Annotated in this window: 52 protein-coding genes (2 of these 52 cut by a window edge); 20 read left to right on the plus strand and 32 right to left on the minus strand. The window is 64.5% G+C overall.

Annotated features, from left to right (window positions below; genetic code table 11):
* The 11 genes from AB7532_RS27005 to AB7532_RS27055 all read left to right on the plus strand — a co-directional run.
* Positions 1-1,038, plus strand: the 3' portion of a protein-coding gene (locus AB7532_RS27005) for an SMP-30/gluconolactonase/LRE family protein (protein ID WP_441237727.1). 210 nt of this gene lie to the left of the window's left edge; the window shows 1,038 of its 1,248 coding nt (coding positions 211-1,248); the start codon falls outside the window, past its left edge; it ends in the stop codon at positions 1,036-1,038.
* A gap of 84 nt (positions 1,039-1,122) precedes the next feature.
* A complete protein-coding gene (locus AB7532_RS27010; protein WP_441237728.1) occupies positions 1,123-1,638 on the plus strand; it encodes a GNAT family N-acetyltransferase in 516 nt (171 codons plus the stop codon).
* A 97-nt stretch (positions 1,639-1,735) separates the two neighbouring features.
* Positions 1,736-2,857, plus strand: a complete 1,122-nt coding sequence (locus AB7532_RS27015; protein WP_441237729.1) for a D-alanine--D-alanine ligase family protein — start codon at positions 1,736-1,738, stop codon at positions 2,855-2,857.
* Positions 2,858-2,896: 39 nt separating this feature from the next.
* Entirely contained in the window at positions 2,897-4,000 is a 1,104-nt protein-coding gene (locus tag AB7532_RS27020) for an NAD(P)/FAD-dependent oxidoreductase (protein ID WP_441237730.1), read from the plus strand.
* A gap of 400 nt (positions 4,001-4,400) precedes the next feature.
* Complete coding sequence (locus AB7532_RS27025) at positions 4,401-5,276, plus strand: branched-chain amino acid ABC transporter permease (RefSeq protein ID WP_441237731.1); 876 nt, start codon at positions 4,401-4,403, stop codon at positions 5,274-5,276.
* A 1-nt stretch (position 5,277) separates the two neighbouring features.
* Positions 5,278-6,204: a branched-chain amino acid ABC transporter permease gene (locus AB7532_RS27030; RefSeq protein ID WP_441237732.1), complete on the plus strand. Its 927-nt coding sequence runs from the start codon at positions 5,278-5,280 to the stop codon at positions 6,202-6,204.
* The gene (locus AB7532_RS27035) at positions 6,204-7,682 is read left to right on the plus strand and encodes an ATP-binding cassette domain-containing protein (protein ID WP_441237733.1); all 1,479 of its coding nucleotides are present in this window, start codon (positions 6,204-6,206) and stop codon (positions 7,680-7,682) included. Before AB7532_RS27030 ends, AB7532_RS27035 begins: the two co-directional genes overlap by 1 nt.
* Positions 7,683-7,721: 39 nt before the next feature.
* On the plus strand, positions 7,722-8,960 hold the full coding sequence (locus AB7532_RS27040) for an ABC transporter substrate-binding protein (RefSeq protein ID WP_441237734.1): 1,239 nt from the start codon (positions 7,722-7,724) through the stop codon (positions 8,958-8,960).
* Positions 8,961-9,116: 156 nt separating this feature from the next.
* Positions 9,117-11,636, plus strand: a complete 2,520-nt coding sequence (gene uvrA / locus AB7532_RS27045; protein WP_441237735.1) for an excinuclease ABC subunit UvrA — start codon at positions 9,117-9,119, stop codon at positions 11,634-11,636.
* 156 nt (positions 11,637-11,792) lie between these two features.
* Complete coding sequence (locus AB7532_RS27050) at positions 11,793-13,103, plus strand: ABC transporter substrate-binding protein (RefSeq protein ID WP_441237736.1); 1,311 nt, start codon at positions 11,793-11,795, stop codon at positions 13,101-13,103.
* 180 nt (positions 13,104-13,283) lie between these two features.
* Positions 13,284-13,574 carry a hypothetical protein gene (locus AB7532_RS27055; protein WP_441237737.1) on the plus strand — a complete coding sequence of 97 codons (291 nt, stop codon included), beginning with the start codon at positions 13,284-13,286 and terminating at the stop codon, positions 13,572-13,574.
* Between the two features lie 150 nt (positions 13,575-13,724).
* Here the strand turns inward: AB7532_RS27055 and AB7532_RS27060 are convergent, their stop codons facing one another.
* The 9 genes from AB7532_RS27060 to AB7532_RS27100 form a co-directional block, all read right to left on the minus strand.
* Complete coding sequence (locus AB7532_RS27060; protein WP_441237738.1) at positions 13,725-14,894, minus strand: Gfo/Idh/MocA family protein; 1,170 nt, start codon at positions 14,892-14,894, stop codon at positions 13,725-13,727.
* A gap of 43 nt (positions 14,895-14,937) precedes the next feature.
* A complete protein-coding gene (locus AB7532_RS27065; protein WP_441237739.1) occupies positions 14,938-15,252 on the minus strand; it encodes a septal ring lytic transglycosylase RlpA family protein in 315 nt (104 codons plus the stop codon).
* A gap of 104 nt (positions 15,253-15,356) precedes the next feature.
* The gene (locus tag AB7532_RS27070; RefSeq protein ID WP_441237740.1) at positions 15,357-16,202 is read right to left on the minus strand and encodes a CmcJ/NvfI family oxidoreductase; all 846 of its coding nucleotides are present in this window, start codon (positions 16,200-16,202) and stop codon (positions 15,357-15,359) included.
* Positions 16,203-16,521: 319 nt separating this feature from the next.
* Positions 16,522-17,460, minus strand: coding sequence for an ABC transporter substrate-binding protein (locus AB7532_RS27075; RefSeq protein WP_441237741.1), 939 nt, complete (start codon positions 17,458-17,460; stop codon positions 16,522-16,524).
* Positions 17,457-18,551, minus strand: coding sequence for an LLM class flavin-dependent oxidoreductase (locus AB7532_RS27080; RefSeq protein ID WP_441237742.1), 1,095 nt, complete (start codon positions 18,549-18,551; stop codon positions 17,457-17,459). Before AB7532_RS27080 ends, AB7532_RS27075 begins: the two co-directional genes overlap by 4 nt.
* Positions 18,552-18,580: 29 nt before the next feature.
* Positions 18,581-19,753 carry an acyl-CoA dehydrogenase family protein gene (locus AB7532_RS27085; RefSeq protein ID WP_441237743.1) on the minus strand — a complete coding sequence of 391 codons (1,173 nt, stop codon included), beginning with the start codon at positions 19,751-19,753 and terminating at the stop codon, positions 18,581-18,583.
* On the minus strand, positions 19,747-20,547 hold the full coding sequence (locus AB7532_RS27090; protein ID WP_441237744.1) for an ABC transporter ATP-binding protein: 801 nt from the start codon (positions 20,545-20,547) through the stop codon (positions 19,747-19,749). Before AB7532_RS27090 ends, AB7532_RS27085 begins: the two co-directional genes overlap by 7 nt.
* Positions 20,541-21,563, minus strand: a complete 1,023-nt coding sequence (locus AB7532_RS27095) for an ABC transporter permease (RefSeq protein WP_441237745.1) — start codon at positions 21,561-21,563, stop codon at positions 20,541-20,543. Before AB7532_RS27095 ends, AB7532_RS27090 begins: the two co-directional genes overlap by 7 nt.
* On the minus strand, positions 21,541-22,644 hold the full coding sequence (locus tag AB7532_RS27100; RefSeq protein WP_441237746.1) for an ABC transporter substrate-binding protein: 1,104 nt from the start codon (positions 22,642-22,644) through the stop codon (positions 21,541-21,543). The genes AB7532_RS27095 and AB7532_RS27100 overlap by 23 nt, the downstream gene beginning before the upstream one ends.
* A gap of 488 nt (positions 22,645-23,132) precedes the next feature.
* Between AB7532_RS27100 and AB7532_RS27105 the strand changes: the two genes are divergently transcribed.
* Positions 23,133-24,113 (plus strand): ABC transporter substrate-binding protein, encoded by a 981-nt coding sequence (locus AB7532_RS27105; protein ID WP_441237747.1) that lies wholly within the window; start codon positions 23,133-23,135, stop codon positions 24,111-24,113.
* Positions 24,114-24,242: 129 nt separating this feature from the next.
* Here AB7532_RS27105 and AB7532_RS27110 read toward each other — a convergent pair whose 3' ends face one another.
* On the minus strand, positions 24,243-24,707 hold the full coding sequence (locus tag AB7532_RS27110) for a hypothetical protein (protein WP_441237748.1): 465 nt from the start codon (positions 24,705-24,707) through the stop codon (positions 24,243-24,245).
* A 367-nt stretch (positions 24,708-25,074) separates the two neighbouring features.
* Between AB7532_RS27110 and glgC the strand changes: the two genes are divergently transcribed.
* The 3 genes from glgC (at position 25,075) to AB7532_RS27125 (ending at position 28,248) form a co-directional block, all read left to right on the plus strand.
* Complete coding sequence (gene glgC / locus AB7532_RS27115) at positions 25,075-26,337, plus strand: glucose-1-phosphate adenylyltransferase (protein WP_441237749.1); 1,263 nt, start codon at positions 25,075-25,077, stop codon at positions 26,335-26,337.
* On the plus strand, positions 26,334-27,791 hold the full coding sequence (glgA, locus tag AB7532_RS27120; RefSeq protein WP_441237750.1) for a glycogen synthase GlgA: 1,458 nt from the start codon (positions 26,334-26,336) through the stop codon (positions 27,789-27,791). The genes glgC and glgA overlap by 4 nt, the downstream gene beginning before the upstream one ends.
* Before the next feature lie 196 nt (positions 27,792-27,987).
* Positions 27,988-28,248, plus strand: a complete 261-nt coding sequence (locus AB7532_RS27125; RefSeq protein WP_441237751.1) for a SemiSWEET transporter — start codon at positions 27,988-27,990, stop codon at positions 28,246-28,248.
* Between the two features lie 166 nt (positions 28,249-28,414).
* On the opposite strand, the gene AB7532_RS27130 is transcribed toward AB7532_RS27125, so the two are convergent.
* Positions 28,415-29,209: a DODA-type extradiol aromatic ring-opening family dioxygenase gene (locus tag AB7532_RS27130; protein ID WP_441237752.1), complete on the minus strand. Its 795-nt coding sequence runs from the start codon at positions 29,207-29,209 to the stop codon at positions 28,415-28,417.
* Between the two features lie 156 nt (positions 29,210-29,365).
* Here AB7532_RS27130 and AB7532_RS27135 point away from each other — a divergent pair, with 156 nt between their 5' ends.
* Positions 29,366-29,545: a hypothetical protein gene (locus AB7532_RS27135; RefSeq protein WP_441237753.1), complete on the plus strand. Its 180-nt coding sequence runs from the start codon at positions 29,366-29,368 to the stop codon at positions 29,543-29,545.
* Between the two features lie 7 nt (positions 29,546-29,552).
* Here the strand turns inward: AB7532_RS27135 and AB7532_RS27140 are convergent, their stop codons facing one another.
* Together AB7532_RS27140 and AB7532_RS27145 are read right to left on the minus strand one after the other, a co-directional pair.
* Entirely contained in the window at positions 29,553-31,025 is a 1,473-nt protein-coding gene (locus AB7532_RS27140; RefSeq protein ID WP_441237754.1) for a carboxylesterase/lipase family protein, read from the minus strand.
* A gap of 66 nt (positions 31,026-31,091) precedes the next feature.
* On the minus strand, positions 31,092-31,292 hold the full coding sequence (locus AB7532_RS27145) for a hypothetical protein (protein WP_441237755.1): 201 nt from the start codon (positions 31,290-31,292) through the stop codon (positions 31,092-31,094).
* A 239-nt stretch (positions 31,293-31,531) separates the two neighbouring features.
* On the opposite strand from AB7532_RS27145, the gene AB7532_RS27150 reads away from it, so the two are divergent.
* From AB7532_RS27150 to AB7532_RS27160, 3 genes are all read left to right on the plus strand, one after another.
* Positions 31,532-34,222, plus strand: a complete 2,691-nt coding sequence (locus AB7532_RS27150; RefSeq protein WP_441237756.1) for a flavin-containing monooxygenase — start codon at positions 31,532-31,534, stop codon at positions 34,220-34,222.
* A 134-nt stretch (positions 34,223-34,356) separates the two neighbouring features.
* The gene (locus AB7532_RS27155) at positions 34,357-34,629 is read left to right on the plus strand and encodes a hypothetical protein (RefSeq protein WP_441237757.1); all 273 of its coding nucleotides are present in this window, start codon (positions 34,357-34,359) and stop codon (positions 34,627-34,629) included.
* Positions 34,630-34,742: 113 nt separating this feature from the next.
* Positions 34,743-35,042, plus strand: coding sequence for a hypothetical protein (locus tag AB7532_RS27160; RefSeq protein WP_441237758.1), 300 nt, complete (start codon positions 34,743-34,745; stop codon positions 35,040-35,042).
* Between the two features lie 267 nt (positions 35,043-35,309).
* On the opposite strand, the gene AB7532_RS27165 is transcribed toward AB7532_RS27160, so the two are convergent.
* The 10 genes from AB7532_RS27165 to AB7532_RS27210 all read right to left on the minus strand — a co-directional run bounded on the left by AB7532_RS27165 (position 35,310) and on the right by AB7532_RS27210 (position 48,026).
* Positions 35,310-35,465, minus strand: a complete 156-nt coding sequence (locus AB7532_RS27165) for a hypothetical protein (protein ID WP_441237759.1) — start codon at positions 35,463-35,465, stop codon at positions 35,310-35,312.
* 111 nt (positions 35,466-35,576) lie between these two features.
* Complete coding sequence (locus tag AB7532_RS27170) at positions 35,577-36,089, minus strand: septal ring lytic transglycosylase RlpA family protein (protein WP_441237760.1); 513 nt, start codon at positions 36,087-36,089, stop codon at positions 35,577-35,579.
* A gap of 152 nt (positions 36,090-36,241) precedes the next feature.
* Complete coding sequence (locus AB7532_RS27175) at positions 36,242-36,409, minus strand: hypothetical protein (RefSeq protein ID WP_441237761.1); 168 nt, start codon at positions 36,407-36,409, stop codon at positions 36,242-36,244.
* Positions 36,410-36,437: 28 nt separating this feature from the next.
* Positions 36,438-37,688, minus strand: a complete 1,251-nt coding sequence (locus AB7532_RS27180) for a DUF1501 domain-containing protein (RefSeq protein ID WP_441237762.1) — start codon at positions 37,686-37,688, stop codon at positions 36,438-36,440.
* 2 nt (positions 37,689-37,690) lie between these two features.
* The gene (locus AB7532_RS27185) at positions 37,691-39,172 is read right to left on the minus strand and encodes a DUF1800 domain-containing protein (protein WP_441237763.1); all 1,482 of its coding nucleotides are present in this window, start codon (positions 39,170-39,172) and stop codon (positions 37,691-37,693) included.
* 167 nt (positions 39,173-39,339) lie between these two features.
* On the minus strand, positions 39,340-41,859 hold the full coding sequence (locus AB7532_RS27190) for a M56 family metallopeptidase (RefSeq protein WP_441237764.1): 2,520 nt from the start codon (positions 41,857-41,859) through the stop codon (positions 39,340-39,342).
* The gene (locus AB7532_RS27195) at positions 41,856-42,248 is read right to left on the minus strand and encodes a BlaI/MecI/CopY family transcriptional regulator (protein ID WP_008131572.1); all 393 of its coding nucleotides are present in this window, start codon (positions 42,246-42,248) and stop codon (positions 41,856-41,858) included. Before AB7532_RS27195 ends, AB7532_RS27190 begins: the two co-directional genes overlap by 4 nt.
* Before the next feature lie 252 nt (positions 42,249-42,500).
* The gene (locus AB7532_RS27200) at positions 42,501-44,096 is read right to left on the minus strand and encodes an NAD-dependent malic enzyme (RefSeq protein ID WP_441239362.1); all 1,596 of its coding nucleotides are present in this window, start codon (positions 44,094-44,096) and stop codon (positions 42,501-42,503) included.
* A gap of 509 nt (positions 44,097-44,605) precedes the next feature.
* Complete coding sequence (locus AB7532_RS27205) at positions 44,606-45,598, minus strand: Bug family tripartite tricarboxylate transporter substrate binding protein (protein WP_441237765.1); 993 nt, start codon at positions 45,596-45,598, stop codon at positions 44,606-44,608.
* Between the two features lie 88 nt (positions 45,599-45,686).
* Entirely contained in the window at positions 45,687-48,026 is a 2,340-nt protein-coding gene (locus tag AB7532_RS27210; protein WP_441237766.1) for a mechanosensitive ion channel domain-containing protein, read from the minus strand.
* A gap of 730 nt (positions 48,027-48,756) precedes the next feature.
* Here AB7532_RS27210 and AB7532_RS27215 point away from each other — a divergent pair.
* On the plus strand, positions 48,757-49,641 hold the full coding sequence (locus AB7532_RS27215) for an MBL fold metallo-hydrolase (RefSeq protein WP_441237767.1): 885 nt from the start codon (positions 48,757-48,759) through the stop codon (positions 49,639-49,641).
* A 324-nt stretch (positions 49,642-49,965) separates the two neighbouring features.
* Here the strand turns inward: AB7532_RS27215 and AB7532_RS27220 are convergent, their stop codons facing one another.
* The 9 genes from AB7532_RS27220 to AB7532_RS27260 all read right to left on the minus strand — a co-directional run.
* Positions 49,966-50,220: a DUF3551 domain-containing protein gene (locus AB7532_RS27220; protein WP_441237768.1), complete on the minus strand. Its 255-nt coding sequence runs from the start codon at positions 50,218-50,220 to the stop codon at positions 49,966-49,968.
* Entirely contained in the window at positions 50,220-51,137 is a 918-nt protein-coding gene (locus AB7532_RS27225) for a polyphosphate kinase 2 family protein (protein WP_441237769.1), read from the minus strand. Before AB7532_RS27225 ends, AB7532_RS27220 begins: the two co-directional genes overlap by 1 nt.
* Positions 51,097-52,116: a branched-chain amino acid ABC transporter permease gene (locus AB7532_RS27230; protein ID WP_441237770.1), complete on the minus strand. Its 1,020-nt coding sequence runs from the start codon at positions 52,114-52,116 to the stop codon at positions 51,097-51,099. Before AB7532_RS27230 ends, AB7532_RS27225 begins: the two co-directional genes overlap by 41 nt.
* Positions 52,113-52,994: a branched-chain amino acid ABC transporter permease gene (locus AB7532_RS27235; protein WP_441237771.1), complete on the minus strand. Its 882-nt coding sequence runs from the start codon at positions 52,992-52,994 to the stop codon at positions 52,113-52,115. Before AB7532_RS27235 ends, AB7532_RS27230 begins: the two co-directional genes overlap by 4 nt.
* A gap of 13 nt (positions 52,995-53,007) precedes the next feature.
* The gene (locus AB7532_RS27240; protein WP_441239363.1) at positions 53,008-53,712 is read right to left on the minus strand and encodes an ABC transporter ATP-binding protein; all 705 of its coding nucleotides are present in this window, start codon (positions 53,710-53,712) and stop codon (positions 53,008-53,010) included.
* Entirely contained in the window at positions 53,712-54,482 is a 771-nt protein-coding gene (locus AB7532_RS27245; protein WP_441237772.1) for an ABC transporter ATP-binding protein, read from the minus strand. Before AB7532_RS27245 ends, AB7532_RS27240 begins: the two co-directional genes overlap by 1 nt.
* A 13-nt stretch (positions 54,483-54,495) precedes the next feature.
* Positions 54,496-55,806 carry an ABC transporter substrate-binding protein gene (locus tag AB7532_RS27250; protein WP_441237773.1) on the minus strand — a complete coding sequence of 437 codons (1,311 nt, stop codon included), beginning with the start codon at positions 55,804-55,806 and terminating at the stop codon, positions 54,496-54,498.
* Positions 55,807-55,902: 96 nt separating this feature from the next.
* On the minus strand, positions 55,903-56,607 hold the full coding sequence (locus AB7532_RS27255) for an NUDIX hydrolase (protein ID WP_441237774.1): 705 nt from the start codon (positions 56,605-56,607) through the stop codon (positions 55,903-55,905).
* A 29-nt stretch (positions 56,608-56,636) separates the two neighbouring features.
* On the minus strand, positions 56,637-57,424 hold the 3' portion of the coding sequence (locus AB7532_RS27260) for an ABC transporter substrate-binding protein (RefSeq protein ID WP_441237775.1). 238 nt of this gene lie beyond the right edge of the window; only the last 788 of its 1,026 coding nucleotides appear in the window; the start codon falls outside the window, past its right edge; it ends in the stop codon at positions 56,637-56,639.

Below are 57,424 nucleotides of genomic sequence, written 5' to 3' on the forward strand. Positions count from 1 at the left end.
ACGACCTATTTCTGGGACCCCGACATCCTCGCGGTCGATCCGTCCTTCAACGATCTCGCGCAGCCGAACACGGCGATCAAGCGTCTCTACACCGGCCTGCTGTGGGCCGAAGGTCCGGCGTGGAGCGCGCAGGGCCGTTATCTCTTGTGGAGCGACATTCCCAACAACCGGCAGATGCGCTGGAGCGAGGACGACGGCCGCGTCAGCGTCTTCCGTTCGCCCTCCAACAATTCGAACGGCAACTCGTTCGACTTCCAGGGCCGCCAGCTCTCCTGCGAGCATCTCACCCGGCGGGTGACGCGCTACGAGCACGACGGCACCGCCACCGTCCTCGCCGACTCCTATCAGGGCAAGAAACTGAACTCGCCGAACGACATCGCCGCGCATCCCGACGGCAGCTACTGGTTCACCGATCCGCCCTATGGCGGCCAGCTCTATGAGGGCGAGCCCGACGTCGCGGGCGGCCCGAGCAATGCGGGCGGCAAGCTCAATCCGCGGATCGGCCAGCCCGCCGGCTTCGTGCCGGGCAAGCGCGAGCTGCCGACCAACTGCTATCGCATCGACCCCAGTGGCCGTATCGACCTCGTCGTCACCGAGGAGCAGGTGCCGGATCCGAACGGCCTGTGCTTCTCGCCTGACTACAAGAAGCTCTACGTCGCTTCGACCGGCAAGGGCCCGGGCGACACCGGCCCCGGCGGCAAAGGCGAGATTTTTGTGTTCGACGTTCGTACGGACAACAAGCTCTCGAACCCGAAGCGCTTCTCCGACTGCGTGATCGACGGCGTGAAGTGCGGACCGGACGGCGTGCGCTGCGACGTCAACGGCAATGTCTGGGCCTCCAGCAATGCCGGCCGCGCCGTCGGCTACAGCGGCGTGACGGTGTGGTCGCCGGAGGGCAAGCTGCTCGGCCGCATCCGCCTGCCGGAAGTCTGCGGCAACATCACGTTCGGCGGCCCCAAGCGCAACCGCCTGTTCATGGCCGCGAGCCAGTCGCTCTATGCGGTGTATACGGCGACGCAAGGCGCAGGACCGGGCTGATCGGCGTAAGCTGACTGCCACGAGGCGTCAGCGTAACCCGCTGGCGCCTCGAATATGAAGCCGATAGTTCACGGGAATAGCGAAGTGACCGTCACCGTTCGTCCAATGACCTTGCAGGAGACTGCAATGATCATTGAATACTTCCACGCAGCGACACCGGAGCATCTGGAAATGCTCGGGGTCGATCCGACGCGACTGCCGCAGGCATCGCAATGGCAGCGGCTCTATCAGCAGATGTTCGACCAGCCCATCGCGCAGAGGAGCAGCCTCCTGGTGAGCTGGCTTTGCGATGACAGGTTCGTGGGGTTCTCGACCGCCGACAAGATTCGCGTGGGCCAGCATGCGAACATGCATCTTCACATCACCGATGCCTCGCAACGCAAGCAGGGTATCGGCGTGGAATGTGTTGGACTGACCGTCGAACTCTATTTCCAGATTCTGAAGCTGAAGCAACTCTTCTGCGAGCCCAACGCGTTCAACGTGGCTCCAAACCGTGTTCTCCAAAAGTCAGGCTTCAAGTATGTCAAGACGCACATGACCGTTCCGGGTCCTCTGAACTTTCACCAGGCCGTCAACCGCTGGATGATCGACAGAGGTTGAAGGCCTTGCAAGGAGCTCGCCTCGAATTCAGAACTTCACGCCCCCGGTGTCTGCAGGCAACACGTGACTTCCGCACAGGGCGCGTGATAATTGGTCCATGGCAGGCAAAATTCGCGTCGTTGTTCTCTACGGTGGCAGGTCAGGTGAGCACGAGGTCTCGCTGAAATCGGCCGCCTCGGTGCTCAGGCATCTCGACCGTTCGCAGTTCGAAGTCATCCCGGTTTCCATCGACAAGGCGGGCCGGTGGCAGTGGAACGATCTTGGCGCGCTCGATCTTGCGCAGACGACCTCGTTGCCGATCCTGCCCGATGCGCCCGAGATCCGGCTCGCCCGAGGACCGAATGGGCACTGCGCTCTCATGCCGATTTCCGCCGGCTCAACCGGCTCGCTTGAGATCGACGTCGTCTTCCCGGTTATCCACGGGCCGCTTTGCGAGGACGGCACGGTGCAGGGTCTGCTGGAATTGGCCGACGTCGCTTACGTCGGATCCGGAGTTCTCGCCTCCGCCGTCAGCATGGACAAGGATGTCGCCAAGCGTCTCGCCGAATTCGCCGGCATTCCGGTCGCGCGCTATCGCGTGCTCACCCGCAAGGCCTTCGCCGGGGATCGCGCCACATCTCTCGCGAAGGCGGCCGAGGGGCTGAGCCTCCCGGTCTTCGTCAAGCCGTGCAACATGGGCTCCAGCGTCGGCATCCATAAAGTCAAATCGTGGGACGCGCTCGGCGCTGCGCTCGACGATGCGTTTCGATATGATCTCAAAGTGCTGGTCGAACAGGGCATCGACGCCCGCGAAATCGAGGTCGCAGTGCTCGAAGGCGAGCCCCTGTTCGCGAGCGTCGCCAGCGAGCTGAACCCCAACGCGCATCACGAGTTCTATTCCTACGAGGCAAAATATCTCGATCCCGACGGCGCCCGGGTCGATCTCCCGGCCAAACTCGACGCCGAACAGATGGCGCGCGTGCGCTCGCTCGCGGTGCAGGTCTTCGCGGCCCTCGAATGCAGCGACCTTGCGCGCGTCGATTTCTTCCTCGACCGGCAAACCGGCGCGTTCTGTTTCAACGAGATCAACACCCTGCCCGGCTTCACGTCGATCAGCATGTATCCGAAGATGATGGAAGCTTCGGGCGTGCCGTATGGCGAGCTGTTGACGCGCCTCGTCCATTTGGCGCTGGATCGGCACCGGCAGCGTCATTCTCTGGAACGCGGCTATTCGAGCTAGGTTATCTCCCTCAACGTTGGCCCTGTTGGAGAACAAGCCATGCGCGTTGTGATCTGCGGCGGCGGCGTGATCGGGGCTTGCACCGCGTTATATCTTCGACGGCTCGGCGTTGATGTCATCGTTGTCGAGCGGACCGAGGTGGCGGCTGCCGCCTCCGGCAAGGCCGGCGGCTTCCTGGCGCGCGATTGGTGCACCGGCTCGCCACTCGACGCACTGGCTCGACGCAGCTTTGCGCTTCACGCGCAACTGCCGGAGGAGATCGCGGGGGATTGGGGCTATCGCCCGATGAGCGCGTATAGCGGCTACGTCGCGTCCGATGGCGATCCGCGCCGGACGGCCCCCTCCGCGCTCGGCTGGCTCAGCGATGGCGTCGTCATCACGCGGCGCATCGGCACGGCAGAGACGACGGCGATCGTTCATCCGCACAAGTTCACGTCGGCGGTGATGAACGCGGCGCTCGCGCAAGGCGCCGAGCTTCGTGCCGGCCGCGTCACCGGCATCGTGTGCGACGCGAATGACGCGCGCGCGAGAGGTATCGAGGTCGAGGGCGGCGCTATTGAAGCTGACGCCGTCGTGATCGCGATGGGACCATGGTCGCTGCTCGCGGCACAATGGATGAGCCTGCCCGCTGTCTATGGCCAGCGCAGCCCGAGCATCGTGTACGACCTCGGCCCCGACGTGCCGGCCGATGCCCTGTTCCTGGAGCATGAGGACGATGAGGGAACCGTGTCGATCGAGGTCTTTCCACGCGCCGACGGCAGCACCCATATCGTCGCCCTCTCCGACATCGCGCCGCTGCCGATCGATCCCGCAACCGTGGCGCCGGATCAGGACGCGATCGCGCGCTTGCAAGCGATGTCCGCGCGGCTGTCGCCGCTGTTTGATCCCGCAAAGATCATCGCACGGCAGGCCTGCTTCCGCCCGGTGACGCAGGACGGACTGCCGCTGATCGGCCGCGTGCCACAGAGTGAAGGTCTCTATGTTGCGACCGGACATAATGTGTGGGGCATCCTGAACGCGCCCGCGACCGGCGAGGCGCTGGCACAGTTGATCGCCGAGGGGGCAACACGCGAGGTGGATCTCGCGCCGTTCAATCCTGTGCGGCTTCAGCCGCTCGATCCGTCACTGCTGCAAGCGCGCTGAAACGGTCAAAGCTCGCACATGCCGACCGCCAAAATCTGCATGCCTGTGCGTGCAGCGCGTCTAGACTTTAGTTCGTCTCTCACAATCCTGAACGCAGTTTCACTTGCCGAGAATGCCTCGGCCGTTATAGTTGCGACATAATGGCTCACAAGAGGCCTGCTCAAAGGGAGAGAACAACATGAAGAAACGACTCTCTGTTGCAATGCGAATAATGATCGATGCAGCTGCGGTGGCGCGCCGAGGGACGCCGCCAGTGCGGATGTCGAGCTCCTAGGCTCCATCAAATCCACCGTGACCTGATCGGGATTGTTCCGGGGCTTGCTCCCGGAGGCTTTCGTGCGCCGTGCGCGCAGCATTTTTCCTCATAACAGCAGTTCGACTGCCACGCGGCCAATCATCCATGCGAGCTTTCCAGATTCTGATCGATGGCTTTGCCATCAGCGCTCTCTACGCTCTCGGTGCCACCGGCTTCACGTTGATCTTCGGTGTGTCCGGCGTGCTCAATCTCTCCCACGGTGCGATCATGGTGGCGGCAGCAGTGGCGGCCTGGGCCGCCGCCAGCGTGCTCAATGTCGGCACCTATGCCGGCGCGCTGATCGGGGTCGGCGTCGCGCTGCTCACGGCGTTCGCGACCTATTTCGCAGTGGTGAAGCCGATTCAGGATTCGCGACGCATTCCGAATGAGGAGAAGGAGATCTTCGTCCTCACGGGAACATTGCTCTGGGGCATCATGATCCAGGAAGTGATCGCCTATTTCTTCACCAACAACGCCAAGACCGTGCTGCCGATCGTCGAGGGCGTGGTCGAGATCCTCGGCGTCCGCACGCCCAAGAACGAGATCTTCACCGCCATCGTGTGCTGCCTCGTCATCGCGCTGCTGTGGCTGCTGGTGAACCGCACCCGCACCGGCAAGGCGGTGCTGGCGGCCTCGATGAACCCGCGCGGCGTCACCCTGCTCGGGCTCGAGCTGACCAACATCTACATCGCGGTGTGGGGGATTTACGGCATCCTCGCCGGCATCGCCGGCGTGCTGCTCGGCATGTTCCTCGGCGTCAGCTCCTACAGCGTGGGACCGCTGACGGCGAGCGCGTTCTCGATCGTGGTGCTCGGCGGCCTCGGCAGCGTCTCCGGTTCGCTGATCGCTGCTTTTGTCGTGGGCTATCTCGAAACGCTGACAGCCTATCTGGTCTCGCCGGCCTACCGCACCATTCCGGCGCTGCTGCTGCTCGTGTTCGTGATGTACATCCGGCCCCAGGGCCTTCTGGGGAGGCGCTGAGATGTCCAGCTTTTTCACCTCGCGCCTGTTCTTCATCTCGGTCGCGCTCGTCGTCATCGCGGCGACGCTGCCGCTTTACGTCTCCGGCTATGTGCTGGGACTGCTCACCGTCGCGTTCTATTTCGGCGTGTTCGCGATGGCCTGGGACCTACTGTTCGGCTTCGCCGGCGAAGTCAATTTCGGTCCCACCTTCCTGATCGGCGTCGGCGCCTACACCGCCGGCATTTTGAATGCCCAGTTCGGCTGGTCGGTTTATCCCTGCATCGTGCTCGGCGCGCTCGCCTCGGTCATCGCCGGCCTCGTGCTGGCGCTGCCGGCATTGCGAGTCCGCGGTCCCTATTTCGGCCTGACCACGCTGGTCGCGGTGTTGATGCTGCAGAATTTCATCGTGGTGTTCGCCGATCTCACCGGCGGCGAGATCGGCCTCACCATCCCCGACGTCATCACCATCAATGCTGGCGCCAATTACTGGATCGCGCTCGGCTTCATGACGATCTCGGCGGCGATCCTCTACGGCCTGTCGCAATCGCCGATCGGCCTCGTGCTGCAGGCCAGCGGCCAGGACCCGGTGCAGGCCGGCGCGCTCGGCTTCAACATCGTCAAGCACAAGCTCGCCGCGTTCATCGTCAGCGCGTTCTTCTCGGGGCTCTCAGGCGCGCTGCTGGTGTTCTACTTCGGCACTGCCTCGGTCGGCACCGTCGTCGACGTCGCGGTCGGCGTGAACGTGATCGTCTCGGCCGTGCTCGGCGGGCGGCGCACCGTGCTCGGCGCGGCGCTCGGCGCGATCTTCCTGATCGTCGCCGGCGAGTTCCTGCGGCCGACCGGCGAGCTTGCCACTTTCATCGTCTCGGCGGTCGCCCTGCTCGTCGTGCTGTTCTTCCCCGGCGGCTTCTTGGGGGCGGCCCTCTCGCGTGAGGCGCGCTCGTGATGGATATGCTCGCAAACCGGCCTGTGCTCGACGTCCGCGGGCTGACGAAACGTTTCGGTGGATTGACGGCGGTGAAGAACCTCGGCTTCGAGGTCAACGCCGGCGAGATCTTTGGCCTGATCGGACCCAACGGCTCGGGCAAGTCGACCGCGATGAAGAGCGTGATGGGCATCGAGCGCCCGACCGCGGGCGAAGTGATTTTCGAAGGCGAGAACGTCGCCGGCCTGCCCGCGCACAAGATCGCGCGCAAGGGCTTCGGCATGGTGTTCCAGCACTCGCGTCCGCTGAACCGGCAGACGGTGCTGGAGAACATTCTGGTCGCACTGCTGCCGGACAGTCTGTTCATGCTGTTCCCGGACAAGGCGCTGATCGAGCGGGCCAAATGGATCGCCGAGCGCGTCGGCTTGGGTTCCGTCATGAACCGCCGCCCGCCGACGCTGCCCTTCGCCGATCTGCGAAGGCTCGAGCTCGCCAAGGCGATCGCGCGCGACCCGAAAGTCGTGCTGGTGGACGAACCCTTCGCCGGGCTGACGCGGGCCGAGGTCGACGTCTTCTCCGACCTGATCCGCAGCTTTCGCGATGACGGCCGCGCCGTGATGCTGGTCGACCACAACGTCAAGAGCGTCGCAGCCCTCGTCGACCGCGTGCTCGCGATGTATCTCGGCGAGGAGATCGTCACCGGCAAGGCCGAGGACGTCATGAAGAACGAGACGGTGCGCCGGGTCTATCTCGGCGGCGCCATCGAGACCCATGCCCGGCCCGAGACCAGCTTCAAGGACAAGGTGCCGCTGCTCCAGGTCGAGAACGTCAGCGTGTTCTACGGCAAGGCCCAGGCGCTGGAGAACGTCTCGATCCACGTCCACGAAGGCGAGTTCGTCTCGATCGTCGGGCTGAACGGCGCCGGCAAGACCACGCTGTTCAACACCATCTCCGGCTTCCTGCCCTATAGCGGCGAGATCGTGCGCGGCGGCGACAAATTGCGCGGCACGAGCCCCGCAAAGATCGCGCGCAGCGGCCTCGTGCAGTGCCCGGAATCGCGCGAGCTGTTCGGCGAGATGAGCGTGCGCGAAAATCTCGATCTCGGCGGCCAGCATCTGGCCGACGACAAGCGCGCCACGCAGCTCACCTGGCTGTTCGAGCTATTCCCGATCCTGAAGGAGCGTCAGGGCCAGATGGCGCAGACGCTCTCCGGCGGCGAACAGCAGATGCTGGCGATCGGCCGCGCGCTGATGATGCAGCCGCAGATCCTGATCCTGGACGAGCCGACACTGGGCCTCGCCCCCGTCATCCTCGAGCAATTGTCCAAGGCGCTGACGAAGCTGCGGGAGACCACCGCGATCACGGTCCTGCTCGGCGAGCAGAACGTGACCTTCGCGCTGCCGCATGCCGACCGTGTCTATGTGCTGGAGCATGCAAGGATCGTCTGGGAGGGCGATCCCGGCCGCTTCGCGAGCGAGGCCGGCGCCGATTTTCTGTGAGTCCTCAACATCAACAAGAAACATAGAAAGGAAACGACCATGCGATCATCAACACTCCTCAACAGCAGTCTCCTCACCTCCGCGCTGGCGCTGTGCCTCGCTGCGCCCGCCTACGCGCAGTCGAACGATCCGATCAAGATCGGCGTCATCGCCGAGGTGCAATCGATCGCGGGTGCTGCGACGCCCGGTGGCGCGCAGATCGCTGCCGACGAGATCAACGCCAAGGGCGGCATCCTCGGTCGCAAGGTCGAGATCGTCACCTACGACAACAAGAGCTCCTCGGCCGATTCCGTGCGCGCGTTCCAGCGTGCGGTGAGCGAGGACAAGGTCTCCGCCGTGATCGCGAGCTACATCTCCGAGGTCGTGCTGGCGCTCGAGCCCTGGGCGGCGCGTCTGAAGATGCCGTTGATCACCCCCGGCGCCGCGTCGAACGAGATCACCAAGGCGATCCACAACGATTACGAGAAGAACAAATACACCTTCCACGGCTACCTGACTTCGGCAGCTCAGGCGCAGCTCGTCTGCGACGCCGCCAAGGATCTCCTGGTCGACAAGCTCAAGTTCAAGACCGTCGCGATCATGAGCGAGGACGCCGCCTGGACCAAGCCGCTCGATGTCGGCTACGAGGCGTGCCTGCCCAAGGCCGGGCTGAAGGTCGTCGAGCATGTGCGCTTCTCGCCCGACACCACCGACTTCACGCCGATCTTCAACAACATCGAGGCCAAGAAGCCCGACGTAATCGTCACCGGCATCTCGCATGTCGGGGTGCAGCCGACGGTGCAGTGGAAGAACCAGCAGGTGCCGATCCCCATGTTCGGCATCAGCGCGCAGGCGCTGAGCCCGACCTTCTGGAAGGACACCAATGGCGCCGCCGACGGCGTGCCGTCACTGGCGGTGGCGACGCCCGATGTCGCCGTGACCGCCAAGACAAAGCCGTTCGCAGCCGCCTTCAAGGCCAAGTTCGGCTCGCCGCCGGCCTATACCGGCTACACCGCCTATGACGAGGTCTACTTCATTACGGAAGCGATCAAGCGCGCCGGCTCGACCGATCCCGACAAGATGGTCACTGAACTCGAGAAGACCGATTACGAGGGCACGATCGGCCGCATTCAGTTCTACGGCAAGGACGACGAGTTCACTCACGGCATCAAGTCCGGCCCCACCACCGTGTCGGGCCTCGTCTTCCAATGGCAGGACAGCAAGCAGGTCGTGGTCTGGCCCGAGAAGATCGCCGAGGGCAAGATGAAATTTCCGGGCTTCGTGAAGCTGTCGCAGTAATCGCCGGCATCGGCCGGCAGCCCAACACGCCCCTGCAAGGCCCGTCGCTGTCCCGCGACGGGCCTTCACTTTGTGCAGAACGGAACTGGCACACTGGCATCGGAGGACCCATCCTGCGATCTTTCGGTTAGTCCCCCGCGGGACCGGAGGAGCCAGATGGACGATCGACCAAAGCAGCCGAAGAGCCTGATACAGGACGACGGGTTCGTCCGGGTCCGCGGCGCGCGCGAGCACAACCTCAAGAACGTCGATGTCCGCATTCCCCGCAACGCCCTCGTCGTCTTCACGGGCGTGTCGGGCTCGGGAAAATCCTCGCTCGCCTTTGGAACGATCTATGCCGAGGCGCAACGGCGCTATCTGGAATCTGTCTCGCCCTACGCACGGCGCCTCTTCCACCAGATGCAGATCCCCGAAGTCGACGACATCGAAGGCCTGCCGCCTGCCGTCGCGCTCCAGCAGCAACGCGGCGCGCCGACGACGAGGTCATCCGTCGGCAGCGTGACGACCATCTCGAACCTGCTCCGGATGCTCTATTCCCGCGCCGGCGACTATCCGCGAGGACAATCGCTGCTTTATGCGGAATCATTCTCGCCGAACACACCGGAGGGTGCCTGCCCGACCTGCCACGGCATCGGCCGGATGCTCGATGTCTCCGAAAAATCCATGGTGCCCGACGACACCAAAACGATCCGCGAGCGCGCGGTCGCGGCCTGGCCGAGCGCGTGGCAGGGACAAAACCTGAGGGATATCCTGACGACGCTGGGCTACGACGTGGACAAGCCCTGGCGCGAGCTCCCGAAAAAGGACCGCGACTGGATCCTGTTCACGGAGGAGCAGCCGACCGTTCCCGTCTATGCCGGTTACGACGCCACCGAGGTCAAGCGGGCGCTGCGCCGCAAGGAGGAGCCGAGCTACCAGGGCACGTTCACCGGCGCGAAGCGTTACGTCATGCAGACCTACGCCAAGTCCGAGAGCGCGATGATGAAGCGCCGCGTCGCGCAATTCATGATCACGCAGGACTGCCCGACCTGCCATGGCACAAGGCTCAAGCCCGAGGCGCTCAAGGTCAAGTTCGCCGGCCTCAACATCGCCGAGATGTCGCATTTGCCGCTCAAGCAGCTGCAAGAGCTGATGACGCCGTTCGCGACGGCGAATGGCACATCGGAGAGAATCGTGGTCGCCAGGCGGATCTGCGAGGATTTGTCGGCACGACTGGCTGTGCTGCTCGACCTCGGCCTTGGCTATCTCGCCTGCGAGCGCAGCACGCCGACGCTGTCGCCGGGCGAGCTGCAGCGGTTGCGTCTTGCGACGCAGGTCCGCTCCAATCTGTTCGGCGTCGTCTACGTGCTCGACGAGCCGTCCGCGGGCCTGCATCCCGCCGACACCGAGGCGCTGCTGCGGGCGCTGGACCGGCTGAAGCGTGCGGGCAATTCGATCTTCGTGGTCGAACACGAGATCGAGGTGATCAGGCGCGCTGACTGGCTCGTGGATGTCGGACCGGACGCAGGCGACGCCGGAGGACTCATTCTCTACAGCGGGCCGCCAGCCGGGCTCGGCGAGATCGCGCAATCGCGAACCGCCCAATATCTCGCACATTCACGAAAGCCGTTGCCGACAACCCGCCGCGAGCCGAAGGGGCATCTGAAAGTCAGGGGCGTGACCCGTAACAATCTTCGCGGCCTCGACGTCGATATCCCGCTCGGCGTCCTCGCCAGCATCACTGGTGTGTCGGGGTCGGGCAAATCGAGCCTGATCAGCCAGTTCCTCGTCGAGGCTGTGGCCGCGCATCTCGGCCACACACTTGCCGCTGATGCCGACGACGACAGTCTGGCTCCCACGGTCGAGACATTAGGCGGCAAGGTGATTGCCGGTCTCGACCAGGTCAATCGTCTCGTCGTGGTTGATCAGAAGCCGATCGGCCGCACGCCGCGATCCAACCTTGCGACCTATACCGGCCTGTTCGACCATGTGCGAAAACTGTTCGCGGCAACGCCGCAGGCCAAGTCCCGCCGCTACGATGCCGGACGCTTCTCGTTCAATGTCGCGAAGGGCCGGTGTGCGACCTGCGAGGGCGAAGGCTTCGTCTGCGTCGAGCTTCTGTTCCTGCCCAGCGTCTATGCACCCTGCCCGACCTGCAAGGGCGCGCGCTACAACGACAAGACGCTCGAGGTGAAGATCCGCGAGAAGTCGATCGCGGATGTGCTGGCGATGCGCGTTGACGACGCCTTCGACTTCTTCCGCGACGATTCCGCCCTGAACCGGTCGCTATCGGTGGTCCGCGAGGTCGGCCTCGGCTATATCCGGCTTGGCCAGTCCGCTACCGAATTGTCCGGCGGCGAAGCCCAGCGCATCAAGCTCGCAACCGAGCTGATGCGCCCGCAACGTGGCCACACGCTCTATGTCCTCGACGAGCCGACCACCGGCCTTCATCCCCGGGATGTCGAGCGATTGATCGCGCAGCTCCAGCGGATCGTGGACGCCGGCAACAGCGTGGTCGTGGTCGAGCATGACATGGACGTCATCTCGCACAGCGACTGGATCATCGATCTCGGCCCCGGCGCCGGCGCCGAGGGCGGCAAGATCGTCGCATCGGGGACGCCGCATCAGGTCGCCAAGGAAGACGAGAAGGCCGGCGGAAAAACCGGGCACTATCTTGCCCGCCGCTTGAAACAATAACGCGCGCGATCGCATCGCCGATCATCTCGCAATTGCGTTCAATGTCCGGGAGCACCGCCCCAGACTTTCGCCATGTTGACTTTCCGCCTCCCCCCTCCCCATACTTCGCAAAAAAATAATAAGACCAATCAACAAACGGTTTTGAGGGAGGATAGGATGCCGACTTCACGCAGGCAGCTGCTGAAGGGTACGGCGGCTGCCGCCGCCACACTCAGCCTCGATTGGACCCGCGCCCAGGCGCAAGCCGAGAATTTGCGCATCGGCCTGATCTACGATCTCACCGGCCCGTTCGCCGCCGGCGGCTCGGTCGCCTCCTCGGTCGGCGCGCAGATCGCCATCGACCTCGTCAATGAGAAGGGCGGCATCGGCGGCAAGACCAAGATCGTGCCTGTCGCGGCGGACTCGCAAAGCAAGGCCGATGTCGCCATCAACGAGGCCGAGCGGCTGATCAGCCAGGAAAAGATCGACATCATCAACGGCGTCTATTCCAGCGCCCACGCGGTGCCGATGGCGGCCAAGGTCGAGCAGCAGAAGAAGATCCTCTGGATCACGACCGCGGTCTCGACCGCCGTGTTCAAGGACAAGAACCTGCAATACGTGTTTCGCGCGCAGATCCATTCCGACCAGTACGGCCAGGCGTTCGCGGGCTTCATCGCCGAGCATGCGAAGACAAAACTTGGCATGGAGCCGGGCGAGGTCAAGGTCGCGCTGATTCATGAGGATGGGCCTTATGGCGTCGGCGTCGCCGCAGCCGATGAGGCCTATGCCAAGCAGGCCGGCATCCAGGTGGTGATGCGCGAGGGCTACTCGGCGTCCGCGCCCGACCTCTCCGTGCTCGTGACCAAGCTCAAGCGCGCCAAGGTCGATGTGATCTCGCATGCCGGCTACAACCCCGACATCACCCTGTTCCTGCGCCAGGCCCGCGAGAGCGGCCTGCGCTTCAAGATGCTGTTCGGTGCGGGCGCCGGCTACAGCCAGCTCGACAAGCTGCGCGCGACCTTCGGACCCGACATCGACAATTTCTGCAACATCGATCCGGTGCCGGCGCAGCTGCTCGACCCGGCAAAACTGGCGCCGGGGATCGGCGATCTGACCAAAGCGATGGTCACACGCTACAAGGCCAAGACCGGCGCAACCGACGTGCCGCCGCATTGCTCGATGGGCTTCAACCAGACCTGGTTGCTGCTCAACAACGTGCTGCCTGTTGCCAAGGAGAAATACGGCAGCTTCGAGCCCGAATCCATCCGCAAGGCCGCACTCGACGTCGACATTCCCGCCGGCGGCACCATCCAGGGCTATGGCGTCAAATTCTTCCCGCCGGGCACCCCGATGTCGGGCCAGAACGAGCGCTCGACGCCTGTGGTGATGCAGAACGCCGGCGAACACATCTCGGTGGTGTGGCCGACGAACATCCGGACCCAGGACCCCGTGTTTCCGCTGCCGAAGGGATCGACTTACGGGACGTGAGCGATCAAGTCGCGCCTCGCTCCTTTGCCACGAGTGGCTCGCGAGATCGGAGAAACGAGCGAGAGGTTCACGCAATGCGCGAACCTCTCGTTGATTTTTCCGCGAGATTATCTTGTCGTGTGGCGTACCCTTACCCGCCGCCATCGCGTTTCACGCTGCTTTCACGCCTTAATTCGATGATTGACCGACGATCAACACTCACAGGATCGGCTCACATTGCGAAGCCATCCAGCAGAGATCGGAATTCATTCAGATCGTGAATTCCAGCCAATGGGGGTGCCGATGCCCGCCCTATTCGAATTGCTCTACAAGGAATTTTGCCGCGCTCGCCTTGCTGAAATGCGCAAACAGCTTCTGCTCACGGGCAAACATCCCGAACTCTTGCAAGCAGCCGACGATCCCCCTGGTCCGGATGATGCCGGCACGCTGGACGCCGGCCACGAGGCAGACCTGAAGCGCGTCAGGAAATAGTCAGCGTTCAACGCGGCGACGGTATTTTTCAGGAGCCAACATTGAACACACCCGAGTTCTACGCTGTGTCGATCGCCTGTCTCTCCTGCGTGACCATCGCCGCCTTGATGGTTGCCGGAGCCTGGTAGGGAACTTGCACGTGGCGGCGGCCTACAGTACCACCCGCCGCCCCTCCTCCGCCGCCCAATAGCCGGCGTAGTTCACCTTGATGGTGTCGTACGCCAGCGTGAGGTCCGACAGCGGCTGCCGGCCGGTCGCGGCGCATTCCATGAAATCCTGGATCTCCTGGAGATAGCCGCGCGTCCACTCCTCCTCGAGGCAGACATATTGCCAGCCGGTTTTGCGATCGACCTTCTCGGTGATGTAGACCGAGGCGAGCTTCTCCTCGCTGGTCTGGTAACTCATCAGATGATTGTTCGGCGTGATGTTGGCGAACAGCGAGCCGCCTGATGTGTAGGTCTCGATCAGATTGCGCACGCCGCCCATGATCATGTCGCCGGAGAACACGGTCGCCTTGGTGCCGTCGGAGAATGTCGCGGTGAGCGTGCCCCAATCCTCGACGTCCACCGGATTGGCCTTGATGAAGGTGCGCTCCTCCGGCTTCAGGCTTGCCGTGACGTTGCCGACATCGCCGGTGACGCTGGCGACATGGATTTTCTCCCCTCGCGCGCGCGCCTCGACCTGCTTCAGATAGAGCACGGCCGAGAGCGGGTGGCAGCCCATGCGGATCAGCGAGCCGCCGCCGGTCATCGCCCATTGCGCGGCATGGGCTGCGTGCGAGCCGGAATGGCTCTCCTCGCCCTTCATGAACAGGATCTTGTCTTTCGTTGCCTTGAGGATCTCCGCGGTCTTGGTCACCGCGGGCGCATAGATCCAGTCTTCGGCATACATGAAGAGTTTTCCGGTGCGCTCGATCGCCGCGCGCGTCGCGTCCATCTCCTCCAGCACGCGCTCGTACATCAGCGCCTTCGGCACGTGCTTGCCGATCGGCTGCGCATCGCCCTCGCGGCCGAAATAGCCGGCGAAGGGCTTTTCGCAGATCACGTGCTTGCCGGCCTGCATGGCCCCAATGATCATCGCGGCGTGCAGGTTGGGCGGCGTGCAGATGTCGACGACATCGATATCAGCGTCCGCGATCAGCTCGGCGAAGCTGCGATAGACCTTCGGAATCCCGTGATGCCCCGCGAATTCGACGACGCGATCGCCGCGCGCGGCCACCGCTGCGACCTCGACATCCACGCCGTAGACGCGGCGGAACGCATACATATGCAGCTCCGACACGAAGCCGCAGCCGACGAGTCCCACCCTGATCCTGGCCATAGTCCCCCCTCGCTTTGGGCGGCACTATAGCGCGCTGGCAGGCCTATTCCACCGAGACCCGCACCACGCCGGCGCTCATCATGCCGAGCGCTCGGGCCGCCGGCACCGAGAGATCGACGATCCGCCCGCGGATGAACGGGCCGCGGTCGTTGACGCGGCATTGGATCGAGCGTCCGCTATAGGACACCCTGAGCACGCTGCCGAACGGACGCGTGCGGTGAGCGCAGGTCAGCTCACCGCCTTTGCCGGCCTTTCCATATCCGTAATAGGAGGCGAGCCCGCTCTCGGCATGTGCAACGGAAAGGGCTGAAAGAGAGAACGTGGCTAGACAAAACAATAGCGTCGAATGCGCTCGCACGGCACCGCTCCCGGTTGGCCCTGCCCCGCGCCGCAAACGTCGATTTGTTCCGGTAAGTTCCCAAAACACTGCCGGGCGTGCCCGGCAGTGCCATCACACATTGTTTACTGTTTGTGGAACACCAGCGCCCGGATCTCGATGCTCTCGCGCGGCGCGGCATCCGCCGGCGCGGTCGGGTCGACGAAGGCGGTGTGCGGCCCGAACCGGGTGCGGCCGTCGGTTGCGGAATCATAGCATTTGAGCAGCAGGGCCTCGTCCGCCGTCATCTCCGGGAAATAGAACCAGCGATGGTTCGGATTGTATTTCACCGAATAGGTCTCGCCGCGGCGATTGGGATAGATCAAATCGGACGCGATGAGATCCTCCGGCGCGACGGTGGTGCCGTCGACCATGGCGAGCGGTGAATCGCGCAAGGGGCCACGGATCGGCCGCCAGAGATTGATCACCTGGACGCGGCCCTTCAGGAGCTCCTCGGCCTCGTCAGGCAGATGTTCGCGGACGCGGTTGGCGCCGGAGACAGCGGTCTGGTCGACATGAACGCGCGTCGCCGGTTGGCGCGGGCCGCCGTCGCGGATGTCGGCGGCGCCCTCGACACGCCTGCGCACGGTGTGATCGAAGATGAAGACGCGGTCGGCTTTCAGCGTCGCGCGCAGGAACGCCTCGACGGCGGGGTAGTAGACCGCCTTGATCTCAGCCTCGTTGTAGAAGTCCTTGACCTGGTTCGGATGGCGCACCAGCGCAAAGCCCTCGCGATCGAGCGAGATGTTGTTCGCGATCAGCCGCGCATCGAAGATCGGTACCTGATGCGGCTCCGGCAGCGACGTGCTCTTGGGCTCGCCCGGCGGCGGATCGTAGGCATAGGTGCGTGGTTTGCCGGACACCGGCGCGAGATAGTTGAGTTCGGCAGTGACGAAGGGAAGCGATTCGATTTTTGTTTCTTGCAGGCCCATGGCCGGTCTCCCGATGTGGTCGTCTGTATGATTTTTGCGGGGATACGCGGGAGCGCAAGAGAGGGGATGCAAATAGCAATGAGGGTGTTGTCGGGGGCGGACAATACAGAAGGAATATTTCGATCATGGCCTTTTGCTTGGAAGGCGGCCTTCCCGTCTCACGGATGCTTGAGACCCTTGTGAGATCTCGTGCCCTGGACGCAGCGCATCACGCAGTGGTGCGCTGCAGAGCCGGGGCCCATCTCACCAGGAGCATCTGTGCGGCATGGGTCGCAGCAGCGTTGCACGCTGCAGCGCGTCCGGGACACGAGAGGATCGCTTACAACCCCGCCTTCGCGATCGCATCCGTAAACGAACGATCCACGATCGCCGCTGCATCGAGCTTCTGCTTGATCAGGCCCCAACGAAAATAGAGATCGATCGTGCTCTGCTCGTCCGCGACCACGCCGTCGTCGATCGGCGCGATACGAATTTTGGCGCGCGACAGCCAGTTCAGCGGCACCGCGGTCGGGATGTTCATCAGCCTGCCCCAGGTCGCGGCATAGCTGTCGATGTTGTTCAGCGACCATGCCCGCGCCGCGGTGAGGCGGCGGATGAAGTCGGTCAGCTCCGCGCGCTTGTCGCGGATCGCGTCGGGCCGGGCGACCTGAAAGCTCAGGCCCGGGGTCAGGCCTTCCGAGGTGATGACGCGGCGTGATTTGAACAGCACCTCTTCCTGGCTGACATAGGGCTCCCAGGTCGACCAGGCATCGACAGAGCCTTGCGTGTAGGCAACCTTGGCGTCGGACGGCGCCAGGAATGCGATCTGCACATCGCTCGCACTCCAGCCGTTCTTCTCGAGCGCCGCGAGGATCAGTTGATGGCCGATCGAGCCGCGGCCGGTCGCGATTTTCTTGCCGCGCAGATCGGCAAAGCTCTTGATCGGCGAGTTCTCCGGCACGAGGATCGCGAGCCCCTCGCGCGTCTGCCGGATTGCGGCAATCGCCTTCACCGGCGCGCCGGAGGCGGCAGCGAAGGTGAAGGGCGCGTCACCCACAAGTCCGGTCTCGATCGCACCGGCGCTCAGCGCCTCCAGCAGCGGAGCTGCCGCCGGAAACTCCTTCCACTCGATCTTGTAGGGAACGTCTTTCAGCACGCCCGCCGCTTCCATCACGGCCTGCGAATTGCCCTTCTGGTCGCCGACCCGCAAGGTGGTTTGCGCTGCCGCCAGCTCGAACGAGCCGAACAGCAGCGCGCCGGCCAGCATGAGGCGGATCATTCCGCCGCCTCGCCGCGAACGCCCTGACGCTCCGCGATCAGCTTGCGCGTCAGCGGGATCAGCTCGCGGCCATAGTCAATGGCATCGGGAAGCGGATCGAAGCCGCGGATCAGGAAGTGGCTGACGCCGAGGTCGTAGTAATCGGCAAACACCTCGGCGACCTGCTCGGGCGTGCCGACCAGCGCCGTGGTGTTGCTGTTGGCGCCGGTGAGCTTTGCGATCTCCGTCCACAGCCGCTTGTCGATGCGCGCGCCCTGGTCAGCCGCCGCCAGCAACCGCTTGGCGCCCTCGGTCGCGTGATTGGGCCGGCGAAAGCCGGTCTGGTCCTGCAGCGCAGTGGCGCGTTCGAGAATGCCTTCGGCCTTCTGCCAGGCCTTCTCCTCGGTATCGGCGAGGATCGGCCGCACCGAGAGGCTGAAGCGAGGCGCCGGCCGCCCGTGCTTCGCAGCCGCCGCGCGAACGCGCCCGGTAACGTCGCGCACCTGGGCGTAGGATTCACCCCACAGCGCAAAGGTGTCGGCATGCTTGCCCGAAACCTCGATCGCGGCATCGGAGCCGCCGCCGACGAAGGTGTAGATGCCGCCCTTCTGGAGCGGCTTCACCTGCGAAAAGCCGTTCTCGACATTATAGTACTTGCCGCTGTAGTTGAACGGCTTCTCGCTGGTCCATTCCAGCCGCACGATGTCGAGGAACTCGCTGGTGCGGGCGTAGCGCTCGTCCTTGTTGTCGAGCGTGTTGCCGTCCTGCCTGAGCTCGATGGCGTTGCCGCCGGTGATGACGTGCAGCGAGACGCGGCCTTCATAAAGCTGGTCGAGCGTGGCGAGCTGGCGGGCCAGCAGCGTCGGCGCGGTGAAGCCCGGACGCTGCGCGATCATCACCTTGAGCTTCTTCGTGATGGTCAGTACATGCTGGGCGATCTGGAGCGCGTCCGGCGTGGTCGAATGGAATGCCAGCAGCGCGCGGTCGAAACCGGCAAGCTCATGCGCCTTCGCGACCGTCTCGATATAATTGGGATCGAGCACCGGCCCCTGGCGCACGATGGTCTCGGAGGCATTGCTGTTGGCGATAAAGCCGATGAACTCGACCGACATTGATCGTCTCCCTGTTTGTTTCCTGAAAGTTAGAGGCCCAATGCGGCGCGGCCGAGGCCGGTGCGCGTGGCGTCGTCCTGCGGCGTGTGCACGCGGCCGCACAGGACGTCGCGATAATGCCGCTCCAGCGGATTGGTGCGGCTAAGGCCGTGATTGCCGGTCAGCGACAAGGCGTCCTCGACCACGGCAACGGCGTTGTTGGTCACCGTCAGCTTGATGACATTGGATTCGCCGGTCGAGAGATCGACACCGTCGTCGAAGTCGCGGGCGAAGGTCTCGATCAGCCGTGCATTGACCGCGAGCCGGGCCTCGATGGCACCGAGGATCTCCTGCGCGCGCGGGAGGGTCGCAAGCGGCGCGCCGAGGCTGGCGGGAACGCGCTGCTTCAGGAACTGGACGAACCAGTCGCGTGCGGCGCGCGCGACGCCGTCATAGATCGCCGCGACGAACACCGTGTGGACGGTCGCCTGCGCGACGTCGGGCGCACGCCATTCCTGGGGCTTGCGGACATCGATCTCCGCATCGAGCGGAATCACGACGTCGTCGAAGGTGACATCGTGGCTGCCGCTGGCGCGCAGGCCATGATGATCCCAGGTCTCGATGATGCGCGTGCCCGGCAGGCCCGACGGCACCAGAAACTGACCGACGCGCGGCTCGGCCTCGTCGGTCCGGGCCCAGACCAGATACCATTTCAGGATCGGCGATCCCGTCGAATAAATCTTGTGACCAGTCAGGCGCCAGCCGGTCTCGGTCCGCCGCGCGATCGTCGCAGGCAGGCCGCCGCGCGAGGGCGAGCCCAATTCAGGCTCGACGCGCAGCGCATTGACCAGCGCGACACCTTCGACCGTCTCGCGCGCGAGCTTGCGCGCCAGCTTCGCCGGCCATGTCGGGCTCCGCCCCATCACCAGATGATTGATGTAGTGCATCGCCAGCACCAGCGCGGTCGAGGGATCGGCCTTGCCGATGATGCCGAGGACCCGCGCGGTGTAGCGTGCGCCCGCCCCGGCGCCGCCGTGGACCGCCGGCACCGTCAGCGACAGCAGACCTGCCTCCGAGAGTTCGCGAAAATTCTCGAAGGCAAAGCTGCCGGTGCGGTCATGCTCGGCCGCACGCCCGGCAAAGCTCTCGGCCAGTGCCTCGGCGCGCGCGATGTAGTCGGGCTCGCTATGGGCCGCCCGGCCCTGGACTGCGGAAGTCACCATGTTGCATCTAATCCTAGCAGGCCGAGAATCTGGCGGCGCAGATCGGCCAGATATGGATCGCCGCGATGGCGTGGATAGGGACGGTCGACACGGATATCGGCCTTCAGCCGCGCGGGGCGATCGCTGAACACGATGACGCGGTTGGCGAGCACCAGCGCCTCCTCGGCGTCATGCGTGACGAGAAGCGTGGTAAAGCCCTTGCGCTGCCACAGCGAGACCAGCTCGGCCTGCATGGTGATGCGGGTCAGCGAGTCGAGCTTGCCCAGCGGCTCGTCGAGGATGAGGATCTTGGGATCATTGACCAGCGCCCGCGCCAGCGCGACGCGCTGCGCCATGCCGCCGGAGAGCTGGTGCGGGTAGGCCGTGCGGAAGTCCGACAAACCGACGAGATCGAGCGCATCATCGACACGATGACGCTGGCTCTTCAGGATGCCCTGCGCCTCCAGCCCCAGCGCGACGTTGTCCCAGACCGTGCGCCAGGGAAACAGCGTCGGATCCTGGAACACGACGACGCGCGAGGGATGCGGCTTGGTGATACGGGCCTCGTCCTCGCGCAGCGCACCAGCTTTGGGCTTGTCGAGACCGGCGACCAGCCGCAGCAAGGTCGACTTGCCGCAGCCGGAGGGGCCGAGCAGCGCGACGAATTCGCCCGGCTCGACCGAGATGCTGACGTCGTCGAGCACCGGCAATTCAGCGCCATCGATATCAAAAGCATGGCTGACCTGCTCAATGTCGAGCGCGGCGCCGGCGGCGGGCGGAGTCGCAATCTCGGCCAGTGCGGCTGCGGCTACCATTTCACGGTCCCCTTCTGCCAGACCAGCAGGCGGTCGCGGATCGCAAACAGCAGCGTGATCGCGCCGGAGCAGAGCAACGACATCACGATCAGCGCCGCATACATGTTGGCATAGGCGGCCCAGCCCTGCGCCCATTGCAGGTACCAGCCGAGCCCGGCCTTGACGCCGATCATCTCGGCGACGACCAGCACGGCAAAGGACGAGCCGAGCCCCATGAACAGGCCGACGAATACGTGCGGCAGCGCCGCGGGGATCGCGACCTTCAGCACCAGGAAGGACGGCTTGGCGCCCAGCGTGCGCGCGACGTCGTAATAGGCGTTGCTGACGCTTGCCACGCCCGACCAGGTCAACACGGTGACGGGGAAGCCGGTCGCAAGCGCGATCAGGAAGGTCGAGGCGCTCCAGCTCGAGGGGAACGTGAAGAAGGCGATCGGCAGCCAGGCCGTCGCCGGCAGCGGACCGATGAAGCGCAGCACCGGATGCACCCAATAGCCGACCGCGCGCGACCAGCCGATCGAGACGCCGGTCAGGAATCCGACGGTGGCGCCGATCAGATAGCCGCCGAGCTGGAGCTTGACCGAGGCGATGACGCTGTCGAGCAGCTTCGGCAGATCGTCGGTATAGACCTCGATGATCGACTGCGGCGGCGGAAAGAACGGCAGCGGCAGCCAGGCGAATTTCGCGGTGGCCACTTCCCACAGCGTCAGGAACGCGCCCAGCGCCACGAGCCACGGCGCGCGCTGGCGCAAGGCCTTGCCCGCGGAGCCCAGATAATCGGCGCCGACGGTGCCGAACAACGCGATCGCAGCAACGATGAAGGCGGCAATGCCGAGCGAATGCGTGCGCGACCAGTCGCCGACATCCTCCCACCACAGGCAGGAGAGACCAAAGGCAATCCAGGCGACGCTGGCGATCACGCCGATGCCGGACTCACGGACCCAGCTCGCCAGGACCGGTGCGCGCGAGAGGCGCGGTGCACCGGAGGCGACGCCGTCAGACAGCGAATACGTCGACATAGATGCGCTCCGCGAATTTGGCGGTATCGGTGCTCTGCTTGAAGACCTGCACGCTCTTGAGATCGTCGGCATAGGCCTTGAGTTCGCGCTTCAGCACTTCGCCGACAGGATGATGATGGTGGGTGTGGTAACGCACCATGCCCTCGATATCGGCGAGAGACGCGGTCTTCGGCGCGTAGGGCTGGAACGACTTTGCCGTCACGGTCGGGTTCTGCGCGGTGAACATCGCGGCGTCGAGCAGCGCCTGCGTCAGCGCACGCGCGACCTGAGGTTCTTCCCGCACAAGCGAGCCGCGCAGGCCGAGGATGCAGCAGCTCTTGTCGCGATATTCGCCGTCGAGATTGGAGGCGACCTCCTTGTACTGGCTGTCCTTGAGCCAGAGATAGCCGAGTGGGTCGGACGACAGGAACGCCTGCACCTCGCCCTTCTCCACGGCAACGTTGAGAAGGTTGCCGGGATAGGCGCGCCAGTCGACGTCCTTGTTGGGATCGATGCCGAGCTTGGCGAGCTGGACCGAGAAGAAGTTCTTGTCGGGGCCGCCGAGATCGCCGACCGCGACGATCTTGCCCTTGAGATCGGCGAGCTTGCTCACATTGGAGTCGGCGCGGGTCAGCACGCGCATGCAGCCACCGTGGGTGCCGGCGGCGATCTTGACGTCAAAGCCCTGCTCCAGCGGCTTCAGCCAGCGCAGCGCCATGCCGAGGCCGGCATCGCTCTTGCCCGTCGCGATCGCCTCCAGCAGCTGGTCGGTCGAGCCGGAATAGTTGATGAGCTCGATGTCGAGATTCTGCTTCTGGAAGAAGCCGTGCTCAATGGCGACCGGCACTGGCGCAAGGCACACCGCGCCCGCGTTCCAGGACAGCTTCAGCTTGCGCGGCGCGCCCGTGAGCACGGGGCCCGTCGCGGCCGTCTGGCACAGCGGGAATTCCGAGAGGTCGACGCCCGGAGCGATCGCCTGCGGCGCAAAGGCCTGTGCCGCACCAAACGCGCCGAGCGGCGCAGCGAAAGCCGCAGCCAGCCCCGCCTGGAGCAAATGACGCCGGTCCAGTCCCGATCCGTCGCGCTTGTTGTCGTTGCCCATCGATCCCCGCTCCTGCGCTGGCATGGCTCCGCCATTCGCGCAGCAATTCGCGCTGCGCATGTTCCGTCCGGAGCTGCGTTGAGAGAATATTTTTCGCCGGCGCTTCCCGCGCCGCTTTGATGCGATGCGCAAATCATGCGGCGCGCCCGCGGCATCGTCAATGAAATGGAATTTCGAATGTGGCGCGAAGCGAGGTCATTCTCTCCATCAGCACACACGGGGACGATGAAACGATTTTCGTCGATGCATCATCTTGCGAGGTCGCCGTGCGACTCCCTCTGCTGCTTCATTCTTGCGCATATTCGACTGCGCATGCCGCGCGTTCTCGAAAGTGGCGCTGCGCCGAAATGTCCTTGCCGGTCGCGCGCGCAATACGGACAGCCATTTCATTGACTGCGCATCGCGCGATCATAGACTTGATCGTCTCGCTGCATCACGCGCTCACGCGTCGTGAGCCGAAGTAACAAGCAAGCAACAAGACAGGCCACATGAGCATCAACTCCCACGACCATTCCATCACCCGCAGGCTCGCGGCATCGCTGCTTGCCGCCGCCATCACGTTGTCGACGGCCGCCGCCGCGTTCGCGGCCGACGCCGTGGTGCTGCGCGTCGGCGACCAGAAGGGCGGCAATCGATCGCTGCTGGAAATCTCGGGCTTCGCGAAGGACCTGCCCTACAAGATCGAATGGTCGGAATTCCCGGCCGCAGCCCCGATCCTGGAAGCGCTCAATGCCGGCGCGCTCGACGTCGGCTATACCGGCGATCTCTCCTTCCTCTCGGTCTATGCGGCCGGCGCCCCGATCAAGGCGATCGGCGGCACCAAATCGGATGCGAAGACGCAAGCGATCCTGGTGCGCCAGGATTCGCCGATCAAGTCGGCCGCCGATCTCAAGGGCAAACGCCTCGCCGGCACGCGTGGCGGCTGGGGCCAGTTCCTGATCGACGCGACGCTGGAGAAGGCGCAGATCAAGCTGGAAGACGCGACCTTCGCGCCACTCGGCCCTGTCGATGCCAAGGTCGCGCTGGTCGCCGGCTCGATCGATGCCTGGGCGGTGTGGGAGCCCTACATCTCGTTCGCAACGCTGAAGGACAAGGCGCGCGTGATCGCCGACGGCGAAGGCCTGACGCCGACCATCACCTTCATCGTCGCCACCGACAGCGCCATCGCCACCAAGCGCGCGGCGGTGCAGGATCTGTTGCAGCGGCTGAACAAGGCGCGGCTGTGGTCGCTCGACCATGTCGCCGAGTACGCCAAGAGTACAGCCGAGCTGACCAAACTGCCGGAGGACGTGCTGCTGTCGGCCTACACCGCGCAGCGCACCAGCCCGATCGTGATCGACGAGAACGTCGTGAAGGAAGTCCAGGAAGCCTCAGACCGCTCGACGCGTTACGGCATCCTGCCGAAGACGCTCGACGTCAGCAAGGCCTTCGACCGCAGCTTCACCGCTGCGGCCGCGGGCTCGAACTAGCGCGGGGGCGCGGCGGGATGCGCAAGTCCAGCCTCAAGGCCGGCCCGCTGCATCTCGCCGCGATCGTGCTCGCGCATTTCGCCTGCATGAGCCTGATCGTGTGGCTCTCGCTCTAGCCGCGCGAAGCGCTCACCAGTATCCGCGGTGATAGGCGCGGTACGGCCGGTAATAGCCGTAGCGAGGGCCGTAATACGGACGATAGGCGCGATAGCCGTAGTAACGGGGACGCGGGTAGTAACCGCCATATCCATAGCTTGGCCCATAGCCGCCATAGTAAGCGGGCGCATAACCATAGCCGTAACCCGGCCCCGGATATCCGTAGCCGCCGCCGTAATACGGGCCGCCACCATAATAGCCGTAGCCATAAGGCGAGCTGCTGGCGATGGCGCCGCCGATGATCGCGCCGGCCGCGAGGCCGCCGAAACCCCATCCAAAGCCTCGGCCACGCCAATGCACCTGCGTGGTGTCATCGCCAACCGCGGCCTTCATGGTCGCGACATTGGTCGGCATCGGGGCCGCTGACGCCTGCTCGATTTGGCCGGCCATCACCGCACCCGCCAGCGAACAGGCAATTGCCATTCTCCAGATACTCATCGACTTGCTCCCTGTCTGACGCTTCTTTTCGAAAAGGATCGTAAGGCCATGATCGGGCATCCCGGCGCCAAGTCAAAGCCTCCAAAAGTCACAGCCGTCGATTGCGTGCACCGCACAAGAGAGCCCGGATATGCCTTCGCCCGTATGCCTCAATTGTGGTCAGGCCACCGCCGGCGCCCGCGAAGCCGGAGGCGGAAAGACCACGGCAAAGCATTAAGCTTCCCGCGCGTTCGCAACCAACAACCATCTTCCTGATTTACTATTCGTACCGTTACTATCGGTTCCAATGGTGCGCGGCCGAAAGGCGTCTCGCAGAGGCCTTGGTTTGCGCCAGAATCTGGCTAGCGCCAGAGTGTGGGAGGATGACATGAGTGCCGCCGGAAATGAACCGCTCGCCCGTCAGGCCCTGGCGTTTGTCCTGGCTGGCGGACGCGGCAGCCGGCTGCTGGAATTGACCGACCGGCGCGCCAAGCCCGCGGTCTATTTCGGCGGCAAGTCCCGCATCATCGACTTTGCATTGTCGAACGCCGTGAATTCAGGCATCCGCCGCATCGCAGTTGCCACCCAATACAAGGCGCACAGCCTGATCCGGCATCTCCAGATGGGCTGGAACTTCTTCCGCCCGGAGCGCAACGAGAGTTTCGATATCCTCCCGGCCAGCCAGCGCGTCTCGGAAAACATGTGGTATGTCGGCACGGCCGACGCGATCTACCAGAACATCGACATCATCGAGTCCCACAACGCCCGCTTCATCGTCGTGCTCGCCGGCGACCACATCTACAAGATGGACTACGAGGTGATGCTGCGCCAGCATGTCGACAGCGGCGCCGACGTCACGGTCGGCTGTCTCGAAATGCCGCGCGCGGAATCCTCCGGCTTCGGCATCATGCATATCGACGAGAACGGCTGGGTCCAGGAATTCCTGGAGAAGCCCGCCGATCCGCCGCCGATGCCGGGCAAGCCGGACGTCTCGCTCGCCAGCATGGGCATCTATGTGTTCGACTCGAAATTCCTGTTCGACCAGCTCAAGCGCGATGCCGAGGATCCCCACTCCAATCACGATTTCGGCAAGGACATCATTCCCTACATCGTCAAGAACGGCCGTGCGATCGCGCACCAGTTCTCGACCTCCTGCGTCCGCTCCGGCAGCGACCCGCGGGCCTATTGGCGCGACGTCGGCACGGTCGATGCCTATTGGGCGGCCAATATCGACCTCACCGACGTGGTGCCGGAGCTCGATCTGTTCGATCGTGCCTGGCCGCTCTGGTCCTACGCAGAGATCACGCCGCCGGCCAAGTTCGTCCACGACGAGGAAAGCCGTCGCGGTTCGGCCGTGAGCTCGCTGGTCTCGGGCGGCTGCATTATCTCCGGCGCCTCTCTGCGCCGCTCGCTGCTGTTCACCGGCGTGCGCATCAACTCCTACGCCAATGTCGAGAACGCGGTGATCATGCCGTACGTCAATGTCAACCGCGGTGCGCGGTTGAAGAACGTCGTGATCGATCGCGGCGTCGAGATCCCCGAAGGGCTCGTCGTCGGCGAGGATCCCGAATTCGACGCAAAACGCTTCCGCACTACCGAGCAGGGCATTTCGCTCATCACCCAGTCGATGCTGGACAGGCTCAATACATGACGCCTGTTCGCGTCCTCGCGGTCGCCTCCGAAGTCTATCCCATCGTCAAGACCGGCGGCCTCGCGGATGTCGCCGGCGCGCTGCCGATTGCGCTCAAGGCCCATGGCGTCGAGATGCGCACGCTGATGCCGGGCTATCCCGACGTGATGCGGCTGCTTTCCGGTGCCGACGAAATCCGGCGCTGGCCGGATTATTTCGGCGGCCCAGGACGCCTGCTCGCCGGCTCGCATGACGGTCTCGACCTGTTCGTGCTCGACGTGCCGCATCTCTACGCGCGGCCCGGCAACCCCTATGTGACCACCGAGGGCGTCGACTGGCCCGACAATGGCGTACGCTTCGCGGCGCTGTCGCGGATCGCCGCCGATATCGGCCACGGCCTCGTCCCGGCCTTCGTGCCCGATGTGGTCCACGCCCACGACTGGCAGGCCGGCCTGGCGCCGGCCTATCTGCACTATGACAATCGCCCGCGTCCGGGCACCGTGATGACCATCCACAACATGGCCTATCAGGGCAAGTTTGATCGCCAGTTGATCGGTTCGATCGGCCTGCCCTGGTCCTCGTTCAATGTCGACGCCCTCGAATATTTCGGCGGCGTCAGTTTTTTGAAGGCGGGCCTGCAATTCGCCGACCGCATCACCACGGTCTCCCCGACCTACGCGCAGGAGATCCAGAGCGACGAAGGCGGCATGGGCTTCGGCGGCCTGCTGCGTGAACGCTCGGGCATGCTGAGCGGAATCCTCAACGGCATCGACACCGAGGTGTGGAATCCGCAAACCGATCCGCACATCGCCTACCGCTTCGGTGCAGGTGACCTCACGTTCCGGGCCGCGAACAAGGCCGTGCTCCAACAGCAGTTCAATCTCGACTCCTCGGATGAGGCACCACTGCTCGGCGTCATCAGCCGGCTGTCCTGGCAGAAGGGGCTCGATCTCCTGCTGGAGGCCCTTCCGACCATCTTGAACCAGGGCATGCAGCTCGCGCTGCTCGGCAGCGGCGACCGCGATCTCCAGGACCGCTATCAGGCTGCGGCCCGCGCGAACCCGGGCCGGATCGGCGTCATGATCGGCTATGACGAGATTCTGGCGCATCTGATCCAGGCCGGATCGGACGCGCTGATCGTGCCGTCGCGGTTCGAGCCATGCGGCCTGACCCAGCTCTGCGCGCTGCGCTACGGCGCCATCCCGATCGTCTCCCGCGTCGGCGGCCTCGAGGACACCATCGTCGATATCGGCGAGGCCGGCTCGTCGGATCGCGAGGCCACAGGATTCAAGTTCGGTCCGGTAACCGCGGATGCCCTCGCGGCCACGCTGGGCAAGGCCAATACCGCCTTCCGCAACAAGGCGACCTGGCGCCGGCTGCAACTGAGCGGCCTTGCGACCGACGTCTCCTGGCGCAACCGCGCCGGCGACTATGCCGCGCTCTATCGCGACCTCATGGCTTCGCGCCGCGCATGAGGCGCATCCTTCGAGACGCCCGCTTTCAGCGGGCTCCTCAGGATGAGGATGGAGTGCGCGGCAGCAGTCTCGACAGCACCGATGTTGCCTGGCCTCATCCTGAGGAGGCGCGTAAGCGCCGTCTCGAAGGACGAGGCGCGCGCAGACTGCCGCCCCGGAAGCACGGCCAAACCCGAATCGATGTTATAAGTCCGGCATGGACCCTTTCGTGATCAAGCTGATCGGCTTCGCCGCCGCCACCTGCACCACCGTGGCTTACGCGCCGCAGGCCATCAAGGTGTGGAAGACCCGCTCTACCGGAGACATCTCGCTCGGCATGTTCCTGGTCATGGTGCTGGGCCTGGCGCTCTGGCTGATCTACGGCCTGCTCTCGGGCGACGCGCCGCTGGTCGCCGCCAACGCCATCACCATCGTGCTCGCCGGCGGCATCCTCTTCATGAAGCTGAAATACGGGTGAGGACATTTCTTCACCTCTCCCCGCTTGCAGGGAGAGGTCGGAATTCGCGCGCAGCGCGGATTCCGGGTGAGGGGGAGTCTCCGCGAGTCCAATTGTCACCGAATACGCAGAAGAGCCCCTCACCCCACCCCTCTCCCCGTAAGAACGGGGAGAGGGAGAAGATCAATCACCCAAACACATACGACGCCATCGCGACGTTCGAGACCTCGTCCACGAACACACGATGGCCGACGTCGCTGCCGGCGGCGCCTGCCGCGACCATCAGCGGCAGCAGATGGTCCTCGCGCGGATGCGCAAGGCGCGCGCTCGGGGCGTTCTCCCAATCGACCAGCATCGCATTTCGGCGCGCCGCATCCGGATGGCTGATCGCCTCGTTGAGATAGGCCTCGAAATCATATGAGACCGGCTTGGACTCGGGCCGGTTGAAGCCGCGCATGTTGTGATAGGTGAGCCCGCTGCCGACGATCAGGATGCCCTCGTCGCGCAGCGATGCAATGGCCTGCCCGACCTTGATATGCTCGGCTGCGTCGTAGGCGGACTTCAGCGACAGCAGCACGATCGGCATGTCGGCGTTCGGATACATCAGGCCGAGCGGCACGAAGGTGCCGTGATCAAAACCCTGATTGGGATCCTCCCGGCAATCGAGGCCTGCATGCTTGAGCAGCGCCCTCACATCCGCGGCAAGCTCGGGCTTGCCCGGCGCCGGATATTTGAGATGGTAGGTATGCTCGGGGAAACCGTAATAGTCGTACACCATCGGCGGATGCGCCGAGGTGGACACGGTGAAGGCGTCGGCCTCCCAATGTCCTGATATGACGAGCACGGCCTTGGGCTTCTCCGGCAGGAGCTGCGGCAGCCGGCCGAATTCCGCGGCGGTCTTGGCATATTGCACCCGCCGGTCCTCCATGAACGGCCAGGGGCCGCCGCCATGCGACAGGAACAGGGTCGGAAGTCGCGTCATCGGTTTTCGTCTCTTTGGCAACATGCGCGTGCGAACTGCGCGCGCGATCGGCGGCGAGCATAGGCAAACCGGTATGGTTAGCAAGTCGTTAACGATTTGCCGCCCACAATCCGGCTGTGGCCGAAGGAATCGGTCAGAAGACAAGCGAGACGTGAGATGAAGAAGTTTGCGCTGGGGGACGTCGTCAACAGTGACAAGGGCCGCCGCGGCGTCGTGCGCGCTGCCTACCGCTCGAGGGAAGGCCAGCAGTTCTATGCCGTCGAGAAGGACGGCGCGATCGACCATCTGGAAGAAGACCGGCTGAGCCCCGCGCCCCGCGTCGAGCTCGCGGCCTGACTCCAACTCATTTCCTGCTCTCACCTGCGAGCCGGTCGAGAATGCCCGCCCTCGGGTCGTCTCCGCTCGCGATGTGATCGTTCGTGATCAGCAGCAGCCGGTCGCGGTCTGCGGCCTCGTCCCAATGCGGCAAACCTGCGCCGTTGGGATCACCGCTCCTCGCGAAGTTGACCCAGTAAGCGCGCATGCGGTTCGCGACCTCGCGATCCCCTCGCGTGAATAGTCCCGCACCGGGTACGCCTTCCGCACCGAAAATAAATTGCAACTCGCGCCCGTGCCCTTCATCGGGGTTTGCACGCCGGGCCTCGGGCACGTAAGCGAAGCGATAGCGAAACGTTGGCGCACCGGTTGCCGCATGGAGGCGGGCCAGCAGCCTGACCGGCTCCGAGAAGACCTTGTCGGTATGAAATCTGGCGGCGCGCTCCGATGCCATTGCGATGTCGGGATAGAGCTTGCGCACCTCCTCGCTGTTCTCGCCCGAGGCCGCCAGCGTCTCCTCGATCTCCTGATCGCCATCGAAACTCGTCTCGTCGTCATTCGCGCCGATGATGAGGGGAATGCGGCTCTCGTGCCTTGCCATGAATCCCGCTGCGATGTCCTCGGTCACCAGGCTGCCATCGATCGCAGGCGCGAAGCTGCGGGCGGATTTGGCGAGCAGGTCATGTTCGGCAGCAAGCAGTCGCGCCGGCGCGGAGGCCCGCAAATCCGCCTCCGACCCAAGCGCTGCCACGAATTGCCGGCCCATCGCCTCCGCCTCCTGCGCTGAACGCAAGCGCGCGCGGCCGGGCAGCGATTGTAGAATGGCCTTCTGAAACAGATCGCGCGATGGCGCGCTCAGCATCAGAAGCGCGATCGAGGTCGCACCCGCGCCGCTGCCGAACAGGGTGACATTGCCGGGATCGCCGCCGAAGGCCGCGATGTTGTCGTGCACCCAGCGCAGCGCCGCGATCTGGTCCATCAAGCCGTAATTGCCGGAGCCGCCTTCCGACAGCGCCGGATGCCTCAGCCAGCCGAGCACACCGAGGCGATAGTTCAGGGTGACCACGATGAGGCCTGCCTGTGCGAGCTTTGCACCGCCGAACAATGGATCGTTGGCGGTGCCGCCGACGAAACCGCCGCCATGGACGAACACCATCACCGGCAGCGGACCATCGACGCCGAACGGACGGAAGACGTTGAGCATGAGGCAGTCCTCGCCCGCCCCCGGCAGCGCGCGCTGAAGGCACGGCGCGCCGTACTCATAAGCGGTCCGCATCTCGCGGTTCTCGGCCGTTGCCTGCGGCGGACGCCAGCGCAACTCGCCGACCGGCGGGGCCGCGTAAGCCAGTCCCTTGAACGACGCCACCTCGCCCTCGACCGCGCCGAGCATCTGCCCTTCACGCGTTAGCGCGAACGGGTACTGCCCGACCGCCTGCGCGACGGCCGCACCGTCGCAGCAGAGCAGTGAGAGGGCCACAGCAAGCGCAAACAGGGATCGCATCCTGGGGATCTCGATGCGCGACAAGGTTCCCCGACAGGTTACGTCCGCGGCGCGCGGCGAGGCAAGCTAGTTGCCCTTGGCGATGATCTCCGCCAGCGCGCGCCTTGCGATGATGCCGAGTTCGCCAAGCGTGGAATGTCCCGCCTGCGCCGCCTCGATCAGGCGCTCGGCGATGATCCTGCGGCTGTCGTGATCGCCGCCGTGCGGCAATTGGCGGCACGTCTCCTCCAGGACGACATCCATGTTGGCTTTGGTTCGCTCGCTCAACTCTTCTGTCATGACGCCCTGGATACGCGTGGCTTGTAGCCGCAAGCATACACAGAAGGATGTGGTCTGATTAGACCGGACAATCCCGGCGATTGTGCATCGCGGTGCGTGTGTCGCCGCAATCTTCGCGCGGCCATGATCACGCCGCAAACGACTACCGAAGATTGCACTTGTCCTGATGACAGACCGGACCGGCAGGGCTAGCCTGCCGGCAAAACAAAATACACGGGAGGAATACCATGCCAGACGCAATGGTCGCCGCACGTGAGTCCAAGGCGGCGAGTGGAACAGCCCAACACATCGACGTTGCCGTGGTCGGTGCCGGATTTGCCGGCCTCTATCTTCTCCACCGCCTGCGCAAGGCAGGCCTCTCCGCCGTCGCCCTCGAAGAAGCCGGCGATGTCGGGGGCACCTGGTACTGGAACCGCTACCCCGGCGCGCGCTGCGATATCCAGACCATCGACTACAGCTACACATTCGATCCGGAACTCGACAAGGCCTGGACCTGGTCGGAGAAATACGCGGCCCAGCCCGAGATCCTGCGCTATCTCGGCTTCGTCGCCGACCGCTATGAATTGCGCCGCGACATCCGCTTCAAGACCAAGGTCACCGAAGCCAAGTGGGACGAGAAAGCCGAGCGTTGGCAGCTCACCACCACCAATGGTGCACCGGTTTCCGCTCGCCATTACATCATGGCCACCGGCTGCCTCTCCGCGCCAAAGCCGCCGGAGATCGACGGCGTCAAGGATTTTGAGGGCAAGGTCTATTTCACCGGGCGCTGGCCGCATGATGGCGTCGATCTCAAGGGAAAGCGTGTCGCCGTGATCGGCACGGGATCGTCAGCAATCCAGTCGATCCCGCTGATCGCCGAGCAGGCCGCGCATCTGACCGTGTTCCAGCGCACGCCGAATTTCGCACTGCCCGCGGGTAATGGCCCTGCGCCGGAGGATCGCAAGACCTTCTTTGAAGGCGACCGCGCCGCCTATCGCGAGCAGGCGCGCCAGTCGATGACCGGCGTGCCGTATCCGCAGCAGACGGTGGTGAGCTGGCAGTTGAGCGATGCCGAGCGTCGCGAGCGCTTCGAACGTGCCTGGGCCGCCGGCGACCTCGTCCACATCCTGACCCAGCTCTGGGCCGACCAAGGCGTCGACTTTGACGGCAATGCGCTGATCGGCGAGCTGATCCGCGAGAAAATTTCCGCGGCCGTCAAGGATCCGGAGACTGCGGCGGCGCTGATGCCGCACGATCATCCCTTCGGCGCGAAACGCCCCTGCCTCGATACAAATTACTATGCGACCTACAACCGGCCGAACGTCACGCTGGTCAATCTTCGCCAGGAGCCGATCAAGGCGATCACCGCAAGCGGTATCACCACCGGCAAGCGCAGCTTTGACGTCGACGTCATCGTGTTCGCGACCGGCTTCGACGCCATGACCGGCGCGATCCGGGCCGTGCACCCGATCACCGGGCGCGGCGGCAAGTCGCTCACCGATGTCTGGGCGCAGGGCCCGCAGAGCTATCTCGGCCTTACGGTCGAGGGCTTCCCGAACTTCTTCATGATCACCGGCCCCGGCAGCCCGTCGGTGCTGTCGAACATGGCGGTGTCGATCGAGCAGCATGTCGACTGGGTGGTCGATCGCCTTGCGGCGCTACGCGACGCCGGCTTCACCACGATCGAGCCGACCGAGACGGCGCAGGCCGGCTGGGGCCGGCACCTGGCCGACTGCTCGATGGTGACGCTGCACCGGCTCGCCAACACCTGGTACACGGGTGCGAACGTGCCCGGCAAGGTGCAGGGCCTGATGCCCTATACCGGCGGTGTCGGCCCCTATCGCAGCATCTGCGACGAAGTCACGGCCGGTGGCATGCTCGGCTTCAAGCTCACCGGCCCCGATGTCGCCGCGCAATGCAATGACGGCGAAGTGGTGCGCCTGCAGCCGGACGTGCGGCTGGTGTTGAACCTGCTGGCGTCGCTCAATCTGCCGCCGATCGAGTCGATGGGGGCGCAAGGCGCGTGCGCCTTCGTCAACGAGTTCAACAAGGGCCGCCCGGCGGGACGGCCGATCGGCGACATCGTCGACGGCACCCTGCCCGGCACAGACGGCCCGCTGCCCTATCGCGTCTACAAGCCGGCAACGCCGGGGCCGCATCCGGTCGTGGTGTATTTCCACGGCGGCGGCTGGGTGCTCGGCGACGAGCAATCCGACGAGCCGTTCTGCCGCGACATGGTGCGAAGGACCGGCATGATGTTCGTCAGCGTCGGCTATCGCCACGCGCCGGATCATCGCTTCCCGACAGCGGCCGAAGACGGCTATGCCGCACTGCGCTGGATCGCCGAGCACACCGCCGAACTCGGCGGCAAGCCCGGTCCTGTGATGGTTGCCGGCTGGAGCGCCGGCGGCAATATCGCCGCCGTCACCTGCCAGCTCGCGCGCGACCGCGGCGGGCCTGACATCGCCGGCCAGCTGCTGGTGTGCCCGGTCACCGACTGCACTTTCGACCGGCCCTCCTACAACGACAACGCAACGGGCTACTTCCTGACGCGGTCGCTGATGTACTGGTTCTGGGATCTCTATTGCTCGCCGGCCGACCGCACCGATCCGCGCGTCTCGCCGCTGCGCGGCAAGGTCTCAGGCCTGCCTCCGGCCTTCGTCGTCACCTGCGAATTCGATCCGCTGCGCGACGAGGGAATCGCCTATGCGGAGGCAATGGCTTCGGCCGGCGTCCCGGTCGAGCAGTTGAAGGCGCGCGGCCATTTCCACTCGTCCTTTGCGATGGTGGACGTGATCATCACCGGCGCGCCGGGTCGGGTGCAGATGGCCGAAGCGTTGCGGCGCTTCGCCGGGCTTCCGCCGGAGGTCAGCCGCGGCGACGAGCACAGCCAAGGCCATGCCAGTCCGGGGCACAGAATCGCGGCGGCCGCGAGCTGATGGCGGCGCGGCGGCCGGGAACTTTTACCCGGCTGCCGCGTTGGGCGTTGGTGGCATTGAGATGCAGCGACAGCTGTGGGCCCCGGCACGCAAGACCGCGTGCTGGGGTGTTTTTTGCGTGAGTGAGGCGGACGATGGGGGACGTAGTTGCGGTTTCAAAGGTCGATTTCAGGGCGCTTGCGGCTCTGCATAAATGGCCATCGCTAGCGAACCAGCGCCAGCCGGATCGCGAGCCCTACAAGATCAGCGAAGGTACGCTTGACGAGTGCATTTCGGCGTTCATGGGCAAGCCCGAGACGACCAGGCATCTCTATGAGATCCGCACGATGGCGCAGCCGCCGCTGGTCACGGACATCCTCTCACCCGAGCACGTCACCGAGCTATCGCGGCTGAGGGAATATCTCTGATGACGTGCAGACACCGGCGTTGCACGTTCACCACAAGCTTCTCGTCGAGGCAGGAACCTTCGTCTGGCGTTTCCCGTTAACGGGGATCGGAAGCCAAGGCGTGAGTGTCGACGATGCTTGAAGCTGGCGTGCCATCCCCGGTCGTGCCCTATGGCGCAGACCGGACCCTGTTCGTGGTGATCGATCGCCGCGACAAGGCGACTGAAATCCGCATCGAGCGCAGCGACCTCGACACCACCATCGGTGAGCTCGTCGCCGGTTGTTTCAACGATCCCATCAAAGTCATCTCGTTCAACACGCTCGAACACTGGATGAAGGATATCTCGACCGACGTCGCCGGCGAGATCCAGGCGCGCTGCGATATCGATGGCGTACCCGACTATCTGAGTGACTTCATCGAGAGCCACACCTGATCGCGCCTATCGATAAGCTTCAAACTGCAGGCAACAAAAAAACGCCGCTCTCGCGGCGCTTTTCGTTTGTGGCGAACTCAGTGGTGCCAGAACAACGCTAGCAGCAGAACGATCGGCAGCGGCACGCCAAGCATCCAAAGCAAAGCACCTTTTCCAAAGCCCATGACTTCCTCCTCCAGATTGATCACTGACATGACGCTGGAGAGGAAAAGAAGTTCCGCGCTTCGCAGCGAGGGCGAATGCGTTCAATGCATGGTTTTGCAGGAGTTAGGCGTGCCGACGTCTGCCGGCGATGACTTCGATTTCGCGGCGGCGTTCGCCGGCGAAGGTCAGGAGCTTTTCGATCGTCAGCGTATCCGTGATCCGTTTGGCGAGGCGCTCGGCGCGTGCAGCCTGATCTTCGAGATACTGGATCGTGTTCAAACGCCGCCTCCCAGGGCCCTCGTTAGAGCCTGATTTGTTGGGAGACCATCGTGCGCCGGAAGCGGCTAACAGCCGGTTAAGCAAGTCGCGCCGCCGCCGATGAATCGCGCTCTACTGCACCACGTCGAGCCGGACATTGGTGATGCCCTTGTCGACCATGCCGAGCGCTTCGGCCGCGGATGGCGAGATGTCCACTACGCGCCCGCGGACATAGGGGCCGCGATCGTTGACCCTGACCGTCACGAAGCGGCCGGACGACACGTCAGTGACGCGCAGCCTGGTGCCGAACGGCAGGTTGGGATGCGCGGCGGTCAATTCGTTCTTGTCGAACTTCTCGCCGCTCGCAGTCTGCGTATCCGAATAGAAGCTGGCGACGCCATGCGAGGCGGCTTGCTTGGCCTCGCTGGGGACGCGCGCCCTGCTGATGGGCCGCGGACGCAGCGCGGCCACCCGGTGCGGGCGCTCGACCGCAGCCTGCCTGTTGGTGCCGAGATCGGCCTTCTGGCGGCCGACCGGCGATTGCGCGCATGCGGCGAGCGAAGCGGCACCGACGATGGCGAGCAGCAGCCGGGTCGAGGTTGCCAGCGAAATCCCTGCAGTTTCGGCACGTGCAAAGCGAGACATGATGCGCCCTCCGAACAACCCTGAGTTTCGGTAGGCAATCGGGGCAGAACCTTGGCTGAAGAAAAGCAGGCCTGAGGCCACGGCCGTTTCGCGCCAGCTGTGACGATTCCACCACAGTCGATGTCCTGAATCGAGACAGGACGGCGAAAATATCAGCCCGATACGGCGCGCCAGGCGATCGGGCGCGCCTCCGGTTGAGCCGCGCTGGCCTCGGTGTCACCCTTCAACAGCCGCATCAGCTCACGCCGATAGAGCCGCCGCCAGCCGGTTTTCAGGCTGGCGAGGAAGTCGAGCTCCAATTGTGTCAGCGTGCACATCATGAACCCGATCCGGTTGCGGTAAGCCTCGTCAGCCGACGAGGCCTCCCATCGGTTTGACGTCGGCGCTGCCGGGGAAGACTGTTTCCGCGAGCACCTTCTCCTCGACGCGCAAATGATCCCTGAGCAGGCCCTTCAGCACCGCGCGCAGATCCGTGGTCGGCTTGAGATCGCGGTCCTCGAACAGCTGCGCCGGCTTCAGGCCCGGCCAGTCCGCGATCACACGGCCGCCCGCGAGCCCGCCGCCGATCAGGAAAGCGACCGTGCCGGTGCCGTGGTCGGTGCCTTGCGTGCCGTTGATGCGCGCGGTGCGCCCGAACTCGGTGACGACGGCGACGACGGTTTCCTTCCACGCCTCGCCCATGTTGCTCTCGATCGCGGCAAAGGCGCCGTCGAGCGCACCGAGCAGATTGTAGAGCTGGCCTGATGCGGCGCCTTCGGCGATGTGGGTGTCCCAGCCGACGAAGCCCATCGCGCCGACGCGCGGGCCGTCGGACTTGACGAGATAGCGCGCGGCGGTGCCGGCGGCTTCGGCAAAATAGGCGCGCACGCGCGCGATCCCGGGCGGCGCCAGCGTCGGATCGTCCGACATCGCTTCGCCATTCGCAGGTGCGCCACCGAGCGAGGCGAGCTTCATGCGCGCCTGGAGCACGGTCGCGAGCTTCGGATCGGTGTGCTGATAGAGATCGAGCAGACGGTTCTGCGTGTCTTCGCTCGCCGGCAACAGCTTCTGCGGCACCCACGTCATGACCGGCGCCGAGCCGCGCACCACCAGCGGCGTCACCGAGCCGATGCCGAGCGCACGGCTGCCGCGCGGATCGACGCGCCCACCCGACTCCATCGCGAGCAGTGCGCGGTTGAGCCAGCCTGAAGCCGTCATGCCGGGCTTGACGAGCCCGCTCTCCAGCACGTCCTGGCCGTCGAAATGCGAGCGTTCGCGATAGGGCGTCGCAACGGCGTGCACGATCGCGGCCTTGCCGGTCTTGTAGAGCCGATGCAGGTTCGGCATCGCCGGATTGAGCGCGAAGAAGGCGTCGAGCGGCAATGCCGGTGGCTTGCCGTCCAACAGCAGCGCGCGATCGCCGCGCAAGGAGACCCAGTCGGGATCGCCGACCGGCGCGACGGCGCCGAGGCCATCGAGCGCGCCGCGCAGGACGATCACGAGCAGGCGCGGATCGCGCCCTTCCGCACGCGCGACCCGCGGCATCTGGCTCCATGCGAACAGCGCGCCGGAACCGACCAGAAGCTCGCGCCGCGTGGGCAAATGATTGACCAGGCTCATGCTCACCTCCTCTGAAAATCGGCCGACATGAACAACAGCGCGAGCGCCTGCTGCCGGCTCTCGGCACGGCCGACCGCCTGCTTCACCTCGGGCGCGATCTGCGATGCGAAGACGTCCTCGATGATCGCCTGCGGATCCGCCATGCCGGTGATGCGCTCGGCGAAATTGTTGGCGACGTCGAGCCGCCGGCCGACGCCGTCGATCCAGCTCGCCTCGTCGTCCGGATAGCCCTTCGGCGCGGACGGACGCCACAACGCTTCGCCGAGCAACTCCTGCCCGCCGGTGTAGCGCGTGGGATCGACGGTCGTGATGCCGGCCGCACGCACCATGCCGATCACCCATTCGCCGGGGCGCTTGAGCTTTGACGGCGGCCCTCGCCAGGCGTCATCCGACGACACCATGGCGATCGCGACCTGCTTGAGATCGCCTTCGGTGTCGCGAAATGTTTTCGCCATCTGCGCGACCAGCGCCGGCGGCGGCTCGTCGGCGACGAAGTGGCGCGCGAGCTTGGTCGCGACGTGGACCGCGGTCGCCGGATGCGCGGCGAGATCGCGCAGCACCGCGCGGCCCTGCTCGGCATCCTCCTGCTCGTAGCGCTTGCCGAGCACGGTCTGCCCGCCGGGCTCGTGCAGCCGCGGATTGAAAGTGAATTCACCACCGTGATTGGGATCGGCACCCGGCGGCACTAGCGTCCAGCCGGTCAGCACATTTGCAAAACCGATGACGTCATCCTGGGTGTAGCCGGTGCGCACGCCGAGCGTATGCAGCTCCATGATCTCGCGCGCGAAATTCTCGTTGAGGCCGCTGCTGCGATTGATGCCGGCCGTCGAATTCGCCCCCATCGACCCGAGATTGTCGAGATAGAACAGCATCGCCGGATGGCCTTCGACGGCCAACAGGAGATCGACGAAGCGGCCGAGCGCGTTGTCGCGAACCGTTTCTCGCTCATAGGCGCCGGACATGCTCTGGATCCGGTTGGCCGAGACGCAGAAATGGTTGGACCAGAACCACACCAATCGCTCGGCAAAGCCTATATCGGCGGCGAGCGCGGCTTCCGTACGCAGCTTGGCTTCCTGCAAATAGATCGGGCGCCCGGGATCGGGAATCGCGTCAGCCGCCTGCTTCGCCGCCATCTCGGCGGCGTCCTTCTCCTGGGCATAGCCCTGCGTCTGCCCCTCGGGCTTTGCCTGAGCCTGACCTTGATCGCCCGCAGCAACGGGCGTCGCGGCCATCTGCTGCTTCTTGGCCTGTTGCTGCGCCTGCTTGGCCCGCGCCGTACGCCTTGCATTGGCGTCGGCCACGGTGCGATAGGCCTTCGCGCTGGAGGGAAGGCCGGCCGCGGCGGTCAGCATGAGCGGGCGGTCGAGCTCGGCGATCAAGGCGCCACGCGGATCGGTCCCGATCGCGGCGATCGATCCCGGCCGTGGTCCCATCCCGAAGCGATGGAGCGCCAGCACGACCTCGGCCTTTGCAGCATTGCTCATGGCGCTCGCCCGATCTTTCGAGACTGCCCGACAGCAGATCATCGATGGCTACGAATTGTAGTGCTACATAAAGTAGCATTACAATCGCAGGCTCGCAAGCGAAGATTGAGTCACCGCCGTCACGACATCGGGAGCCGCCGGTCTGGCAGACCGGCAGCGACGCCGTCCTAGAAATTCGGCCCGAGCGCGATCTTCGTGATCGTGCCGTTCCTGACGCCGATGCGCCATTCCGCCGAGCCGTTGGCGAACTGGGCGACATAGATGTCGCTGTCGAGCGCGGTGACGCCGCGGAAGGACACGGCGCGCAACGCGCCGAGCCGCGTCAGGATTGCCTGATCGAACGGAAGCTGCTGACGCGTGATGTCGGCGACCTCCGCCGTCATGTGCTCGTAGTCCGGCAGGCCCTTGCCGACGCCTTCGATGTAACGGCGCAGCATGTCCTCGCCGTTGGCGATCGGAACGGCGCGGCGCGCCGCGCGCCCCGGACGCGCGCCGAGGCTCGTAGCCTCGACATTATGGAAGCGCGTCTGTCGGCCCGGCATCAGCACCTCGAGGCACCGCCCCGACTTGTCGGCAATCACCCAGGGACTGTTCACGGTGGTCGTGGAGGCCCAGGACGCGTTGGGCCTGACGGCGCTCTGCGCCTTGCGATTGCCGTCGGAGTCGAGATTGAAGACCTGGATGTCGTCGCCCATCTCGTTATAGACCATGATCCTGATCGGCGAGGTGCCGGCGCGGCCGCGCACATTCGCTTCCTCCGAGCAAGGCACGATGCCACCCAGTTCGTCGTTGCCGTCGGCGCGGAAGATGACGTCGCCGGCCTTGCCGTCGGGCTCGAGCATCAGGCGGAATTCGGCCGTGCCATTCGCGAACTTCGCGCCATAGATGTCGTAACCGCCGGGACCGACGCCGCGGAAGAAGATCGACTCGACCGCGCCGAGCGCCACGAACGTCGCCTGGGATTCACCGAGCTGCCGGTGAATCTTGGCCGCCAGCGGCGCACTCATCCGATCGTAGTTCGGCGTGCCACGGCGCAGGTCTTCGATCCCGCGCAGGATCATTTCCTTGCCGCCGGCAGCCGGGACCTGCTCCCTGAACCGATCCGGAACCTCCGCGAGGCGGCGCGCGAAATCCGCCTCGATCGCCTGCGCCACCGCCGCATCGATCCGCGGCGCCAGACGCGCACCGAATACCGAATTCTGCACCAGAACGCGCGAGACCTTTGACTGCTCGTCGCGCAGGAAGATCAGGAGATTTTCGCCGCGGATCGAGAAGACGTCGGCACCTTCGGCGAGGAGCGTCGCCGGGCCCTGCACGGTTTCCTGCACCCGGAGCCGGTCGCCGTCACGCCGCACCGTGAGCACGCGGTTCGGCGCAATCCTGTACCAGCCGACATACTGTTCGAGCGACGCGGGTTCGGCTGCCGCCGTCGGCATCTCGGCGACGCGAACCGCGCGCACGTCGCGGCCGTTCATGCGCAACGTCAGCTCGGAGGAGCGACGCTCCGCATCGAGCGGAAAATTGATCTCGCCGGACGAGGACGCATAGGACGCCATGCCGTCGCTGCCGACCGTCAGCCGCAATCTGCGCTGTCCGGTGAGCTGACCGTAGAGGTCGTCGCCCTCGCGGAAGACGGCAAATACCCAGGTCGGACCCATGGCATAGAAATTGACGAACGGGCGGTAATGCTGGGCCGGCACCTCGCCGGTCTCCGCCACGACGGGCGCGGGATCCGGCGTGCGGTAGGCGATCATGCCGGCGGACACGATCACGACCGGTGCGATCGCAGCCGCGATCCACAGCCGCTTGCGCCAGCCGACCGCGACCGGCAGCGCCGCCGCCGCAATGATGCGCTCGACGCGTGCGCGCACGGTCGAAGCCCGCGCCATTGCAAGCTCCACGGGGCGCGGTTTGACGGTGCTGGCGAAGTCGAGCAGGATTTCCGCATAGGACAGCCGGTCGTCGATCACCTCGATCGCCTCGGCGTCGCTGATGATCTCGGCGAGCTCGGCAAGACGCGCGAGCTGCCACCACGAAAACGGGCTGAACCAGAACACCGCGCGGTTGAGCGAGGCGAGAAGCAGGACGTAGAAATCGCGATTGGCAACATGCGCGCCTTCATGCGCGAGCACGGCGAGGCGCTTCTTCGCGTCCCAACCGAAAAACTGCGGCGGCACCAGAATGGTCGAGCCGAAAGTGACGGGACCGCCGATGTCGCGGCTGACGCGCACGTCGGCACCGATCGGCTTGGGGCCCTTCATCGGCTTTGCCGCGCGCGCCAGACGCCAGGTCAGGCACAGGCCAATGAGGAGCCGCAGCAGCAGCAAGCCGGCGACGGCCGCATAGACGGTGGTGGCGACCAGCCACCAATTGATCGCGAGCCCGCTTCTGGCCGGCGGCGCGATGACGGCACCGGGCGCGATCGGCAGCGCCGGCTGCGGCGCCTCCAGCATCGAGATGTCGGCCGGCAGAAAATCATCCGGCACGGAGACCGGCAAGGGCAGCCGCGTGATCGTCAGCGTCGGCCAATGCATCACGAACGGCATCGCCAGCGATGCGAACAGCACGACGACCCACGCCGTCATGTGGACGTGCGGATTGCGCACGCGAAACAGGTTGAGACCGAACCAGACGACGCCTCCCAGCACAAGGGAGCGCAGTGCCGCCTCCGCCAGAGTTGCGATCATTCTTTTTTCACTCCCCTCGCCTTCTTCGCCTTGGCCACCTGGTCGGCCAGCGTGCGCAGCTGCTGCTGGTCGAGCATTTTATTGTCCACCATGCCGACGAGGACTTCCTCGATCGAGCCGTTGCAGAACCAGTCGACGATGCGCTGCACCGCCTTGGCCGCGACCCGCGAGCGCTCTTCGGCGGCGTGGTAGACATAGGTACGTCCGTCTACCGTGTGGTTAGCATATCCCTTTTCCTCGAGCCGGCGCAGCACAGTGCGAACCGTCGATTCCTTCAGACGCCGCGACAACCGCTCACGAACGACTTCGGCGGTGACAGGACCATGGGCCCAAACCAATTGCATGACCTCGTGCTCGAGGTCGCCCAGCTCGGGCAAACGATCGTCCATGGTGTCTGAGCCTTGCGGTTTGAGTTTTCTTGTAACGCTACGGATTGTCGCATATACGGCCGCGCGGCACAACGGCGATTCCAGCGGAAATGGCGGTGGCGGGCCTAATGGCCGTCGTCATGCCCGGGCTTGTCCCGCCTGCGCGGCCGAAGCCGCTTCGGCGCGGCGAAGGCCCGGGCATCCACGTTCTTCATCCCGCGCGGCAAGGCGTGGATGGCCGGGACAAGCCCGGCCATGACGATGTGGAGGCAGTCAGTACTGCGGCTCGTACATCTGCGATTGGACCAGGGCCTTCACGTCATTAGGCGCGGGTCCGTCCGCCAGCCCGCGCTGATAGGCGACATCGGCGACGGCGGCGGCGATGCGGACCGAGACCTCACGGATGCGGGGCAGCGCCGGATAGAGGCTGCCTTGCGCGAGGTCGTCCTTGCCGACGCAATTGGCCAACGTGTGTGCAGCGGCCATGAACATCTCGTCCGTCACCAGCTTTGAGCGGCTGGCGATGACGCCGAGGCCGACGCCGGGGAAGATGTAGGAGTTGTTGCCCTGACGCGGCACGAAGGTGCGGCCGTTGAGCTTCACCGGATCATAGGGACTGCCGCAGGCAAACAGCGCGCGGCCCTCGGTGTAGCGATAGGCATCCTCCGCCGAGCATTCGGCCTTCGAGGTCGGGTTCGAGAGCGCGAACACGATCGGCTGCTCGTTGAGCTCGGCCATCGCCTTGAGCACCTCGGGCGTGAAGGCGCCGCCGACCGCGGCCACACCGATGATCGCCGTCGGCTTCAGCGTCCTGATCGCGGTGAGGAAGTCGGCGATCGGCGCTTGATCGGTGTGGGCGTAGCGGAGCTTGTGGCCATGGAGGCCTTCGCGGCTGCTGACGACGAGGCCGCGCGAATCCACCAGCCAATTACGGCGGAGCGCTTCGGCCTCGGTTGCGCCCTCCGCCATCATCGCGGAGACCACGAGATCGGCGATGCCGGTGGCGGCCTCGCCGGCGCCGAGGAACAGGATTCTCTGATCCGTGAGCTTGCCGCCGTTGACGCGCAGCGCCGAGAACAGGCCGGCAAGCGCCACCGCCGCCGTGCCCTGGATGTCGTCGTTGAAGACGCAGGCCTCGTCGCGATATTTGTGCAGCAGCTTGAACGCCGAATGATTGGCGAAATCCTCGAACTGGATCAGCACGTCCGGAAACGTCTTCCGCGCGGCGACCATGAATTCGTCGACGAAGCTGTCATAGGCCTCGCCCGTCAGCCGCCGCTCGCGCAAGCCGAGATAATAGGGATCGTTGAGCAGCTCTTCGTTGTTGGTGCCGACATCGAGCACGATCGGCAGGCAATGCTCGGGATGCACGCCGGCGCAAGCCGAATACAGAGAGAGTTTTCCGACCGGAATACCCATGCCATTGGCGCCGAGATCGCCAAGTCCCAAAATGCGCTCACCGTCGGTGACGACAATCAGTTTTGCGGGGTTGGGCCAGTTCTTCAGGATCTCGGCGATCTGGCCGCGATCCCGCGAGGAGATGAACATGCCGCGCGGCCGCTGGTAGATCAGGCCGTATTTCTGGCAGGCGAGCCCGACCGTCGGCGTGTAGATGATCGGCTGGATCTCGTCGATATTGTCGACGACGACGCGGAAGAACAACGCCTCATTGCGATCATGCAGCGCATTCAGCGCGACGAACTTTTCCAGGTCCGTCGGCAGCATGCGCAGATTGGTCAGCACGCGCGCGACCTGGGTCTCCATCGTCAGCACGCAAGGCGGCAGCAGACCGCGCAGGCCGAGCGCGTCGCGCTCCGCTTCGGTGAAGGCGGTGCCCTTGTTGAGCAGGGGATCGCGCAGCAGCGTCATGCCGTGCGCGGCGTCGGATGATGTCGAATGGGCGCTGACCCGAGCAGGTCTATTCACGAATTCCCCCAGGGAGTTTCTTATTGAAGGACCGGCATTGTCGGCCAGCGCTCCCCTGAGATCAAGGACGTTGCACTCCGCGCATCGATTGTGATCTCGCACCGCAGCGAGATTTTCGCGTGACAAAAGTTAACGCCGCGAAGGTCCCGCCCCTCATGGTGAGGAGCGCGGAACGCGCGTCTCGAACCATGAAGGCCCCACTTCGCCCGTGGCCATCCTTCGAGGCTCACCTTGCGATGCGATCGCATCGTCAGCCTCGCACCTAGGGATGACGGGTCTTGATGGGGCACACGCTGTCACCACGCCGTCATTGCGAGCGCAGCGAAGCAATCCAGAATCTTTCCGCGGAGGGGCACTGGATTGCTTCGCTGCGCTCGCAATGACGGGGATAGGCCGTCGCTTCATATCCTTGAGTCAGGCTCTCGGGATGGAGGCGTATTGCGCAGTGAGCGCTACTCCGGCTTGATGTCCGCAGCCTTCACGATCGGCCACCACTTCTCGGTCTCTGCCTTCTGGAAAGCGGCGAGCGCGGCGGGCGTCTGCTGGTCGACCGGCGGAATCTCCTGCCCCAATTCGCTGAAGCGCGCCTTGACCGCGGGATCGGCCAGCACGGCGACGATGGCGGCGTTCAGCTTTGCGACAATCTCTTTCGGCGTGCCCTTCGGTGCCCAGATGCCGTGCCAGTAGGAAATATAGAGGCCGGGCAGGCCCGCCTCGTCGACGGTCGGCACGTCAGGTGCTGACGCAAGCCTTGTCGGCGCGGTCACCGCAAACGCCTTGATCGCACCGTTCTTGTACTGCTGGATCGAGTTCGAGGCCTGATCGAACATGATGTCGATCTGGCCCGCGACGAGATCGATCATGGCCGGGCCGGCGCCGCGATAGGGGATGAACTGGAAATCGGTGCCGGTTTTCTCCTTGAAGAAGACGCCGGCGACATGCGCGCCCGTGCCGGCGCCCGCCGTGCCAGCAGTGGCCTTGCCGGGGTTGGCCTTCAGCCACGCGATCATCTCTTTCAGCGTGTTGGCCTCGAGCGACTTCCGGCCGACGATGAGCTGCGTGCCCATCGCGATGGTCGCGACCGGCTCGAAATCGGCGATCACGTCATAGGGCAACTTGAAGATCGCGCCGTTGAGCACATGCGTGCCCCAATGACCGATCGTGATCGTGGTTCCGTCTGGCGTCGCGCGTGCGACGCGGGCACCGGCGATGCTGCCGGAGGCGCCGGCGACGTTCTCGACCACGACCGTCGTTTTCAGCTCGGCGGCGATCCGTTCCGACAAAATCCGCGCGATCGTATCGGTCGGCCCGCCTGCCGCGAACGGTACGATGAGGGTGATGGGGCGCGAGGGGAACGGCTGGGCACTCGCAGGTACAGCGCAGGCCGCAAGCAACGCACAAATGACGATCACATGACCGCGTAGTCCAGCCCACAGCCCCCGCATTCCATCCACCCTTTTTCATCGCCCGCATGTTGTCAGCGGGCCGGAGCCGGAGTGAACGCTGCCGGGTAGGCAGAGGCAAGCGGGAAATTTATCCCGCCGCCCGCCGTGGCGTCAGATTGGCGGCGCTATCCGCCGGCGGCGCGATCTGCATCAAGATGGTCTGGACGGGCGACGCGACCTCGATGCCGTTCTGCTGGAAGCGCAGCTTCATGCGGCGGTTGAATTCGCGCTGGACCGGCCAGCGGCCGGCTTCGGTGCAGCGGATCTGTCCGACGATCGAGACCATGGCACCATCGACCTTGTCGATGCCCCACAATTCGAGGTCGCCGCGGATCAGCGCGCGGAAGTCCGGCTCGCGGCGCATCTCTTCGACGATGTCCTTGAGGATCTGACCGGCACGGTCGGTGTCCTCCTTGTAGGCGACGTTGACGCTGACGGATGCATTCCCCGCACCGCGGCTGGCATTGGTGATGGTCGTGACCGCGCTGAACGGCACGATGTGCACGGCACCGTCGCCGGCGCGCAGGCGAATGGTGCGGATCGAGACGTTCTCGACCACGCCTGACAGCCCCGAGACGCTGACGCTGTCGCCGACCTGCACCGTGTTCTCCAGCAGCAAAAATAGCCCGGTGATGAGGTCCTGCACCAGCTTCTGCGAGCCGAAGCCGATGGCGATACCGACGATGCCGGCGCCCGCCAGAAGTGGCGCGACATTGACGCCGATCTCGCTCAGCGCCGTGAGGCCGACGACGGTGGCGATCAGGCAGAGCAGCGCCGTCCGAAGCATCGGCTGGAAGGTGCGCAGCCGCGCGGCCCGGGCATAGTGCCCGTCCCGTGACAGTGTGTTGATCTGGCGATCCAGCAGCGCGTTGCTGGCTTCCCAGATCGCGGCAGCAATGAACACGGCGATGCCGATCGTCGCCACCGCCGAAATCAGCCGGCTGCCGATCTGGCCGCCATAGAACCAGACGATGGCATCGACGCCCCAGACTTCGAGCACGGCGACGAAGCCGATGAACGCGATCACACCGGAGACGATCTTGCGCAGCAGCGGCAGGTAGCGATTGGCGCGGACCTCCAGCCCCGGAAAGCGCTGCAGGATCTCCGGCTTGATGCGGAAGCCGCGGTCGATCAGGCTCAGCGTCAGCATGATGGCGACGCGCGTGATCAGCGCCACCGCGACGGTGCCGACGAAATATTGCAGCAGCAGCGAATAGCCGTTGCGGATATTGAGCGCCCAGACCGCCCACAGCGCGAGGTCGAGGGCGATGGCAAGATAATGCCAGCCGCCGGCAATGCGGTTGCGCATCCGGGCCGCGATCCCCTGTCGCTCGGCCGGCGCGCGGATGGCGGCGGCGACCTGACGGCGGCATTGCAGGATGATGACGACGACGAAGAGATGCACGACCAGCATCACCATGCGCAGCAGCGCTGCATAGCCGGCGCGATGAAGGCCGAGCAGCAGCGCCACATTGGCAAAGGCGATGCCGGTGACGCCGACGCCGACGATGCGCCGCGCCCAGATTTCGATGTAGGCCGCGGTCTCCGCGCGAACCGGTATCAGGCCGAACGGTCCCGCCAGCGCGCGAATGACGCAGATCAGCCCGCGCGAGAACGCGTAGGCGTTGACGACCGCGAGGATGACGAGGCGAACGGTGGCGGGGTCGCCGATCTCCGTGCCGAGCAGCGCCGTCGCGACGCCGATGAAGACGACCACCGGAAGCATTTCGAGCAGGAGGCGCCCGAGCACGAAAGGCAGCCGCAGCAGGGACTGCCACACCCGCGCGAGGCTGTGACGGCGCCTGTGCAGTTCGGGCGCGGGGGTGACGTCGGCCACCGATGTCGGCGGATCGGCGATCGGCAGCGCCTGCGCCGGCAGACGCGCGGTCTGCGGCACGCGTCCCTCCAGGAACGCAACCGGACGCCGGATCAGACGGAAGATCACCCATTCGGCCGCGAGCGCACAGCCGAGCACCAGCGCCAGCTTCCAGGCGATCTCGATCAGGAGATTGTAGGCGGCGGGATCATTCGCGGTGCGCACGATCCAGTAATAGAACGCCGGGAAATGCGTCAGCGTCCGCGCGACGCTCGCAATCTCGCGCGAGATCTCGCCGATCTCTTCGGACACCGTGAGCAAAAGTTGCGCGCCAAGTCCGTCCGCGGAGAGCGGGATTGGCGATTTTGCCTCGGCCGCCGGAGGCGCAGGCTGCTGCGGACCGGCTACATTGGCGATCGCGCGCAACGTGTCGATCATCTGTGCGCGCTTCTTGTCGTCCTGGAGCGTGTCCAGCGCGCGCCTGGCCTCATCGGGCGACAGCGTCGCCGCATGATTGGCGGCCGGTACAGGCGGCTCGGCGCGGGCTGACGAGAAAGACGAGATGGCGAGGAAGAGCGCTGAGAGGAGCGCCGAGGCAAACTTGTGCGACACGAGGATTCCTTGGAAAAAATGAATGCGCGGGCGGAGTCTGGACGTCACCGCCGAAGCACTGCGTCATGTCGGATCGCCGCTATTCGCCCCGGCGCTGTGTCGGAAGTGGGCCAATCAAGCGACATTCTCTTGGCATTTGCCGCGCTGAACGAATGGGAACCATGGGCTCCGCGGCCGAGAATTAACGGAATGCAATGCCTGCAAAACCGCTCCCGTCATTCCGGGAGTCGGCCCGGAATGACGGCGAGGAGGAGGAGGAGAGAAAGGAGGATATCGAAAGCGATTGTCGCGGCGGCCTCGTTACGGACATCGGCGCGATGGGTGTGATGCAAAATACAGCGCCGGGAAGGTAGGGGCTTTGCCACACTGATGCAGCCCGCTAAACCTTGTCCCGGCGTGCCGTTCGCGGTTTTTGCCGCTATGCGATAGTCCGAACGAGCTCCATCGCACTTAACGCGGCTGGGTTTGCGGAGGTGGAGTCATAGACCTCCCCTTGCTCATGATGTGGACGACGCGTCGCTTGTTTGCGACCATCGGCATGGTCCTCCTGTGACACAAAACTGTCAAGCGGGATCGACAATCCGAGGGATCACATTTGGGCCGCCAGTTCCCCGCGGGCCTCGTAAGTCAGGCCTGCGACTCAATGCAGCGGAATAAAGTCTTCCCGCCAGCGTTTGTGATGACGAGGATACACACCTCTCCTGCCTCGTTCATTTCCAGAAAGCCAGAGATGAAAACATCATTTTGCATCGCCATTGTCGCTGCCCTCGTGACTGGCTCCGCCGTCGCGCAAACGCCGCCGCAGACCTCGACCAGGAAAGTCGACGGCACCGAGAACGTCTACATCTTCCGTTATGGCGGCCATCAGTCGATGTTCGTGGTGACGCCGCAGGGCGTGATTGCGACCGATCCGATTTCTTACCTGCGTCCAGCAAAGCCCTATATCGACGCGATCAAGGCCGTGACCGACAAGCCGATCAAATACGTCATCTACAGCCACCATCATTACGACCACATCGCCGGCGGCCAGCCGTTCAAGGATCTCGGCGCGACCTTCATCGCCCACCGGCGGACCAAGGAGCGCCTGCTCGAGCTGAAGAAACAGAACTCGCTGCTCGCCGACGTCGTGATGCCGGACCAGGTGATCGACGGCAAGAAGAGCATCACGCTCGGCGGCACCACGTTGGAGCTGAACTATGTCGGCCGCAACCATTCCGACAATTCGCTGGTGATGCGGCTGCCGAAGGAGAAGATCGTTTTCGTCGTCGACTTCGCGCCGATCGAATCGGTGCAGTTCCGCAACATTCCCGACAACGCGTCCCCGGTGGAATATATCGCCTCGCTGAAGAAGCTGGCGTCGCTCGACTGGGAGCGGATGATCCCCGGCCATCCCTATGCCGGCGGCCGCTTCGGCACCAAGAAGGACATCGAGGACGACATCGCCTATATGGAGGATTTGTCGGCAGAGGTGAAGAAGGCCGCCGATGCCGGAAAATGCTTCGACACCGCGATGAAGGAAGTGAAGCTTCCGAAATACGAGAAGTGGGCGAATTACGAGGCCGCCCTTCCCGCCAATATCGAGCGCTTTTGCTATTGGTGGGGCCGCGGGTACTGAGGGCCTGCACCGAACCTGTAGGGTGGGCAAAGACGCACTTGCGCCGTGCCCACCACCTCTCTCGATCGCGAAAAGCGCGTGGGCACGCTTCGCTTTGCCTACCCTGCGGGATCGAAAATTTGGCTACCCCTGTTGGCCGCTGCTTGTCTTGAAAAGCACTGGCGCGATGGTGACATCATGCCCCTGTTTTGCCCGACGAGTCAAATTGGATTCGTAAAATCCGATTTCGATCGAAACGGCCGGCAAGCCATTGATTTTGCTGTCGCCGGCTACTGTGCATGGGGTTGTTTTCGCATTTTTTTGCCATGACCGTCCGCTTCGCGGTCAGCGAACGCGTCGTACCGTCCTCGCCGGTTGCGCCTGCGCGGAATAGGGATTCATCACGCATGTCGCAGGCCGCCCCGATGCGGCGGCCTGACATTGGGCGAAGGACGTGAAGATGCAATCGATCCGCTCGCCCTCGAGCTCACCGAACACGTGCAGGCAGACCGGTGCGCCGGGGGCGTAGGTTTGGGCACGCACAGGCGCACCCGCCATGAGCGTTGCAAGCGCGGACGCGACGAGGACAGACTTCATCATCACTTCTTCCCCTTCCCTTCCCGCTCCAGCGCCTTGCGGACCTGCGCGAACTCGTCCAGCGAGGCCTTGTCGGCGCGGGGGAAGCGCAGGTCGAGCTTTTCCATCGCCGCGACGATTGCCGAACCGATCACGACGCGCGCGAACCATTTGTGATCGGCCGGCACGACATACCATGGCGCATGCGCCGTTGAGGTGTGCCGCACGATGTCCTGATAGACCGCCTGGTAGCGCGGCCACAGCGCCCGCTCCTTGATGTCGTCCAGCGAGAACTTCCATTGCTTGGCCGGCTCCTCCAGCCGGTCGAGGAAACGTTTGCGCTGCTCGTCCTTGGAGAGATGAAGGAAGAATTTCAGCACCACGGTGCCGTTGCGTGCGAGGTAGCGCTCCCAGGCGGAGATGTCCTCGAACCGCTCCTTCCAGATGTTCTTGGTGACGAGCTTCTGCGGCAGCTTCTCCTTGGCGAGGATCGCCGGGTGCACCCGCGTGACCAGGCATTCCTCGTAGTGCGAGCGGTTGAAGATGCCGATATGGCCGCGCGCGGGCAGCGCGATCGCATGGCGCCAGAGGAAATCGTGGTCGAGCTCCTTGCTGCTCGGCGCCTTGAAGGCACTGACTTCGCAACCTTGCGGATTGATGCCCTCGAAGATCGCCTTGATCGCGGAATCCTTGCCGCCGGCATCCATGGCCTGGAACACGATCAGCACCGACCAGCGGTCCTGGGCGTAGAGCTTCTCCTGAAACTCGATCATCCGCCTCTTGTTGGCGTCGAGGATCTCCTGCGCCGTCTCCTTGTCGAGATCGCCCTTCTCGTCGGTCTTGTAGTCCTTGAGGTGAAACTTGCCGGAGCCGTCGTAGCGGAACGGCGCGATGTAGCGGTCAAGTTCCTGGGCGAGCGATTTGGACGGCTTCTTGTTCATGAGCGCGGGGCACCTTGCGTTGCGGCTTCAATCGGTCGAGCAAGCTACCAAGGATCCCCTTCGGAAGGAATATGATGAAAAGCACGAGTAGCACGCCGTACACGAGGTTGTCCCAGCCGACCGCCTTGGTGCCGAAGCCGATCCGCAGGGTCTCGGCCAGCAGAATGGTGATGACCGCGCCGAAGGTCGGGCCGAGCGAGACGAACAGGCCGCCGACGATCGCCGCGAACACCATCTGCAGCGACACGGCAATGCCGCTGACCGTGTCCGGCGTGATGAACATCTGGTACTGGCAGTAGATCGCGCCGGCGAGCGCCGTCATCACCGCACTGAGCAGCGTGATCTTCAGCTTCTCCGCGGTGACATCGACGCCGGCGGCAGCGGCTGCGTCCTCGTCCTCCGAAATCGCCTCCAATGCATAGCGCGCCATGCTGCAGTCGACCCAGTGCCAGACCACGATGCCGAACAGCCAGACCCCGAGCGCGATCAGATACCAGGTGATCTTGTCGTCGAATTGCAGCGCCAGCAGCTTGTTGCCCGAGGCGCGGTTCGGCGTGTAGCCGAGCGAGCCGCCGGTGTAGTCGCGCGTCGCGGTAATGACCTGGAGCACGATGCCGGACAGCGCCAGCGTCACCAGCACGAAATAGTGCCCGGTGATGCGAAAACGGAAACAGGGGTATCCGACGATCAGCGCCAGCACGCCGGCCGCAACCATGCCGATGGGGATGCCGATCCAGGGCGACCAGCCCAGATGATTCCACAACAGCGCGGTGACGTAGGCACCGATTCCCATGAAGCCGCCGTGCCCGAGCGAGACGAGGCCGAACCGCCCCATCATCGACCAGGAGGTGTAAGCGAACGACCAGATCAGGATCAGCACCAGGATGTGCAGATGATAGGGATCGCGATAGACGAAAGGCAGCGCGACCAGCGCCGCCAGCCCCACCGCCCACGCCGCAAGCCGCCCCTGCCCCATCATCGGCGCCTCGCAAGCAGGCCCGCGGGCCGGATGAACATCATGACGATGAAGAACGCGAAGGCGAGCACGTAGCCCCATTCGAGATCGGAGAACAGACCGCCGAGCGAGATAATCTCGGCAAACACGAAAGCTGCGATGAAGCCGCCGATGAAATTACCGAGGCCCCCGAGCACGCAGATCAGGAAGGTGATCGGCCCGAACGAGAGACCGACGAAGGGGTGCACGTCGTATTGCAACACCAGAAGGCAAGCCGCGAGCCCGGCTAGCGCACCACCGAGCGCCGAGGTGATGAGATAGATGCGTTTGGTATCGACCCCCATCAGCGCCATGATCTGGCGGTCCTGCGAGATGGCGCGGATGGCGGTGCCGGTGAAGGTCCGTGTCATGAAGAGGTACACGGCGACCATGCCGACCAGCGCCGCCAGGAACGACAGCAGCCGGGCGTAGCTGAAATTCATCTCGCCGAAGGCAAGCACCGGCAAGCGGATGCCGAGATTGCGGAAGTCGATGCCAAAGGCGACGGTGGCGAAGCTCTGCAGCACGAACAGCACGCCGCCGGTGGCAAGCAGCTGGTTGATCGGCGGCGCCGTCAGCAGCGGCGCGATCACGAGGTAATGCAGCGCCGCACCGAGTATCCCGACGAGCACAATGGTGAGCGGCGCGGCAATGAAATAGCTGATGCCGTAATACTGCACCATGAAGTACATGGCGTACATGCCGATCATCACCAGTTCGGCATAGCAGATCCAGGTCACGTCGATGACGCCGAAGATCAGATTGAGCCCAAGCGCAAGCAGCGCCAGCACGCCGCCGAGCAGGATGCCGTTGATCACGGCCTCCAGCAGGTAGATGTCGAAAATGTCCAGAAAAGCTTGCATGCCTGCATGAACCTCACACCCCGAGATACGCTTCCTTGACCGTGTCGCTCGCCAGCATCTCGGCCGAGGTGCCGGACGCCCGGATCGTGCCCGCCTCGATCAGATAGGCGCGATCGACCACCTTCAGCACCTGCTGCACGTTCTGCTCGACGATCAGCACGGTCAGCCCGCGGCTGCGGATCCGCTTCACCAGCTCGAACACCTGCTGCACCACGACCGGAGCCAGCCCCGCCGACGGCTCGTCGAGCAGCAGCAGCTTTGGATTGGACATCAGCGCGCGGCCGATCGCACACATCTGCTGCTCGCCGCCGGACATGGTGCCGGCCATTTGATGACGGCGCTCCCTCAGGCGCGGGAACAGCTCGAACACGACGTCCAGCCGCTCGGCATAGTGGCCGCGCGCCTCCTTCATGAAGCAGCCCATCTTCAGATTGTCGTCGACCGAGAGCTGCGGAAACAGCCGCCGGTTCTCCGGCACATGCGCGATGCCGAGGCTGACGATCTTGTGCGATGGCGTGGCCACGACGTCCACGCCCTCCATCCTGATCGACCCGCGTGTCGGGCGGATCAGGCCGGAGATGACGCGCATCAGGGTCGTCTTGCCGGCACCGTTGGGGCCGATCACACCGACCGCCTCGCCGGCCTTCACGTCGAGATTGACGTCAAACAGCGCCGGGAACGTACCGTAGCCGGCATTGACGCCACGGAGCTCCAGCATCATTGGCCTCCAGCGCGGCGGCGCGCTTCGGCGGCCGCGGCTTGCGTGGTCTCGGCATCGGTGCCGAGATAGACTTCGATGACGCGCGGGTCGCCGGCCACCGCGCTCGGCAGCCCTTCCGATATCTTCTCGCCGTGATCGAGCACCATCACGCGATCGACGACGCGCATCAGCACGCCCATGATGTGCTCGACCCAGATGATGGTGATGCCGAGCTCATCGCGGATGTTGCGCAGCATGTCGGCCGCCTGCCCCATCTCGGCTTCGTCGAGGCCGCCGAGACTCTCGTCGGCGAGCAGAAGCTTGGGCGCGGTCGCGAGGGCCTTGGCAAGTTCGAGCTTCTTGAGACCGGCGGCGCCGAGGCCGTCGACGCTGGCATGGCGATCGGTCGGCAGGCCGACCATGGCCAGCGACCGTTCGGCCGCCTCCTCCGCCTTGATGCGGCTGTGGCGGCCCTGGCCGTAGAAGCCGGCGAGCGCGACGTTTTCAAAGATGGTCAAGCGGCGGAACGGCCGCGGGATCTGGAAGGTGCGGCCGATGCCGCTGTTGATGATCCGGTGCGGAGCGAGGCCCGCGATCTCGGCGCCATCGAACAGGATCGAGCCCGATGTTGGCGCCAGCGTGCCGGAGAGCATGTTGAAGATCGTGCTCTTGCCCGAGCCGTTGGGGCCGATGAGGCCGAGGATCTCCCCCTGCTTGACCCTGAACGACACGCTGTTGACGGCGGTGAAGCCACCAAATCGCTTCACCAGCCCGCTGACTTCCAGCACCGCACCCGCTCCGCTACTGGTTGCTGTAGGTGGTGCCCTTCGGCAGCGGCAGCACGGCCTCGCGCTGCGCCTGGCTCTTCGGCCACACCACGGAGGATTTGTCGTCGATGTACTGGATCACGACCGGGAACGAGCGCTCGTTCTGCCCGGCCATCGGCGTGCCCTCGCCGTAGAACTTCACACCGAAGCCAAGCATGGTCCCGCCCTCGGGAATGTCGGTGTCGAGCGCGGCCTTGCGCAGCGCATCGGGGTCGACGCCACCGTACTTCTTGATCGCGCGCGGCAGCACGTCGGCCATGAAGACGTAAGTATTGGACGCGCCGATGCCGACATGGGCCGAGCGGATGGCGACACCGGGCCTGATCTTGTCGAACTCGTCGCCGACCATCTTGATGACGGCCGGAAGCTTGGGATCCATGGTCTTCTGATTGGCAAGCCAGATCGAGATCGGATCGGTGTTGAAGATATAGGTGGCGTCAGCGCCCATGCCTTCCTTCAGCTTCTCATAGACGCCGTAACCGGCGCCATGGCCCATCAGCGCACCGAATTTCAGCCCCTGCTCGCGGGCCTGGCGCAGCAGCAGCGTGATATCAGGGTTGTAGCCGGTGTGAAAAATGACGTCGGGCTTGGCGCGCTTCAGCTTGGTCACCAGCGCCGAGAGATCGGGCGCAGTCGCCGAATAGCCTTCCTTCATCACGACGTTGAAGCCGGCCTTCTTGGCGCCGGCCTCGTTGCCCCTGGAGACGTCGACGCCATAAGCGCCATCCTCGTGGATGATGGCGACGCGCAGGTCCTTCGGCTCCTTGTCGAACTTCGCCTTGGCGTTCTGCGCGATGAAATCCATCGTCATCATGCCGAACTGGTCGCCGCTCGCCTGCGGGCGGAAGACGTATTTGTAGCCCTTGTCGTTGAACACGGCCGACGAGATGCAGGTCGTCATCCACATGAACTTCTTGAGCTGCTCGACGCGCGCGGCCACGGGCACGCACTGTGCCGAGGAGAAGAAGCCGAGCACCATGTCGACCTTCTCCTGCTCGAGCAGGCGCACGGATTCGTTGATGGCGATGTCGGGCTTGCTCTGCGCGTCGGCGTAGACCGCTTCGATCTTGTAGCCTTCGACGCCCGTCTTGGCGAAATGGTCGAGGATGATCTTTGCGCCGATATAGCCGAGCTCGGATCCGCCGCCTGCGAGAGGCCCGGTCAGGTCGAAAACAACGCCGATCTTGATCTTCTTATCCTGAGCTTCGGCCGAAGCCACCAAGCCCGTCGCCGATATCGCGACCAACAGCCCACGTACCAAACGGGCAGCCATGCGCAGACGCATCAAAACCTCCCTGGACGATTGTGCATTGCATTCTTTTTGCTTTTTACTTTTTTGCCCATCACATGGGCTGCGCGCAGCGATGTCAAGCCTCGCGCGTCAGCGCGACGCGAACTGCTGCTCGACGAAGGCCGTGACAAATCGCGGCATGGACGGCGTGAGATCACTCACCCCGCGCACGAGATGGATGGCGGACAATTCCGGCTCGGTCTCACGTGCGAGATTGGCTTCGATCCGGGCACGCGCCACGTCGCCCGGCATATCCAGGTTGAGAATTTGTATCATTGCAATCGACGGCCCGGTGACGACACAGTGCCAGTCCGGCTCGGCCCGGTAGTCAGCCTCCGTCAGACCGGTCTCCTCACCGAGCTCGCGGACGACACTGCCGGGAATGTCGAGCGTGCCGTCCCTGACGTCATCGAGATCGGGCGTCCCCGAGGGAAAATAGATGTGGCCCGCATTGGCGGTGTGAGACGCCATCTCGCCCATGACAAAAGCGCCGTCCGAGGTGAGCAGCGCGCCCATGCCGAAACCGTTGAACACGGCCTTGTCGGGAAAGCCCCAATCGCGCCAGGCGAGGAAGCTGGCAAAATCGGTCTCGAAATAGGTCGCGGAGAGATGGCCGTCCGTGAACACGGCATCGCGCCCGAGCAGGACGCGGCCGTTCCAGATCTTGGGCCGCTCGCGCTGCTTCTCGGCGAAATGCGCCACGATGTCGCTGCGGCGCTCCTCCGCGAACGGCCAGACGATCGGCCGTACGGCAAGATCAAGCGTCGCGACGCGATGGATGGTCAGTGACGTCATGACGCCTGATTACCGAGCCATCGCGTCAGTTATTTGGCGTTCCCCGTGGTCTTCTTGGCCTGCTCGACGTATTTGTTGGTGAAGGTCTTGCTGACGTCGATCTTGGCGTTGGCGACCTCGGGCGAGCCGACGCTGAACACCGCGAGCACCGCGTCGGCGCCCTTCGGGTCCATCTTGCCGGTTTCGGAGAACATCGGGATCGTGTTCTTCAGCGCGGCAAGATAGAGGTCCTTGTTCTTGCCGACCATCTCGTCCGGCATCTTCGCCATGATCTCCTCGGGCGTATGCGAATGGATCCAGGCGATCGTGGCGAGCATCGCGTCGGTGAGCGCCTGCGTCTCCTTCTCGTGCTTGTTGATCCAGGCCACGGTCGAATACAGCGCGCCGCCCGGATATTCGCCGCCGAACGTCTCGAGCGTGTCCTTCTGGGTGCGGGTGTCGCTGAGGATGCGCAGATCCTTGTGACTGCCCTGGAGCACGGTGACGGCGGGATCGAGCATCACGGCCGCATCGAGCTGCCCCTGCTCCATGGCGGCGACCGCGGTGGCCCCGAGGCCGACGCCGATGACGGCTGTGCCGGCGGGATCGAGCCCGTTCTTCTTCAGCAGATATTTCAGGAAGAAGTCGGTTGAGGAGCCGGGCGCACTGACGCCGACCTTCTTGCCGGCGAGATCCTTGACCGACTTGATGTCATTGGTCCGCGACGGCGCGACCACCAGCACCAGGCCGGGATAGCGGTCATAGACCACGAAGGCCTGAAGCTCCTGCTTCTTGGCGGCCAGGTTGACGCAATGGTCGAAATAGCCGGAAACCACAT

The sequence above is a fragment of the Bradyrhizobium sp. 930_D9_N1_4 genome (assembly GCF_052076015.1).
GTDB lineage: Bacteria > Pseudomonadota > Alphaproteobacteria > Rhizobiales > Xanthobacteraceae > Bradyrhizobium.

Coding starts and splice junctions, on each gene's coding strand:
- AB7532_RS27235 (WP_441237771.1), bottom strand. CDS start 52,994: ATGCAAGCTTTTCTGGACATTTTCGACATCTACCTGCTGGAGGCCGTG.
- AB7532_RS27125 (WP_441237751.1), top strand. CDS start 27,988: ATGGACCCTTTCGTGATCAAGCTGATCGGCTTCGCCGCCGCCACCTGC.
- AB7532_RS27185 (WP_441237763.1), bottom strand. CDS start 39,172: ATGAGCAATGCTGCAAAGGCCGAGGTCGTGCTGGCGCTCCATCGCTTC.
- AB7532_RS27030 (WP_441237732.1), top strand. CDS start 5,278: ATGTCCAGCTTTTTCACCTCGCGCCTGTTCTTCATCTCGGTCGCGCTC.
- AB7532_RS27020 (WP_441237730.1), top strand. CDS start 2,897: ATGCGCGTTGTGATCTGCGGCGGCGGCGTGATCGGGGCTTGCACCGCG.
- AB7532_RS27025 (WP_441237731.1), top strand. CDS start 4,401: ATGCGAGCTTTCCAGATTCTGATCGATGGCTTTGCCATCAGCGCTCTC.
- AB7532_RS27155 (WP_441237757.1), top strand. CDS start 34,357: ATGGGGGACGTAGTTGCGGTTTCAAAGGTCGATTTCAGGGCGCTTGCG.
- AB7532_RS27195 (WP_008131572.1), bottom strand. CDS start 42,248: ATGGACGATCGTTTGCCCGAGCTGGGCGACCTCGAGCACGAGGTCATG.
- AB7532_RS27080 (WP_441237742.1), bottom strand. CDS start 18,551: ATGTCGGTCGAGTTCATCGGCTTTATCGCCAACAGCAATGCCTCCGAG.
- AB7532_RS27255 (WP_441237774.1), bottom strand. CDS start 56,607: ATGACGTCACTGACCATCCATCGCGTCGCGACGCTTGATCTTGCCGTA.
- AB7532_RS27175 (WP_441237761.1), bottom strand. CDS start 36,409: ATGATGTGCACGCTGACACAATTGGAGCTCGACTTCCTCGCCAGCCTG.
- AB7532_RS27060 (WP_441237738.1), bottom strand. CDS start 14,894: ATGGCCAGGATCAGGGTGGGACTCGTCGGCTGCGGCTTCGTGTCGGAG.
- AB7532_RS27135 (WP_441237753.1), top strand. CDS start 29,366: ATGAAGAAGTTTGCGCTGGGGGACGTCGTCAACAGTGACAAGGGCCGC.
- AB7532_RS27035 (WP_441237733.1), top strand. CDS start 6,204: ATGGATATGCTCGCAAACCGGCCTGTGCTCGACGTCCGCGGGCTGACG.
- AB7532_RS27090 (WP_441237744.1), bottom strand. CDS start 20,547: ATGGTAGCCGCAGCCGCACTGGCCGAGATTGCGACTCCGCCCGCCGCC.
- AB7532_RS27095 (WP_441237745.1), bottom strand. CDS start 21,563: ATGTCGACGTATTCGCTGTCTGACGGCGTCGCCTCCGGTGCACCGCGC.
- AB7532_RS27015 (WP_441237729.1), top strand. CDS start 1,736: ATGGCAGGCAAAATTCGCGTCGTTGTTCTCTACGGTGGCAGGTCAGGT.
- AB7532_RS27190 (WP_441237764.1), bottom strand. CDS start 41,859: ATGATCGCAACTCTGGCGGAGGCGGCACTGCGCTCCCTTGTGCTGGGA.
- glgC (WP_441237749.1), top strand. CDS start 25,075: ATGAGTGCCGCCGGAAATGAACCGCTCGCCCGTCAGGCCCTGGCGTTT.
- AB7532_RS27150 (WP_441237756.1), top strand. CDS start 31,532: ATGCCAGACGCAATGGTCGCCGCACGTGAGTCCAAGGCGGCGAGTGGA.
- AB7532_RS27230 (WP_441237770.1), bottom strand. CDS start 52,116: ATGATGGGGCAGGGGCGGCTTGCGGCGTGGGCGGTGGGGCTGGCGGCG.
- AB7532_RS27070 (WP_441237740.1), bottom strand. CDS start 16,202: ATGGGCCTGCAAGAAACAAAAATCGAATCGCTTCCCTTCGTCACTGCC.
- AB7532_RS27100 (WP_441237746.1), bottom strand. CDS start 22,644: ATGGGCAACGACAACAAGCGCGACGGATCGGGACTGGACCGGCGTCAT.
- AB7532_RS27215 (WP_441237767.1), top strand. CDS start 48,757: ATGAAAACATCATTTTGCATCGCCATTGTCGCTGCCCTCGTGACTGGC.
- AB7532_RS27180 (WP_441237762.1), bottom strand. CDS start 37,688: ATGAGCCTGGTCAATCATTTGCCCACGCGGCGCGAGCTTCTGGTCGGT.
- AB7532_RS27075 (WP_441237741.1), bottom strand. CDS start 17,460: ATGATCCGCCTCATGCTGGCCGGCGCGCTGCTGTTCGGCTCGTTCGAG.
- AB7532_RS27240 (WP_441239363.1), bottom strand. CDS start 53,712: ATGCTGGAGCTCCGTGGCGTCAATGCCGGCTACGGTACGTTCCCGGCG.
- uvrA (WP_441237735.1), top strand. CDS start 9,117: ATGGACGATCGACCAAAGCAGCCGAAGAGCCTGATACAGGACGACGGG.
- AB7532_RS27225 (WP_441237769.1), bottom strand. CDS start 51,137: ATGAACAAGAAGCCGTCCAAATCGCTCGCCCAGGAACTTGACCGCTAC.
- AB7532_RS27170 (WP_441237760.1), bottom strand. CDS start 36,089: ATGTCTCGCTTTGCACGTGCCGAAACTGCAGGGATTTCGCTGGCAACC.
- AB7532_RS27200 (WP_441239362.1), bottom strand. CDS start 44,096: ATGACGCTGCTGCGCGATCCCCTGCTCAACAAGGGCACCGCCTTCACC.
- AB7532_RS27085 (WP_441237743.1), bottom strand. CDS start 19,753: ATGGTGACTTCCGCAGTCCAGGGCCGGGCGGCCCATAGCGAGCCCGAC.
- AB7532_RS27130 (WP_441237752.1), bottom strand. CDS start 29,209: ATGACGCGACTTCCGACCCTGTTCCTGTCGCATGGCGGCGGCCCCTGG.
- AB7532_RS27050 (WP_441237736.1), top strand. CDS start 11,793: ATGCCGACTTCACGCAGGCAGCTGCTGAAGGGTACGGCGGCTGCCGCC.
- AB7532_RS27140 (WP_441237754.1), bottom strand. CDS start 31,025: ATGCGATCCCTGTTTGCGCTTGCTGTGGCCCTCTCACTGCTCTGCTGC.
- AB7532_RS27040 (WP_441237734.1), top strand. CDS start 7,722: ATGCGATCATCAACACTCCTCAACAGCAGTCTCCTCACCTCCGCGCTG.
- AB7532_RS27220 (WP_441237768.1), bottom strand. CDS start 50,220: ATGATGAAGTCTGTCCTCGTCGCGTCCGCGCTTGCAACGCTCATGGCG.
- AB7532_RS27205 (WP_441237765.1), bottom strand. CDS start 45,598: ATGCGGGGGCTGTGGGCTGGACTACGCGGTCATGTGATCGTCATTTGT.
- AB7532_RS27160 (WP_441237758.1), top strand. CDS start 34,743: ATGCTTGAAGCTGGCGTGCCATCCCCGGTCGTGCCCTATGGCGCAGAC.
- AB7532_RS27110 (WP_441237748.1), bottom strand. CDS start 24,707: ATGAGTATCTGGAGAATGGCAATTGCCTGTTCGCTGGCGGGTGCGGTG.
- glgA (WP_441237750.1), top strand. CDS start 26,334: ATGACGCCTGTTCGCGTCCTCGCGGTCGCCTCCGAAGTCTATCCCATC.
- AB7532_RS27250 (WP_441237773.1), bottom strand. CDS start 55,806: ATGCGTCTGCGCATGGCTGCCCGTTTGGTACGTGGGCTGTTGGTCGCG.
- AB7532_RS27105 (WP_441237747.1), top strand. CDS start 23,133: ATGAGCATCAACTCCCACGACCATTCCATCACCCGCAGGCTCGCGGCA.